Origin of the sequence: Hymenobacter sp., from assembly GCF_031398885.1 — a bacterium.
Taxonomy (GTDB): Bacteria; Bacteroidota; Bacteroidia; order Cytophagales; family Hymenobacteraceae; genus Hymenobacter.
On sequence record NZ_JANNOD010000085.1, the window covers coordinates 1 to 57671 of the forward strand.

General features: G+C 66.6%; 37 protein-coding genes (1 of these 37 running past the window's edge). 12 read left to right on the forward strand and 25 right to left on the reverse strand.

The window, feature by feature from the left end; translation table 11 throughout:
- Positions 1–46 precede the first annotated feature (46 nt).
- The 7 genes from RMO51_RS16305 to RMO51_RS16335 form a co-directional block, all read right to left on the reverse strand.
- Entirely contained in the window at positions 47–337 is a 291-nt protein-coding gene (locus RMO51_RS16305) for a hypothetical protein (RefSeq protein ID WP_310396395.1), read from the reverse strand.
- Between the two features lie 132 nt (positions 338–469).
- Positions 470–1012 carry a hypothetical protein gene (locus RMO51_RS16310; protein WP_310396398.1) on the reverse strand — a complete coding sequence of 181 codons (543 nt, stop codon included), beginning with the start codon at positions 1010–1012 and terminating at the stop codon, positions 470–472.
- A gap of 79 nt (positions 1013–1091) precedes the next feature.
- Positions 1092–3620: a tail fiber domain-containing protein gene (locus tag RMO51_RS16315; RefSeq protein WP_310396399.1), complete on the reverse strand. Its 2529-nt coding sequence runs from the start codon at positions 3618–3620 to the stop codon at positions 1092–1094.
- A gap of 260 nt (positions 3621–3880) precedes the next feature.
- Positions 3881–4660, reverse strand: a complete 780-nt coding sequence (locus RMO51_RS16320; RefSeq protein WP_310396402.1) for a hypothetical protein — start codon at positions 4658–4660, stop codon at positions 3881–3883.
- Between the two features lie 64 nt (positions 4661–4724).
- Complete coding sequence (locus RMO51_RS16325) at positions 4725–4970, reverse strand: hypothetical protein (RefSeq protein ID WP_310396406.1); 246 nt, start codon at positions 4968–4970, stop codon at positions 4725–4727.
- 36 nt (positions 4971–5006) lie between these two features.
- On the reverse strand, positions 5007–5636 hold the full coding sequence (locus RMO51_RS16330; RefSeq protein ID WP_310396407.1) for a GNAT family N-acetyltransferase: 630 nt from the start codon (positions 5634–5636) through the stop codon (positions 5007–5009).
- A 91-nt stretch (positions 5637–5727) separates the two neighbouring features.
- Entirely contained in the window at positions 5728–7152 is a 1425-nt protein-coding gene (locus tag RMO51_RS16335; protein WP_310396410.1) for a T9SS type A sorting domain-containing protein, read from the reverse strand.
- 638 nt (positions 7153–7790) lie between these two features.
- Between RMO51_RS16335 and RMO51_RS16340 the strand changes: the two genes are divergently transcribed.
- Complete coding sequence (locus RMO51_RS16340) at positions 7791–8504, forward strand: hypothetical protein (RefSeq protein WP_310396411.1); 714 nt, start codon at positions 7791–7793, stop codon at positions 8502–8504.
- Between the two features lie 246 nt (positions 8505–8750).
- Here the strand turns inward: RMO51_RS16340 and RMO51_RS16345 are convergent, their stop codons facing one another.
- Positions 8751–12827: a two-component regulator propeller domain-containing protein gene (locus RMO51_RS16345; protein ID WP_310396413.1), complete on the reverse strand. Its 4077-nt coding sequence runs from the start codon at positions 12825–12827 to the stop codon at positions 8751–8753.
- Positions 12828–13038: 211 nt separating this feature from the next.
- Here RMO51_RS16345 and clpX point away from each other — a divergent pair, with 211 nt between their 5' ends.
- Entirely contained in the window at positions 13039–14262 is a 1224-nt protein-coding gene (gene clpX, locus RMO51_RS16350) for an ATP-dependent Clp protease ATP-binding subunit ClpX (protein ID WP_310396414.1), read from the forward strand.
- 94 nt (positions 14263–14356) lie between these two features.
- Here the strand turns inward: clpX and RMO51_RS16355 are convergent, their stop codons facing one another.
- From RMO51_RS16355 to RMO51_RS16365, 3 genes are all read right to left on the reverse strand, one after another.
- The gene (locus RMO51_RS16355) at positions 14357–18094 is read right to left on the reverse strand and encodes a reprolysin-like metallopeptidase (protein WP_310396415.1); all 3738 of its coding nucleotides are present in this window, start codon (positions 18092–18094) and stop codon (positions 14357–14359) included.
- 576 nt (positions 18095–18670) lie between these two features.
- Positions 18671–19783: a lipid-A-disaccharide synthase gene (gene lpxB / locus RMO51_RS16360; RefSeq protein WP_310396417.1), complete on the reverse strand. Its 1113-nt coding sequence runs from the start codon at positions 19781–19783 to the stop codon at positions 18671–18673.
- Between the two features lie 111 nt (positions 19784–19894).
- Positions 19895–20311 (reverse strand): 6-carboxytetrahydropterin synthase, encoded by a 417-nt coding sequence (locus RMO51_RS16365; RefSeq protein ID WP_310396419.1) that lies wholly within the window; start codon positions 20309–20311, stop codon positions 19895–19897.
- Positions 20312–20526: 215 nt separating this feature from the next.
- On the opposite strand from RMO51_RS16365, the gene rfaD reads away from it, so the two are divergent.
- Positions 20527–21495, forward strand: coding sequence for an ADP-glyceromanno-heptose 6-epimerase (gene rfaD / locus RMO51_RS16370; protein WP_310396420.1), 969 nt, complete (start codon positions 20527–20529; stop codon positions 21493–21495).
- 146 nt (positions 21496–21641) lie between these two features.
- Positions 21642–23033: an FAD/NAD(P)-binding protein gene (locus RMO51_RS16375; RefSeq protein ID WP_310396421.1), complete on the forward strand. Its 1392-nt coding sequence runs from the start codon at positions 21642–21644 to the stop codon at positions 23031–23033.
- A gap of 141 nt (positions 23034–23174) precedes the next feature.
- Here the strand turns inward: RMO51_RS16375 and RMO51_RS16380 are convergent, their stop codons facing one another.
- From RMO51_RS16380 to RMO51_RS16395, 4 genes are all read right to left on the reverse strand, one after another.
- Complete coding sequence (locus tag RMO51_RS16380; RefSeq protein WP_310396422.1) at positions 23175–23456, reverse strand: hypothetical protein; 282 nt, start codon at positions 23454–23456, stop codon at positions 23175–23177.
- Between the two features lie 155 nt (positions 23457–23611).
- Positions 23612–24619 carry a zinc-binding dehydrogenase gene (locus RMO51_RS16385; protein WP_310396423.1) on the reverse strand — a complete coding sequence of 336 codons (1008 nt, stop codon included), beginning with the start codon at positions 24617–24619 and terminating at the stop codon, positions 23612–23614.
- 205 nt (positions 24620–24824) lie between these two features.
- Positions 24825–25697 (reverse strand): rhomboid family intramembrane serine protease, encoded by an 873-nt coding sequence (locus tag RMO51_RS16390; RefSeq protein WP_310396424.1) that lies wholly within the window; start codon positions 25695–25697, stop codon positions 24825–24827.
- A gap of 158 nt (positions 25698–25855) precedes the next feature.
- Complete coding sequence (locus tag RMO51_RS16395) at positions 25856–26716, reverse strand: hypothetical protein (protein ID WP_310396425.1); 861 nt, start codon at positions 26714–26716, stop codon at positions 25856–25858.
- Positions 26717–26856: 140 nt separating this feature from the next.
- On the opposite strand from RMO51_RS16395, the gene RMO51_RS16400 reads away from it, so the two are divergent.
- Positions 26857–27129, forward strand: a complete 273-nt coding sequence (locus RMO51_RS16400; protein WP_310396427.1) for a hypothetical protein — start codon at positions 26857–26859, stop codon at positions 27127–27129.
- 176 nt (positions 27130–27305) lie between these two features.
- On the opposite strand, the gene RMO51_RS16405 is transcribed toward RMO51_RS16400, so the two are convergent.
- Entirely contained in the window at positions 27306–27701 is a 396-nt protein-coding gene (locus RMO51_RS16405; protein ID WP_310396429.1) for a hypothetical protein, read from the reverse strand.
- A 361-nt stretch (positions 27702–28062) separates the two neighbouring features.
- Between RMO51_RS16405 and RMO51_RS16410 the strand changes: the two genes are divergently transcribed.
- On the forward strand, positions 28063–29811 hold the full coding sequence (locus RMO51_RS16410; protein ID WP_310396430.1) for a family 10 glycosylhydrolase: 1749 nt from the start codon (positions 28063–28065) through the stop codon (positions 29809–29811).
- A gap of 198 nt (positions 29812–30009) precedes the next feature.
- On the opposite strand, the gene RMO51_RS16415 is transcribed toward RMO51_RS16410, so the two are convergent.
- Genes RMO51_RS16415 through RMO51_RS16425 form a run of 3 tightly spaced genes read right to left on the reverse strand, consistent with a single transcriptional unit; the run spans position 30010 to position 36112 of the window.
- On the reverse strand, positions 30010–31332 hold the full coding sequence (locus RMO51_RS16415) for a hypothetical protein (RefSeq protein WP_310396432.1): 1323 nt from the start codon (positions 31330–31332) through the stop codon (positions 30010–30012).
- 38 nt (positions 31333–31370) lie between these two features.
- A complete protein-coding gene (locus RMO51_RS16420; RefSeq protein WP_310396434.1) occupies positions 31371–32939 on the reverse strand; it encodes a SusD/RagB family nutrient-binding outer membrane lipoprotein in 1569 nt (522 codons plus the stop codon).
- Between the two features lie 41 nt (positions 32940–32980).
- Positions 32981–36112 carry a SusC/RagA family TonB-linked outer membrane protein gene (locus tag RMO51_RS16425; protein WP_310396436.1) on the reverse strand — a complete coding sequence of 1044 codons (3132 nt, stop codon included), beginning with the start codon at positions 36110–36112 and terminating at the stop codon, positions 32981–32983.
- 453 nt (positions 36113–36565) lie between these two features.
- On the opposite strand from RMO51_RS16425, the gene RMO51_RS16430 reads away from it, so the two are divergent.
- From RMO51_RS16430 to nagB, 3 genes are all read left to right on the forward strand, one after another.
- On the forward strand, positions 36566–39844 hold the full coding sequence (locus RMO51_RS16430) for a SusC/RagA family TonB-linked outer membrane protein (RefSeq protein WP_310396438.1): 3279 nt from the start codon (positions 36566–36568) through the stop codon (positions 39842–39844).
- A gap of 87 nt (positions 39845–39931) precedes the next feature.
- Positions 39932–41266: a RagB/SusD family nutrient uptake outer membrane protein gene (locus RMO51_RS16435; RefSeq protein ID WP_310396440.1), complete on the forward strand. Its 1335-nt coding sequence runs from the start codon at positions 39932–39934 to the stop codon at positions 41264–41266.
- A gap of 200 nt (positions 41267–41466) precedes the next feature.
- The gene (gene nagB, locus RMO51_RS16440) at positions 41467–43386 is read left to right on the forward strand and encodes a glucosamine-6-phosphate deaminase (protein ID WP_310396442.1); all 1920 of its coding nucleotides are present in this window, start codon (positions 41467–41469) and stop codon (positions 43384–43386) included.
- Positions 43387–43900: 514 nt separating this feature from the next.
- On the opposite strand, the gene katG is transcribed toward nagB, so the two are convergent.
- On the reverse strand, positions 43901–46147 hold the full coding sequence (gene katG, locus RMO51_RS16445) for a catalase/peroxidase HPI (protein ID WP_310396444.1): 2247 nt from the start codon (positions 46145–46147) through the stop codon (positions 43901–43903).
- Positions 46148–46644: 497 nt separating this feature from the next.
- Here katG and RMO51_RS16450 point away from each other — a divergent pair, with 497 nt between their 5' ends.
- Positions 46645–47826, forward strand: coding sequence for a heparan-alpha-glucosaminide N-acetyltransferase domain-containing protein (locus RMO51_RS16450; RefSeq protein WP_310396445.1), 1182 nt, complete (start codon positions 46645–46647; stop codon positions 47824–47826).
- Between the two features lie 235 nt (positions 47827–48061).
- The gene (proC, locus tag RMO51_RS16455; RefSeq protein ID WP_310396447.1) at positions 48062–48862 is read left to right on the forward strand and encodes a pyrroline-5-carboxylate reductase; all 801 of its coding nucleotides are present in this window, start codon (positions 48062–48064) and stop codon (positions 48860–48862) included.
- A 79-nt stretch (positions 48863–48941) separates the two neighbouring features.
- Here proC and RMO51_RS16460 read toward each other — a convergent pair whose 3' ends face one another.
- Together RMO51_RS16460 and RMO51_RS16465 are read right to left on the reverse strand one after the other, a co-directional pair.
- Positions 48942–49850, reverse strand: a complete 909-nt coding sequence (locus tag RMO51_RS16460) for an Rpn family recombination-promoting nuclease/putative transposase (RefSeq protein WP_310396449.1) — start codon at positions 49848–49850, stop codon at positions 48942–48944.
- Between the two features lie 114 nt (positions 49851–49964).
- Entirely contained in the window at positions 49965–51590 is a 1626-nt protein-coding gene (locus RMO51_RS16465; RefSeq protein WP_310396450.1) for a 3-(methylthio)propionyl-CoA ligase, read from the reverse strand.
- A gap of 65 nt (positions 51591–51655) precedes the next feature.
- On the opposite strand from RMO51_RS16465, the gene RMO51_RS16470 reads away from it, so the two are divergent.
- Positions 51656–51880, forward strand: coding sequence for a hypothetical protein (locus RMO51_RS16470; protein WP_310396452.1), 225 nt, complete (start codon positions 51656–51658; stop codon positions 51878–51880).
- A gap of 261 nt (positions 51881–52141) precedes the next feature.
- On the opposite strand, the gene RMO51_RS16475 is transcribed toward RMO51_RS16470, so the two are convergent.
- The 3 genes from RMO51_RS16475 to RMO51_RS16485 form a co-directional block, all read right to left on the reverse strand.
- Entirely contained in the window at positions 52142–52651 is a 510-nt protein-coding gene (locus tag RMO51_RS16475; RefSeq protein WP_310396453.1) for a hypothetical protein, read from the reverse strand.
- A 111-nt stretch (positions 52652–52762) separates the two neighbouring features.
- Positions 52763–55567 carry a right-handed parallel beta-helix repeat-containing protein gene (locus RMO51_RS16480; RefSeq protein WP_310396455.1) on the reverse strand — a complete coding sequence of 935 codons (2805 nt, stop codon included), beginning with the start codon at positions 55565–55567 and terminating at the stop codon, positions 52763–52765.
- 156 nt (positions 55568–55723) lie between these two features.
- Positions 55724–57671, reverse strand: the 3' portion of a protein-coding gene (locus RMO51_RS16485) for a glycoside hydrolase family 3 N-terminal domain-containing protein (RefSeq protein ID WP_310396457.1). 1277 nt of this gene lie beyond the right edge of the window; only the last 1948 of its 3225 coding nucleotides appear in the window; its start codon lies off the right edge, out of view; its stop codon occupies positions 55724–55726.

Below are 57671 nucleotides of genomic sequence, written 5' to 3' on the forward strand. Positions count from 1 at the left end.
GGCAAGTCCCCTCGGAGCCAGCGCGGACCCGAGCGGCTCGCTCGGGTCACGGATCCGGAACGAAACAGACGTCGAGCTCCAGGCTCGCGTCGATGCGCGTCAGCGCCGGGAGGAGCTCGACGCCGATGGCGCTCGCGGGCGCCGCTGCCTGAATCACGGCGGAGACCAGCGGCGCGCCCGTGAAGGAGCATGCGTCCACGGAGGGCTCGCAGAAACGCGGCCGCATCGGCAAAAGCAGGCTCCGGACCGACGCGGCGAGGTCCACGCTCGAGTCGTCTCGCGCGGATCCGTCGCCGAGTTCCGCCGTGCTCAATGAAATCCGAATCTCTTGCAGCATTTGGGGAGTCCTCCGTGCTTGGAAAGAAATGCGGCGGACGGCCGTGCGGTCAGGCGCTGCTGGCGGTTTTCAGCCCGGTGTTTCTGACGGGCTGAAAAACGCCAGCTGATAAGCCATGGGCTAGGTTCGCCCCTACTTCGGCACCAAGTTGGTGCGCACTTGCAGGCTGTTAATCTGGTTGGCGTTGACGGGCGGAGTGCCCGCCGGAAACGTGAAGCCACTGGCCGACAAAAGGATGAGCGAAATCAGCCCGTTGGGCACGCCCGTCACGGGTTGGCCGGCCAGCGCGGCCTGCACCTGGGCCTGGGTGAAGCTGTAGCCCGCCGAAAAGCTGGTGGCCGTAAGCGTGAAAACCTGCTGGGTCTGGGTCTGCCCGTCCAGCATCACCGTAATCTGAGTATCGTTGCTGGCCAGCGCCCAGGTACCGTTTTTGACGGCCCCGCCGGCTTCGGTGAGCACCAGCTTACCGTCGGTGTTAAACTTGTAGGTGTCGGCGCTGGCCGCTGGCGTGGCTTGCGTGCCCTCCACGCCGTTCACGACCAGCGAGGAGCTGCTTTCGCGCCAGGTGACGGCCGAGAGCTGCGCCGCTTTGGAAGGAGACTTGTCGTCATCGTCTTTGCCGCAGCTGGCGACCAGCAACAAGCTGAAAAGGAGCAGAGAATGGAGGAGTTTCATGAGAAAAATATGGTTGTAAGTGAATGAGGGGAAGCAGAATGCAGCAGGCGGTGGGTAGGGTCAGTCCCGAAACCTCGGGCTAGCGGCTGGCCTGGGCCATGGGCGCGGCCAGCCGGGCGGCGTGCTCCAGGGTGGCGAGGCGGGCGTCGAGCGTGGCTTGGCCGGCCTGCAGGGCCTGCAGCTGCTGGCGCAATTGGGCGTTTTCGGCCCGCAGCTGGTCGTTCTGCCGGGCCAGCTCCTGCACGCCGGCCAGGGCCACGCCCGCCGGGTCGATGGTGCTGATGCTGGTGTCGTCGAGCCCCAGGTGGAAGAGGCGGTAGAAGTCTTGGGCCATCGGGCCGAGGTGGCGCTCGCGGGTGCCCTTGTAAGTCCAGCGGCTCAGCGGGAGCTGCCGGATGAGGCCCAGCACCTGGGCGCTTTCCACGGGCTGGATATTTTCCTTGAGGTTCACATCGGAGGCGTTGGTCCAGGTGCCGCCGGTGGTTAGGTAGGCGGTATTGCCGTTGGTGCTATTGTCGCCGACTTGCAGCGCCCGCCCGGAGCTGGCAAAGGTGGAGCGGCCAAAAATCCACCCCTCTACGGCAGTGCTGCCGAATACCATCCGGTTATTGCCACTGACCTGAGCGTTATAGCCAATGGCCGTGACGTTGACCGCATCTTGAAAAGCCGCATTGGCGCCGGCATCGAGCAACACATTGCCCGTGCCGCCGGTGAGCGAGCCCCCCGCTTGGTTGCCCAACACGGTGTTTTCGCTGCCCGTATTCACCCGGTCGCCCGCCGTGAAGCCGATGAGGGTATTGCCACCGCCGGTGGTATTGGCCGTGCCGGCCTGGAAACCAGCAAACACGTTGGCGCCGCCGGTGCTCACTTCGCCGGCAAACATGCCCAGGAAGGTGTTGTTGGGACCCGTATTTCCCTGGCCGGCCTGGTAGCCGAGGGCCACGAGGTTGTCGGCCGTGTTGTTCTGCCCCGCTTGGCTGCCTATCAAGGTCACGTTGTCCACGCCAACGGTGGTAGCCCCGTTCGTGTCGCCCGAGCCCGCCGCGTTGCCCACCGTCACGTTGTCGGAGCCGCGCAACTGGTAGCCGGCCTCGTAGCCTAGATAGGCGTTGCGGGCGCCGGTGGTGTTGGCGAAGCCGGCTCGGTTGCCTTCGAAGGTGTTGGCGGTGCCGGTGGTGGTGCGGTTGCCCGCCTGAAATCCCACGGCGTGGTTGTCGTCGGCGGTGCTGCGCTCGCCGGCCTGCACCCCCACAAACAGGTTGCGGCTGCCGGTGAGGTTGTTCGCGCCAGCGGTATGGCCGGCGAAAAAGTTACTACCCCCGGTGACGGTACTCTGCCCCGCGCCGAAGCCCATGAACTGGTTGGCGGCGCCGGCAATAAAGCCCGTGCCGGCGTTGACACCCTCAAAGTGGTTTTGAAAGCCGTCCGTGTTGGATTTACCGGCTTGGCTACCTACGAAATGATTGGAGCTGCCCGTGATGTTGGCGGCACCCGCCTGGTAGCCGTCGAAGTGGTTATTTTCGCCGGTGGTGTTGGCCCGGCCCGCCTCGTAGCCCACGAAGTGGTTATTGCTCGTCGTTGTCAGGCGACCAGCGTTGAACCCCACGAACAAGTTGCGGTTGCCGGTTTCGTTAAAGAGGCCCGCGTCGAAGCCTATAAACTGGTTGCCGAAGCCGGTCCTGTTGTTAACCCCCGCGGAAGCGCCGATGAATTGATTGTTGTAGCCGGTGGTGTTTGAGTAGCCCGCAGCGAAGCCGTCGAAGTGGTTGTTGGCGCCGGTCGTGTTGGCCAGGCCAGCCTGGTGCCCCACAAAATGGTTAACGAAGCCGGTGGTGTTGGCCCGGCCCGCTTGGTAGCCCATAAAGTGGTTATCCGAGGCGGTGGTGTTGGCCTGGCCCGCCTGGTACCCTACGAAGTGGTTGCTGCTGGCCGTGTTATTCTCGCCGGCCTCGGTGCCCACAAACAGGTTGTTCTTGCCAGTAGTAGTGGCCGCGCCGGTGCGCGCGCCTACAAATACGTTGCCCAGGCCCGCCGTGATACCAGCGTTGAAGCTCGGCGTCAGCGCCGGGCCGGCTTCGTAGCCCACCAACACGTTGCCGTTGGTACTGTTGCGGCCCGAGGTGAAGGGGTAGCCCAACCAGAAGCTGCCGTCGAGGCCCAGGCGGGCGCGCTCCGCGTCGTTGGTGCGCAGCGCCAGCGGCTGCGCGTCGCTGGTGCCCAGGTAGTTGGTGCCGGGGGCGGTGGCGGCGTTGCCGGTCAGGCCCCAACCACCGCCAGGCGCAGCCGCACCGGTGCTGAGGCGTACCCAACTGGGCGCGGCCGGGGTGCCGGCGTTGTAGTAAAAGCCCACCCCGTCTGCCAAGCCGACGTTACGGTTGAAGACAAGAAGACCAGTTGCAGGTGTTGGGATTGTGGTTCCATCGGTGAGTGCAGAAAGGGTGATTTGAGGGATGAGTAAACCTTTGTTAGCGGCGCGCACCTCCAGGGCGGCCGAAGCGTCGGGCGTAGTGGTACCAATGCCAATCTGAGCCCGGGCCGAGCCGGCGCCGGCCAGCAGCGCAGCCAGCAGCAGCGGCCGAAAAAAACGGAGGGCATAGAAGTGTCGCATGCGGTGAAAGTGAGAGGTTAATTGTGAGAGATGTTGGTTGATAATTCTGGCCTTACGTCTTGTTCGTCAGCTTACTGTCTGCTAATTTTTAGTGGCTGCTGCTCCGTCGAAGCCCGGGCCCCGGCGCGGCAGCCCCGGCGCTTTGAGCGCGGGCTACCACCCAGCCGCCGCGGGAGGGCCGGGCAGTCCGGGGCGCCGGGGCTTGGCCCCGGCGCTTTACAATCAAACCATGAGCGCATGGCCCGCCGGAGCGGCCCGGGTTAAAACTTGGCCGTGAGCCCCACCTTCAGGTAGGTCTGGTCGTAGCCCAGCTCGGCGAAGGCCCCGATGCTTTCGGCGAAGAAGTAGCGCCCGCCCACGAACAGGCCCGATGCGGCGTCGGTGGTCGCGGCCCCGTCGGACAGGTTGTAGCTGGAATTGGCCGGCCCGGACCACGAGGAGCTAAGCCGCCGCACCCCCAAGCCCAGGCCGCCGTAGGCGTCGAACTCAGGCGTCACGGGGTAGTGGAAGGCCCCGCGCAGGGTCACGATAACATCGGTGTACTTCCACTCATCGCCCCCGCCAAAATCGTAGTTAGCGCCCTGGTAGCCGGCGAACACGCCCACGCCGAGTACCCCCGGCCCCAGCGGAATAATGCCCCGCTCAAACGACACGCTCAGGGCCGGCGATACCGAGGAGCTGCCGCCCCCGAAGCCCGTGCCGTAGGCGTAGCGGTTGCCCAGGCCAATGCCCAGGTTCACGGCGTTGGTGCCCACGGCAAAGGCCCCCGTGGCCGCGCCGCTGGTGGCCTTGGCGGCGGGCGCCGCGCTGGCGGGGGCCGCGGAGGTAGCGGCCGGAGCCGGAGTGGGCGCCGGTTGGGCCGCAGCGCGCGCGGCGGGCGTGGCCGTAGCCGCCGGCTTCGCGGCCGGTGCAGCGGCCGGCTTAGCGGCTGTTTTGGCAACGGGCTTGGGAGCCGGTTTGCGGGTTTGGGCCAGGGAGGCCGTGAGGGGCAGCGCGGTCATGCAGAGGGCGGCGAGCAGGTGGTGGGAGTGGGTTTTCATGGTAACGACAGAAAAAAAGTGGAAGGGTGAATTATCCGCGACTTTCGCGGGCTGAAAAAGTTGTTTATGCGGCAAGGAGAGTAGTGGCCCGGGCGGCGGCGGCCTGGTACCCCAGCACGCCCCGCGGGGGGCTGCCGGTGCCCGCCGGCGGGCGCGGAATCAACCGGCCGGTGTTGTTGGCCGGGCTCTGGCCGTCGGGCGCGGCCCTGGCGCGGGGCCCAAGGGTGCCGATGCCGATGCTCTGGGCGCGGCTGGCACGCGCTATGAGTAACAGAACGCAGAGTACCAAAAGCAGGAAGGCGTTTTTCATGACAAAGCGGGTTTCACTATGAGCCGTTGAGCAGGCTCAGGCGTGGCCTTCGCGCACCAGGCCCCAGTTGGTGGGGGCTTCGGCGCCGTGTCCCGTCGGGCACTGCCCCATCAGCCGGAAGCCCAGGCGCTGGAAGAAATGCAACTGGGCGGGCTGCTGGGTGTCGAGGTAGCACGGCGCGTGGGCGGCCTGCATGGCGGCCAGCGTGGCCTGCAGCAGGCGCCGGCCCAGGCCCTGGCCACGGTCGGCGGGGCGCACGGCCAGGGCCAGCAGGTAGTGGTGCTGGGGGGCGTCCACGCTCTGCCGGCGCAGCCAGGCGGTAGCCACCAGAAAATGGCGCATCCGCTGAAAGCCGGCCCACTCCAGCCGCCACAGGGCCCCGGGCAGCAAGCCCGTGCGCAGCAGCCGGCGCAGGGTCACCATCGGGTGGTCGGGCCCCAGCCACACGGCCAGGGCACTGGCGTCGGCGTTGGTGTACACCCGCCCGTAGCGCAGGCCAAAGTGCAGCAGCTGCTCCAGCAGCCACACCTTCTGGGCGGGGGCGTCGGGACCGGTGCAGCAGTAGTTCAGCACGGGGTGGTCGGCGCAGGCGGCTTCGAGCAGGGCCAGGGCCCAGACCAAATCGGCAGGCTCCAGACGGCGCGCAGGTGGGGCGAGGGCAGGCATTTTCGGAGGGAATGAGGTGATGAGGCCGTGAGGGCAGACTACCTTACTTTATCTTATCAAGAAGGGGAATGGGTTGTCCGGTGACTTATTGCTACTCCCGCACCAGTTTCAGCACCTGGCTGGTGCCGGCGGTGGTCACGCGGAGCAGGTACACGCCGCTGGGCAGGGCGCTGGTTTCGGCCGCGAACAGCCCCTCGCTCAGGCGGTCGGTGGTGCGGTACCGGGCCAGGTGACGGCCGGCGGCATCGGTGAGGGTGGCCGTGAGCGGGCCGGCGGTGGGCTGCTCCACCCGGATGAGCGGGCCCGCGCCGGTCGAAGGATTGGGCCAGGCGCTCACGAGCAGGGCCGTGGCGCTTTCCACCCCCACCGTGCGCATCGGCGAGAAGCTAGCCGTCCCGTCGGCATCGACCTGGCGCAGGCGGTAGTAGAGCGTGGGCACCCCGTACTGGGCCACTCTGGCGTCCACAAACAAGTAGTCGTGAGACGCGGCGCTGGTGCCCTGCCCAGCCACCCGGCCCGCGCGCTCGAACGCCCGGCCGTCGCGGCTGCGCTCCACGTCGAAGTAGGCGTTATTTTTCTCCGAGGCGGTGGTCCAGTCCAGGCGGGCGTCGGCACCCTGGCGGCGGGCGGCGAAGGCGGCCAGCTCCACCGGCAGCGGGGCACTGGGGTCGGCGAAGGTGAAGCGGCCGGCCACGGCCTCGGCCACGGCGGCCGCGGGGGCGTACTGGCGCGGGTTGGTGGCCGCGACGTTGGCCACGGGGCCGGCCGTGCGCGTCCAGCTCGTGAAGGGCGGGGCACTGCGCCAGGGCGTGGCCTGGGCCGGGTTGCGGCCGTTGTCGAGGGCGGCCAGCCAGCTAAAATTCAGCACCCGGGCCGGAGCCCCGGCCGCGGTGGTGGCCACGTCCCAGTACACGCCCATCGACGTGTTGCCGGCGGCCGTGGTCACGGCCGTGGGGCCCGTCACGCGGGTCAGGGTCAGGTTGGCCACGCTGGCCCCGGCCGGCATAGTCAGGCCCAGAAACGGACCGAAGGCCGCCCCGTTCACCGGCCGCGCGGCCATCCGCACCGGTCCCAGCAAGTGGGCCGCCGTGGTTTCGACGGGGTTGGGCACCGTGGCTTGCAGCACCAGGGGCGTGGCCGCCGCCACCGTCACCAGGCCGTTGGTGAGGGTGAGGGTGCCGGCCAGGCTAAGGCTGGTGCCAATGGCAACCCCGGCGGGGTTGTTTACGGTCAGGTTTTGCAGGGGCAGCGGGGCCGTGCCGGCTAGCGCCTGGGGCGCGATGCCCAGGGCCCGCAGCGCGGCGGCGGGCGTGACGGGCGCGGTCACGGTGCCGTTGTTAGTAAGGTCGCCGCCGACATCGAGCTGGCCCTCGTTGGTGAGCGTGGCGCCCGGGCCAACCGTGACAGAGGCGGGCACCGCCACCACGCCGCCCGGCCCGATGTAGAACGTGGCCGGCCCCGTCAGGGTCACCTGCGCCCGCACCGCCGAAATCGGCAGGCCGGCGGCGAGGCACATTAACAAGAGTAGATAGTAGCATTTTGTCATGGCGTTGGCGCTGGCCTATATAGTGACTGGTTGATGATGCCAAAGCAAGCGCAAGGCCCGGCTTGGCGCCATTCGTTTGCGTTGCGAATGCATTCGCCGATGTTGCACGCCATTCGCGTTTGTTGCAAATACATTCACTTTCGTCCCAACGTCTTAAAATTCTTCCAAAAAATCTACAAAAAAGCCGGTAAGCATTGCTGCTTACCGGCGCGGACGGGGTTGAATTTTTACGTGGCGTTAAGCTAGCAGCATGGTCCGGTGGTTGGTGACGGCGGTTTGGGCTCCCGTCAGAAACGTCACTCGGGCGTCCACCTGGTCGCTGTCGACGTTAGCCAGGAAGGCGGCCCCCGTGCGGGCGCTGCTCCGCTCGGTCAGGTTGTTCTCGTGGTCGTTTGCGGACCGGGCAGGTCCGGGTTTCGATACAGGACCTGATGGGCACCGAGCGGGCGGTGGTGCTCCACCAAGCCCGGCTCGAAGCCGGCCCGCAAACCTCTACCTTGCCCATACAAAAGCTTCTGCCGGGCCTGTACCTGGTAGTGGTGCGGAGCGGCAGTGACCGAAAATACACCCGTTTACAAATTGATTAGCCATCTTATTTTCATATGACCATGAACCGTTCCACCCTATTCCGGGGCGCGCTGGCCCCGGCCCTGGCGCTGGGCCTGCTGCTGGCCACGTCCTGCGAGAAGCCCCCGCCCGAGCCGGCGGCCGTGCCCCTGCCGGCCGAATTGAAGGCCTACGTCCTGTTCCAGCCCGGCACCCACTGGATTTACCAGGACTCGGCTTCCCAGCAACTCGACAGCGTCTGGGTCGTTTCCACCGAGATGACCGAGTTTCGCTTAGTTGAAAAAAGAAAGTCCTACCTTCTTTCAAAGCACGAGGACTTCCGCCTGCGCACCCGCTCCAGCCGGGGCGGGCCCGACCAGGTGTACCGCGTGCGGCAGTACTGCGGCTTCCCGGGTCGGGGCGACGGCGATGACACGTACCCGTGCTGGGCGATTACGCGGGGCCAGTCGCTGCCCGCCAGCACGGCCGACGAGGGGGACACGCAGGTCTTTCCCTACACCATCCCCCGCGACCGGGCCCGCACCGACTACCTGTTCGGCGTGATGCAGCCCTACTGGCACAGCCGCCCGCTGGCCATCGGCAATACCGTCTACCCCGACGTGATGGAGGTCAACATCCCTATTGCCGACGCCTCGGAGGGCGGCTGGCCGGCGCAGTACTACTGGGCCCCGGGCCTGGGCATTGTGCGCCAGCGGGTGCGCGTCAACTTCTTGCCCCACACCCGCACACTGCTGCGCAGCCGCATTGTGCAGTAGCACCCTGCGGCCGTAGCAGCCATAGTTACATTGGCAATGGCCGCCCGTGCAGTTCCTCAGCTGCACGAGCGGCCTTACTTCTTAAGCAAGGATTTCGGCTGGCGCACGTTTCCAACGCCGTGGTCGCGCAGTTTTTACGTCGCTCTGCTCTCGCGTCAGAGGCGCGAAACCAATAAGCAGCACGTCGGAGACACGAGCCAGCGGGGAGGCGACAGCGGCTGAATAACAGTTTGCTTCAACCAGAGACTATCCGTCCGCTTGACCACCCACCGCTTCCGCGTGCCGGGCCGCCGCGCTGGGCGGGTAGCCAAACTGCCGCGAGAAGGCCGTGGAAAACGCCGCCGGGCTGCCGAACCCCACCTGGTAAGCCACTTCGGCCACCGTGCTCACCTGGGCCTGCAGCAGCGCCCGGGCCCGGTTCAGGCGCACGGTGCGGATGTTCTCGCCCGGCGACTGCCCGGTGAGGGCCTTGAGCTTGCGGTGCACCTGGGTCCGGCTCATGCCCACGTCGGCCCCGAGCTGGTCCACGCCAAACCCCTCGTCGGCCAGGTGGCGCAGCACCGCCTCCTGCACGCGCCGCAAAAACGCCTGGTCGAGCGAGGGTAGGCCGGCCACGGCGGCGGCGTGGGCCGCCAGCGGGTCGGCCAGGGCGGCGGGGCGCGGGGCGCGGGGCGCGGCGGGGGGTTCCGGCTCCGCCAAGTTGAGCGCCGGACCCGGGGCAAACCTCGCTTGCAGGCGCTGGCGCAGCACCAGCAGGTTGCGCACCTGGGCCCGCAGCTCGCGCGGGTTGAAGGGCTTGGCCAGAAAGCAGTCGGCCCCCGTTTCCAGGCCTTCGAGCTTGGCGTCGGGGTCCGACTTGGCCGTGAGCAGCACGACCGGCACGTGGCTGGTGGCAGGGTCGGTTTTGAGCTGCTGGCACACCTGGTAGCCGTCCAGGCCGGGCATCATCACGTCGCTCACCACCAGGTCGGGCACTTCGGCCCGGGCCAGGGCCACCCCCGCAAGGCCGTCGGCGGCCTCCAGCACGCGGTAGCCCGCCGGCGCCAGCGAGGCCCGGATGAACGCGCGCACCTCGTCGTTGTCCTCGATAATCAGGACCAGGTCCGCGTCGGGGGCCCCGTCGTCGGGTTCCGACGACGGGCCGGGAGCAGCAACCGGGAGCGGCGCGGGCCCAGCCGCCGGGGCCCCGGCTGCTCCCGGCCCCGTCCCGCCCGCCACGGGCCGCAACCCTCGCGGCAGCTGCACCGTGAACGTGGCCCCGGCGCCCGGCGCGCTGGCCACGGCCACGGTGCCGCCGTGCAGCGCCGTCAGCTCGCGCACCAAGGCCAGGCCGATACCGGTGCCGGTGCGCAGGCCATCGTCAGCAAGGTTATTGGCCTGGTAAAAGCGGTCGAACAGGTGCGGCAGGTCTTCGGCGGCGATGCCGGGACCGGTGTCGCGCACGGCAATGGATACCCCGCCGGCGGGCGCGGCGGCCGTGGGCACCGTTTCGGCCACCGTCACCGTCACCGTACCCCCGGCCGGGGTGAACCGCAGCGCATTGGCCAGCAGGTTGGTCAGGACTTCCTCCAGCTTGCTGGCGTCGAACACCAGCGGCATGGGCCCGGCGGGGGCTTCCACGCGCAGGGCAATCCGGCGGCTTTCGGCCAGGGAGGCGAACGAGGCCACCAGCGGGCGCACCAGGGCCGCGGCGTCGCCCGAGGTGGGCAGCAGGCGCAGCGCCCCGGCTTCGAGCTTGCTCAGGTCGAGCAGCTGGTTGATGAGGGCGAGCAGCCGGCGGGCGTTGCGCAGCACCAGCCCGCCCTGCTGACGCACGGCGGGGTCGGCGGGCTCGGTGGCCAGCACCTCGGCCGGCCCTAGGATGAGCGTGAGCGGGGTGCGCAGCTCGTGGCTGACGTTGGTAAAAAAGTCGGTTTTCACCCGGTCCAGCTCCTGCAGGTGGGCCAGGGCCTGGTGTTCGAGGCGGCGGTCGGCCCGGTCCCGCTCGCGGGTGCGGGTGTAGGCCCGCACCCCGTAGATGACCAGCCCGAAGCAACCCAGCCACAGCGCGTTGGCCCACCAGGTGCGCCACCACGGCGGCCGGATGGTGAAGGCGAAGGTGGCCGGCCGCGCGCTCCATACGCCCGCCTCGTTGGCGGCTTTCACCTCGAAGGTGTAGCGACCGGGGGCCAGGTTGGTGTAAGTGGCCGAGGTGGCGGCCAGGGGCCCGGCCCAGGTTTGCTCGAAGCCCAGCAGGCGGTACTTGTAGCGCACCTGGTCGGGGTTGGTCAGGCTGGCGCCGCCGTAGTCGAAGGTGAGGTAGTTGAGCCGGGCGGGCAGCTCCATTTTCGGCCCGATGGCGGTGTCTTTGAGGAAGATGCGCAGGCCGGCGAGCTGCGCGACCGGGGCCACGCGGTTGGGCCGGGCCCGGGCGGGGTCGTAGTGCATCAGGCCGTTCACGGTGCCCACCCAGAGCTGGCCGCCGCGGTCGAGCAGCACCGCGTTCTGGCTGGCTTCCTGGCCCAGGAAGCCCTCGTTCACGCCGTAGCTGCGGGTCTGGCCCCGGCGCGGGTCGAAGCAGTCGAGGCCGCGGTTGGTGCCCACCCACACCCGGCCGGCGCTGTCGGCCTGCACAAAGTAGGGGTTGCTCGATTGCAAGCCGGCCTCGGGCCCGAAGGCGCGCACCTGGCCGGTGGCGGGCGCGTAGCGCAGCACGCCCCGCCCGATGGTGCCCAGCCACAGGTTGCCGGCCGGGTCCTCGGTTACCGAGCCCACGCTCAGGGCCGGGGCCTGCCCGTCCACCCGCCGGAAGGTGTCATGCTCGGTGTCGACCCGGAGCAGGCCGTGGTCGTCGCTGGCCAGCCAGAGCCCGCCCGCGCGGTCCCGGAACACCTGCCAGAACACGTCCGAAATCAGCCCGTCGCGCCCGGCCCGGAAGGTTTTGAACCGATTGGTGGCGGGGTCAAACACGGTTATGCCCGCGCCCAGCGTGGCCAGCCACACCCGGCCGCGGTCGTCCTCGTTGATGCTCACCACGTCGTGCCCCGCCAGGCCGGGCACCTGGTCAAAATACGTCCACTGGCCGGTGGCGGTGCGGTAGCGGGCGGCCCCGTTTTCGGTGCCCAGCCAGTTGTCGCCGCGCCGGTCGCGGTAGAGGCTGCGCACGTAGCGGTTGGCGGCGCCGGGGCGCAGGGGCACGGGCCGGCTGTGCGGCCCGCTCTCGCCCGGCACGCGGGGCTGCAGTTCCACCAGCCCGGCGCGGGTGCCCACCCAGTAGCGGCCCGCGCCCACCGGCAGCACGGCCAGCACTTCGTTGTCGGGCAGGCCCTCGGGCTTGCCGTACTGCCGGAACCGCTCATCGGCCGGGTGCTGGGCCAGGCCCAGGTCGTAGGCAAACCAGATGTTGCCTTCCCGGTCTTCGAGCAGGTCGTTGTTCTCGTCGCTGTCGAGCGCGCTGCGGCTGGCCCGGCAGCGGAAGCGGCTCGCGCCCGCCGCCAGCTGGCTGAGGCCCCCGGCGGTAGTGGCCCACACCTGGCCCACGCGGTCCTGCACCACGCGCAGCACGGGGGTGGCGCACAGGCCCTCGGCCGGGCCGTAGCGCCGGGCCCGCCAGGGGTGGGCCGCGGTGCCGTTGCCGCTCAGGCGCACCATGCCCCGCCCCGTGGCGCACCAGAGCAGCGTGTCGCTCACCCGCTGGAAGTGATAGACGGGCACCCGCTGCACTTCGGGCGGCAGCGGCGGGGCGGGGCCCCCGCGGGGGTCGAGCAGGAGCAGGCCGGCGGCGGTGCCCACCCACACCCGCCCGGCGGGGCCGGCCGCCACGTGGCGCACGAAAGGCGAGGGCAGGCCGGCCGCCGCGCCGTACTGGGTCACGGTGGTGTCGGTAGGGCCGCATTCGAGGCGGAACAGGCCGCGCTCTTCGGTGGCCACCCACACCGTCCGGCGGCTGGCCGGAAACACGCAAAACACGCCGGTCGGGGTGCCCAGCCCGCGGGGCCGGCAGCGCCGCACCCGCCCGCCGGGCTCCACGAAGGATACGCCGCCGTAGTTGTGCCCCAGCCACAGGGTGCCGTCGGGCGCGGCGGCCACGGACTTCACGTGGTTGTCGGGCAGGCCCTGGGCGGTGGTCAGGGTGCGGAATTTCTGGCCGTCGAACACGCACACGCCGCCCTGGGTGCCGGCCCAGAGGCGGCCCCGGTTGTCCTGGCAAATGCCGTAGACCATGGACTGGGGCAGGCCGTTGGCCAGGGTGTAGTCGCGCAGGGCCAGGGTCTGGGCCGCGCCCTGCCCGGCCGCAAGCAACCCCCAGCCCACCAGCAGCGTCCTGAATAGTCTTCTCACCATGTCAGCCCCGAGTTTGGCTATCAAGCACCTACATTGTAATGGGTTGCGCCCCGCGCACCAATTTTTAAAACTACGCAATATCCGTTAATTGCAGTATTGCGGCTCCCGGGCGGGGGCACCATTTTTTCGGCCCCAGACGTTGAGCTTGTTGTACCTTTGGCCCCGCTTGCTCCGAAGCTACCCCCTCCCACCCCATTCTATTCCTCTTTCCGTGGCCGAAATATCCTGTTCCTTTTGCAACAAGAGCAAGCGCGAAGTTGCCGTCATGATATCGGGCATCAATGCCCACATCTGCGAGAAATGCGTGGGCCAGGCCCAGCACATCCTCAACGAGGAGGCCAAAGCCCTCGACGCCGGCAAGCAGCCCAAGTTCAACCTCATCAAGCCCAAGGCCATCAAGGAGCACCTCGACCAGTACGTGGTGGGCCAGGACGAGGCCAAGCGCGTGATGGCCGTGGCCGTGTACAACCACTACAAGCGCCTGATGCAGAAGCCCCAGGACGACGAGGTGCAGATTGAGAAGTCCAACATCATCATGGTGGGTGAAACCGGCACCGGCAAAACCTTCCTGGCCCGGATGCTGGCCAAAATCCTGCAGGTGCCCTTCTGCATCGCCGACGCCACCGTGCTCACCGAGGCCGGCTACGTGGGCGAAGACGTGGAAAGCATCCTCACCCGCCTGCTGCAAGCGGCCGACTACAACCTCGAAGCCGCCGAGCGCGGCATCGTCTACATCGACGAAATCGACAAGATTGCCCGCAAGAGCGACAACCCCAGCATCACCCGCGACGTGAGCGGCGAGGGCGTGCAGCAGGCCCTGCTCAAGCTGCTGGAGGGCACGGCCATCAACGTGCCGCCGCAAGGGGGCCGCAAGCACCCCGAGCAGAAAATGATTTCGGTGAACACCGAGAACATCCTCTTCATCTGCGGCGGCGCCTTTTCGGGGCTGGACCGCATCATCAAGAGCCGGCTGAACACCAAGCCCATGGGCTTCGCCAAAACCAACCTCGACGAGCAGGTGGATACCGAGAACTTCCTGCGCTACGTGTCGGCCCAGGACATCAAAAAGTTCGGCCTCATCCCCGAGCTAATTGGCCGCCTGCCGGTGCTCACCCACCTTAACCCGCTTGACCGCACCACCCTGCGCCTGATTCTGACCGAGCCCAAGAACTCGCTCGTGCGCCAGTACAAGCGCCTGTTCAACATGGAAAGCATCGAGCTCGACTTCACCGAAGACGCCCTCGAATACATCGTGGAGAAAGCCGACGAGTACCGCCTCGGCGCCCGCGGCCTGCGCTCCATCTGCGAAAGCATCATGACCGACGCCATGTTCGAGATGCCCTCCGAAGAAGGCTCCGACGCGCTGCTCATCAACCTGAGCTACTGCCGCAGCAAGTTCGAGAAGTCGCCCCTGCGCCACATGCGGGCGGCTTAAAGGAAATTAATAATTAGCAATTAAGAATTAAAAATGCCCGTCTGAATCACCAGGCGGGCATTTTTAATTCTTAATTGCTAATTATTAATTGTCATCACTCCACCACCACGCGCTGCACGCTCGGCGCGCGGCCGGCTACCTGCACGCTGAGCAGGTAGGTACCGGTGGCCAGGCCCGCCGTGGACAGTTCCGTGGTGCTGCCCCGGAAAGCGCGGGTGCTCACTAACTGGCCCAGCACGTTGCGCAGCGCAAGATTGGCCTGGGCGGCGGGCGTGGCCAGCGTCACGCGCAGGAGGCCCTTGCCCGCCACGGGGTTGGGCCACACGCTGAACTCGCTGCGGTTGGCGGCGGCCGTGGCCGTGACGACCAGCACCGTGAAGAGGTTGCCGGCCGCCGCCGGGCTGGCGCCCCCGCTGGTGGTCACCACCACGTTGCCAGTAGTGGCGCCCCCGGGCACGGTGAAGGTGATGGTGGTGGCGTTGACCACCGTGAAGCCGGGGACGGCCACGCCGTTCAAAGCCAGCGCCGTGGCGCCCGTGAAGTCGGTGCCCGTGAGCGTTACCAAGGTGCCCGCGGCCCCGCTGGCGGGGCTCAGGCTGGCCACGACGGGGGCCGGCGGAGCGCAAGTGGCGCTCAGCGCAAAGGAGCCGGTTTCGCCCTCGAAGCCGCTGACAAAAATGCGGTAGACCGTGCCGGCCACCGAGCTGAACGTGACCGCGGAAGACGTTGAGTTGGCGCTGCAGCTCACGTCGTCGTTGCCACGCACGCAGGTGTAAGTGCCGCAGGCTCCCGAGTACACGAAGAGCTTGGTGTCGAAGTTGGTGCCGGAGTTGCAGGTCGACACGGTGATGTTGGTGCCGGTGCCGGTGATGGCGTAGAAAACCCCGCCCCCGTCCACGCTGGTGTTGCAGGAGCCGAAGGGGTCACCAACGGCGGTGGCATCTTCGGTGGAACCAGTCACCGTCTGGCCGCAGGCCAAGGCAATGGCGGCGGCGCACTGGTCGTTGGGCGGCGGCACCGTGAAGGGAACAAGGGAAGTGCCGACCCCGCCCAGTGCCGTCACGGCAATCAGGCCGCTGGTCGCGCCCGCCGGCACGGTCACCGTAATCTGGGTGGCCGAGTTCACGGCGAAGACCGGCGCCGCCGTGCCGTTGAAGGCCACCTGCGTGGCCCCGGTGAAGAAATCCCCCGTCAGCACCACCACGGTGCCCGCCGCGCCGGCAGTGGGCGTGAACGCGGTGACGAACGGCGGCGGAATCACCACGAAGCTGGTCGCCGAAACGCCCGTGCTCACGGGCGTGGTCACGGCCAGGGGGCCGGTGGTGGCGCCGACGGGCACGGTCACCGTAATCTGGGTGGCCGAATTCACGACGAACGCGGGCGCCACCGTGTTGCTAAACGTCACCTGCGTGGCCCCGGTGAAATCCGTGCCCGTGATGACAACGCTCGCCCCCGCGCCCCCGGTAGCCGGCGCGAAGCTGGTGATGACCGGCGGGGCCCCCACCACGAACGGCGCGGCCGAAGTAGCCGTGCCGGCCGGCGTGGTGACGGTGATGAGCCCGGTGGTGGTGCCCGCCGCCACGGTGGCGGTAAGCTGCGTGGCCGAGTTCACGGTGAACCCCGCGGCGGTCGCGCCGTTGAATCTCACGGCGGTGGCCCCGGTAAAATTGCCGCCCCGCACGGTCACCACCGTGCCCGCCAGGCCGCCGGTGGGCGTGAAGCTGGTGATGACCGGCGCCCCCGTGGGCGGGGCAATGGTGAAGTTGGCATCCGAGATGTCGAAGAAGTAGTTGTCGGCGGCCTCTACCATCACCCGGGCCGTGGTGACGGCGGCCAGGCTGGGGGCCGTCACCACGGCCGAGCCGTCGTTGGGCTCGTTGGCGGCCAGCAGCGTGGGGTAAGTCAGGCCGCCGTCGAGGCTCAGGCGCAGGTTCACGAGGGCGCAGCTGACCGGGGCGTTGGCGGTGCCGGCCACGTCCCAGGCCACGGTTTGGGCCGCGCCGCCGGTCCAGGTCACGGCCGTGTTGGGGGCCGTCACGAGAAAGGGACCGGCGGTGCTGCGCACGTCCAGGGTCACGAGGGAGCTGTAGTTCACGCCGCCAACCATGCCGGCCGGGCCGGGGTGCTCGTCGCGGGCCGTGCACCGAAACCGCAGCCCGCGCGTGACGGTGGGCAGCCGCTCGCCGATGACCGTGGTATTGGCCACCAGGTCCGCCAGCCGCGGGAAGGTGCGGGTGCTGTTGGCCGTGGGGTTGAACGAGCGAAACAGCGGCACGCTCCGGCCCGGCACCTGGGCGGCCGTGGGCGGACCGGTGGGCCCGAGGTCCAGCTCTTCCCAAGAATAGGTCAGGGCGTCGTTCTCGGCATCGGTGGCCGTGGCCGTCAGCCGGAAGGGCGTGCCGACGGGCAGGGTTCTGCCACTGGCTGGGGCCGTTACCACGGGGGCAGTGTTGCCGGTCGCCTGATCGGTGCCGCAAGTAGTGCCCTCAATGAAAATGCGCATCTCCTCGAAGGTGCCGGTGTGAAAAGTCGCGTCGGAATTGGGCTGCAAGTCGTTGGCGCTGCCACAGATGCCGGCGTAGGCCATGATGGTCGTGCCCGAGCCCGGCTCCCAGGCCGTGATGGGGTTGCGGTTGCCGCCGGCGCAACTGCCGCCGTTGCCGTTGAAGGGGTGGTTACCCCCGAACTGGTGCCCCATCTCGTGGGCCACGAAGTCGATGTCGAACGCGTCACCCACGGGGTTGGGCTGGCCGGTCACCCCGCCCGCTTTGCTGGCGGTGCACACCGAGCCCAACAGCGCCACCCCGCCGCCACCCGTGCTGAACACGTGGCCGATGTCGTAGTTGGCCAAGCCGATGACGCGGTCCACGTTGGTCTGGTTCTGGCCCAGCATTTCGCCGCCGTCGTCGTTGGTGTAGGCCGGCAGCGGCTGCGGGCCGGTGCCGCTCAGGAAAACCAGCTGGTCGTTGTTGGGCACCAGCACCAGGCGCACGGCCAGTTCCCTCTCGTACACGCCCACCACGCGGTTCACGGTGGCCACTTCACCGGCCAGCACGCTCGCCACGGTGTTGCCCTTGACCAGGGCGTACTCGGGGGTGCAGGCCAGGGCCAGCCGGTAGGTTTTCAAAATGGGGCCGCTCGAAACGGCCACGGCCGCGCCGCCCGCTGCCCGCGCCAGCCGGCGTTGGGTGGCCGCTTGCAGCGCGGCGGCATCGGGCGCAAAGCCACAGGTGCCGCGGGCCGCGGCCACCGCCCGGTTCATGTCTTTTTTGTAGAAGCTGAGGCAGTGCCGGGCATCGGTTGGGCTCGCCGGGTCGATGTAGAAGCTCGCGCCCGCGCCCGCCAGCACCTGCGCGTGAAAGCCCCGCGGCGACACGTCGAGCCGCACCGACGCCGTGGCATCGTCGAACCCCACGCCGGCGTAGGTTCTAATCAGAGGGAAGCGCGCGGCCAGGGCGGGCGCCATGATGGGGGCTTCGCGCACGGCGAAGCGGGCGCTGCGCCCGTTGGGCAGGGGCAGCACCAGCACCAGCGGCGCGGCCCCGGCCCGGGTTTCGAGCGGCGCGGTGGCCAGGGCCGCCGTGAGCCCGGCCAGGTCGAGGGTGAGGGCCTGGGCACTGGGCACCGCGGCCCAGGTGGCGGCCGGCACCGCGGCCCGGGCCGCGCCATCGGCCCGGAAGAAGTTGGCGGCGGGCCGCGGCTGGGCCCGCGCGCCCAGCGCCAGGCTCAGCAGCAGGACCAGGAAAGCACCGGCGCGATTCAAGTTGGTTCGGGGCGTGGCGGTGGGAGCCGGCCGTGGAGTAGCCAGTCGGCGCTTGTAAGGTTTTTTCATCTAGAAAGGGGGTTGGGGACCAAGCGGTAAATCTAAGGAAAAAACCCAGGCCCCCCGGGCGGCGAAGAGGCTTGCCAAAGCAGTTTGGTTATTTGCCAGCGCATCATGCCGAATGAATTTTTCAAAGTGCTAAACCGCTCCATTGCCATGGAGCATACGCCGCGAACCCGGAACCAGCCGCGTTCGGTTGAAAGGAAAGCGTTAAAATGCCGGTGACGGAATCCTAGAGCAACTCTCAGGTTCGTGTACGTGGCGCGGTCGGGAAACCTCACGAGACCCCGGCGGGGCGGGCCCCGGTTCGCTTGAAGCGCGAAGCCCGCGGAGAGGGGAGCCGGACGACCAGTACACGAACCTGATAACGGCTGTAACTCTTTCCTTCAGCTTTCAACTCGTTGGCTAATAGGTGAGCACGGTTGTAAACACTGCTGCTCCCGCACTTTCCCGCGGGGCTCAACCCAAAGCGGCTCCGATGCCAGGCATCGGAGCCTCAACTCGTCACCATCGGCAATGACTGCCCTGGGGCGGCGACCGAACGGCTTTGCCGGCACTGCTGCGACCCGGCGGACCAGGCCGGTTTCACCCGGCCCGCAGGTACTGCACCATCAGCTCAGCGGTTTTCTTGGCGGCGTGGTGGCGGCCCAGCTTGTCGCGCAGCTCGGCGTAGCCGGCCTTCATGCGGGCCATGTAGTCGGCGTCGGTGAGCAGGGTGCGGAGCTCGTCGAGCAGGTTGCGGGCGTTGAAGTCGCCCTGAATCAATTCCCGCACCACGGCCCGGCCCGCAATGAGGTTGACCAGGGAAATGTAGGGCACCTTGATGACCATCTTGCCGATGGCGTAGCTCAGGGCGCTGGTGCGGTAGCACACAATCTGGGGCACGTCGAACAAGGCGGTTTCGAGCGTGGCCGTGCCGCTGGTAACCAAGGCGGCCCGGGCGTGGCTGAGCAGGTCGAAGGTCTGGTCGAACACGAACCGGATGCCGTTGCGGTGGAAATGCCGGTAGTAGTTGGGGTCGAGGTTGGTGACGCCGGCCACCACGAACTGGTACTCCTGGAAGCCCGGCAGAATGGCAATCATCTCGTGCAGCATTTCCTCGATTTCCTGCTTGCGCGAGCCCGGCAGCACGGCGATGATGGGCTTGTCGGCGTCGAGGCGGTTGCGCTCGAAAAAGTCGGCCGTGGGCTGGAATTCGGCCACCGCGTCGGCGGTTGGGTTGCCCGCGTAGTCGACGGGGTAGCCGAACCGCTGGTAGAATTCTTCCTCAAAGGGCAGGATGACGAACATGCGGTCGACCCGCTCCTTCACCTGCTCGACGCGGCCCTGGTTCCAGGCCCAAATTTTGGGCGATATGTAGTAGAAAACTTTGATGCTGTGCGCCTTGGCAATCTTGGCCATGCGCAGGTTGAAGCCGGCGTAGTCCACCAGAATCAGCACGTCGGGCCGGTGGGCCAGCAAGTCCTGCTCGCACTGCTTCAGGTACCCGCGAAACTTGAGCACGCTGGTGGCCGCCTCCACAAAGCCCATGATGGCCAGGTCCTGGTAGTGGCGCACCAGCTCGCCGCCCTGGGCCTGCATCTGGTCGCCGCCCCAGCAGCGAAACTGCGCGGCGGCGTCCTGCCCGCGCAGTTCGCGCATGAGGTTGGCCGCGTGAAAGTCGCCCGACCGCTCGCCGGCAATTAGGTAGTACTTCATTCTTTAATTAAAAATTGAGAATTAAAAATTAAAAATTTCGCCGGTGGCAAGCGCGCAAATGCTGCGTCGGACGGCCACCTTTTTAATTTTTAATTGATAATTTTTAATTGTTCAACCGCCGTAGTATTCCACAAAATTGCGGGGCGTCTCGTAGAGTTTTACGCAGTGCAGCTGCGCTTGGGTGATGGCCGGCAGTTCCCGCGCCAGGATTTGCCAGAAGGCCACGGCCAGGTTTTCGGTGCTGGCCATTTGGCCGGCCAGGAAGGGCACGTCGAGGTTGAGGTTTTTGTGGTCGACCTGATCGGTGATGTGCTCGCGGAGCAGGTCGGAAAGGGCCTTCAGGTCCACTACGAAGCCGGTTTCGGGGTCGGGCTGGCCTTTCACGGTCACGATGAGGTCGTAGTTGTGGCCGTGCCAGTTCACGTTGGCGCAGGGGCCGAACACCGCGCGGTTGCGCTCCTCGCTCCACTGGGGGTTGTGCAGCTTGTGGGCGGCGTTGAAATGTTCCTGGCGGCTAACGTAAATCATTGTAGTTGTCAGTTGTTAGTTATTCGTTGTCAGCACAAAGCGGCTCGTTCAAGCCCTGACAACTGACAACGAGCAACTGACAACCAAGTGGCTTTCCGCCGCAAATATACGCAGCAGGGCACCCCGGCCGGGGCCGCGACCAAGCCCGCGGGCCAGCGGCCCGGCGCGTCGGTTTACCTTTGCGCCCTCCCCAAACCCGCCCAGCCCCGCTCAGTATGATAGTAGTCACCGGCGCGGCCGGCTTCATTGCCAGCTGCCTAGTTTCCCGCCTCAACGCCGCCAATTTCAACGACGTGGTCGCGGTGGATAATTTTTCGGTTGCGAAAAAGCTGCCCAACATCGAAGGCAAAAAGCTGCGCGAGTACGTGGACCGGGAAACGTTTTTTGAGTGGCTCGCGGAGAACCATGAGCAGGTGGAGTTCGTGTTTCACCTGGGCGCCCGCACCGACACCGCCGAGATGGACCCGGCCGTGTTCGACCTGCTCAACCTGAACTACTCCAAGCAGCTGTGGCAGGCCTGCGTGCAGCACAACCTGCCGCTGGTCTACGCCTCTTCGGCCGCCACTTACGGCGACGGCACCCTGGGCTACACCGACACCGACGAAGCCCTGTTCCCGCTCTACCGCCCGCTCAACCCCTACGGCGAATCCAAGAACGACTTCGACAACTGGGCTTTGGCGCAGGCGGAAAAGCCGTATTTCTGGGCCGGGCTGAAATTCTTCAACGTGTACGGGCCCAACGAGTACCACAAGGGCCGCATGGCCTCGGTGATACTCCACGCCTTCACCCAGATTCAGCAGACGGGCTCGATGACGCTGTTCAAATCACATAATCCCGACTACACCGACGGCGGGCAAATGCGCGACTTCGTGTACGTGAAAGACGTGGTGGACGTGTGCTACTTCCTGCTGCACCACCGGAAAGATTCGGGCATTTACAACCTCGGCAGCGGCCAGGCCCGCACCTTCCTGGACCTGGCCCTGAACACGTTCCAGGCCCTGGGCCGGACGGCCGACATTCATTTTAAGGACACGCCGGCGGACATTCGCGACAAGTACCAGTACTTCACCGAGGCCAACATGCGCAAGCTGCAAGGCATCGGCTACGCCCGGCCCTTCACCCGGCTGGAGGACGGCATTGCCGACTACGTGCAGAATTACCTGGTGCCGGGGCGCTATCTGTAGGCCAAAACAGCTAGCTTGCGGAAGTCGGGGCGGCCCAAAACCATCCGCCCCGTCACCGGTTGGGTCTTTTCTGCCGCAATTGCCCAACTTCGGTTCTTCACGCGCGCGGTCCGCTTCTCTTGCTTTCTCCCACCCACCTTTCCGCCGTGAACCCACCCGCCCGTCCCGTCATTACCGTTGTGGGCGGCGGCTTCGCGGGCACGGCACTGGTGCTGCAGCTGCGGCGGCAAGCGGCCCTGGCCCACGCCGAAATTCACCTCATTGAGCCGCGCAAGTACCCCGGCCCGGGCCTGGCCTACACCGCCCGCCGGCCCGAATACCTGCTCAACGTGCGCCCCGGCGCCCTGAGCCTCTACGCCGAAGCGCCCGGCCACTTCACCGCCTGGCTCGCCCGGCAGCCCGAGTACGCGGCCGGGGTGCCCGAGTTTGCGCCCCGCGCCAGCTACGGCCACTACCTGCATGAGGAGCTGGCCGCCGCCCGGGCCGCCGCGACCGGGCCCGGCCATTTGTGCTGCCACCAGACCACCGCCGTGGTGGCTCCCCTCCGCCCGGACGGCCAGCGGACCGTGCTGCTGGCCGACGGCACCACCCTGGTGAGCGACTGCGTGGTGCTGGCCCTGGGCAACTTTCCGCCCCCGCCCCCGGCCGGGCCCGACCACCGCTACCTGCACCACCCCGGCTACCACGCCGACCCCTGGGCCGCCGGCAACCTGCGCCGCATCGGCCCCGACGAGGCCGTGGTGCTCATCGGCTCGGGCCTCACGGCCGTGGACGTGCTGCTGGCCCTGCGCCAGGACGGCCACCGCGCCCCCGTGACCGTGGTGGCCCGCCACGGCCGCTGGCCCGCCGCCCACGGCCCGGCCGCGGCCACCTACCCCAACTTCTACCCCGAGCTGGCCACCGAAACCACCGTGGCGGGCGTGCTGGCCATCTTTCGAAAACACCTGCGCGCGGCCGCCGCGCAAGGCATCAACTGGCGGCCCGTGCTAGATTCGCTCCGCCCGAACCTGGGCCAGATTTGGGCCGCCTGGCCGCTGGCCGAACAGCGCCGCTTCCTGCGCCACCTGGCGGGCCTGTGGGCCGTGACCCGGCACCGCAGCCCCCCCGAAAATGCCGAGGCCGTGGATGCGCTGACCGCCGCCGGCATGGTGCAGCTGCGAGTGGGCACGGTGCGCGAGATTGAGCCCGCCGGCCACGACTTGCGCGTGCGCGTGCGGCCCCACGGCGCCGAAGGCAACTGGCTGGTGGCCCAGCACGTGGTGGCCTGCACCGGCCCGTTGCTCGACTACCACCGCATTACCGACCCGCTGGTGATGAGCCTGCGCGACGCCGGCCACCTCACGCCCGATTCGCTCCGGCTGGGCCTGCTCACCGACGCCCACGGCGCCCTGCGCGGGGCCGACGGCATCGTATCAGACACATTGTTCACGCTCGGGCCCAGCCGGCGGCCGGCCTATTTTGAGTCGACGGCCGTGCCGGAGCTGCGGCAGCAGGCCGCCGCCCTGGCCGCGGAGTTGGCCCGGCGGTTTGGGGACTAAGCAGGAGCTACACTTGTCGCGCAGTGGGGTGCGGGGCTGGCCCCCGCGCCCCACAAGCATTCTCGGATGCGACCACAAAAAGGCCCGGCCCCACAAATCGGGGGCCGGGCCTTTTGCATTGAGAACTGTGGCTACGGCGGCTTAGGCGGCGGCGCGTTCGGCGGCCGGGTACAGGGGCAGCACCGGCGTTTCGCTCTCGGCGAAGAACGAGCGGCTGGCGGCCGTCATCGGGCGGGCGGGCGCGGCTTCGTCGGCGTGGCGGCGCAGGGCGCGCATCAGCAGGTACTTGTATTTCTCGGCGTCGGCCAGGGCCTGCTCGATGGCTTGCACCGCGGCGGGGTAGGCCACCACGGGCTGCAGTTCGCGGCGCGGACGGCGGGCTTCAAACACGTGGGGAGCGAGGTATTCGGCGGCGGATTTCATGGCGAAAACGGGCTGATTTTGAGAAGAGTTACGGCTTGCATTACTAACCCCAAAAACCTGTCTTTCATTCCTTATTACGCATTATTGACCATCATTTCAGCCGCCAAAAACCAAGACCAGTTTGGCAGGTTTTCGATGCCCTTTTACGCGCTCATTCAGCCAATTTTCAGCACGACTTTGCCAAACTGCGCGCCCGCTGCCAGGTGGCGCAGGGCGGCTTCGCCTTCGGCTAGCGGAAACACCTTGTCGACCCCCGGCACAATGCCTTTTTCGGTGACCAGGGCCAGCATGTCCTCGAAGTCCTGCCCGGTGCCCATCGTGGAGCCCAGAATGCTGAGCTGCTTCCAGAAGACTTTGGCGGGCGGCACGTCGGGGATGTTGCCCAGCGTGCCGCCGAAAAAGACAATGCGGCCCCCGGGCGCGGCGGCGTCCAGCAGCGGGCCGAAGGCCGCCCCGCCCGCGCTGTCGATGATGACGTCGAACGTCCCGCCGGCTTGTTGCACGAGGGTTTTTACCCAGTTTTCGGCGTGGTAGCTGATGCCGCCCCGGGCCCCCAGCTGCTGGGCGCGGGCCAGCTTCTCGTCGGAGCTGGACGTCACCCACACCTCGGCCCCGCGGGCGGCGCAGAGCTGCGCGGCCAGCAGGGCCACGCCGCCGCCCACACCGGTCACCAGCACCCGCTCGCCAGGCTGCACCTGCGCGCGGGTGAAGGCCGCCCGGTAGGCGGTGAGGCCGGCCAGGGGCAGCGCGGCGCCCTGCTCGAAGCTCAGGTGCGCGGGTAGGGGCCGGATGTACTGGGCCGGCAGGCTGATGTACTCGGCGAACGTGCCGGGGTCGGGCATGCCCAGCACCACAAAATCGCGGGCCTGGGCGCGCGGGTTATCGCCCCAGCGCAGGCCGGGGTTGATGAGGACGCGGGCGCCCACGGCGGGCGCATCGGCGGGCACGTTTTCGCCGTGCGCGGCCACTTCGCCGGCCCCGTCGGAGCCCAGGGTGCAGGGCAGCTTGATGCCCGCGTACTTGCCCTGCTGAATGAAAACGTCGCGGTGGTTAAGGGCGGCGGCGCGGAGCCGGACCAGGATTTCACCGGCGGCGGGCGTGGGCGTGGGCACGTCGCGCACCGCGATGGGCTGATTAATGGCGTCGAGTTGCAGAGCTTGCATTTTCAGTGAGCAGTGAGCAGTGAGCAGTGAGCAGTGAGCAGTGAGCAGTGAGCAGTGAGCAGTGAGCAGTGAGCAGTGAGCAGTGAGCAGTGAGCAGTGGGCAGTGAGCAGTGATAATGAATCTTCCGTCTCCTTGTTCACAGCGCTGAGGCACCAGCTAGTTCACCGCCCGTTGCTCGATTGCTCGATTGCTCATTGTTAACTGCTAACTGCTCACTGATTTAAGCCCGACCAGCGCCAGCGGCCCCGCTACCAGCAGGCCCGTGAGCAGGCCGCCGAGATGGGCAGCGTTGTCGATGTTGCCGCTCAGGCCCGAGAGCAGGTTGCTCAGCACCAGGTAGAGCACCAGCCCCAGCATGGCGCGGCGGTCGGACTTATCGAGCACCAGCTTTTTGCCAACCAGCAGCGCCAGCAGCAGACCGTAAAGGCCGAAGATGGCGCCGCTGGCCCCCACGGAGTTGATGCCGTCGGCGTGCCAGAACAGGCTGGCCAGGCCGCCGCCCACGCCGCAGGCCAGGTACACCAGCAGCAGGCGCCGCGCGCCCACCCGGTCTTCCACCAGCAGGCCCAGCAGCCAGAGCGAGAACATGTTCAGCAGCAGGTGCGACAGGCCGGCGTGAATGAAGAGGCAGGTGAGCAGGCGCCAGGGCTGGCCGTGCAGGGTGAGGCCCGAAAAATTGGAGCCCCAGCTCGTCAGCTCGCGGCCGGTGGGGTCGGAGGCCGACACGCCGCTGGCCACCATCAGGCCGAACACCAGCAGGTTGAGGTCGAGCAGCAGCGGCGTGGCCAGGAAGCGGCGCGAGGGAATGAACAGGCCCCGTAGCAATTGGCCCGCCAGCTCGGCCCAGGTTTCCTGGGCGGCGGGCGGGGCGGGCGCCGGCGGGCGCGACGTATCGGGCAGCAGGCCCCGGCGCTTCAGCTCGGCCACGGCGGCGGCGCCCACGGCCGGCGGGTAGCGGGCCGCGTTCTGGGCCAGGTACAGCAGCTCGGCTTCGGGCTTTTGGGCAAAGAGCTGCGCGGCCAGGGTAGCGGTGGGGCTGGTGGGCGCGGCGCTGGGGTCGGGGACTGGGGCTTCCATCGGGGCGGGCGCGGCAAGGAGCGCGCCAGCCTGGCCAACCGGCCACTTTGCCAGATGTTGGCCCGCGGGGCGATGGGCGGCCGGGGGCAACCGCTTGCTGGGGCCGAGGCGCGCTGGGCTACGCCGGCAACCGGCCCGGCGCCCGGGCAAGGCAGCGGTTAGAGCTGGATTTTTCGTACGATGGTTTGGTACGGCTGGCCGGTGACGGGCGAATTGGGCAGCAGGCCCGAAAGCAAATCGTTGACGTCGGCGGCGCGTTGGATGGTTTTGGCGTTTTCGAACGGCTGGGGGTTTCTCGCCACCAGCAGCAAGTCCGCCAGCCCTTCCTGCTGCTGCTGGGCCACGCGCGTCATCAAGCCGAGGTGGTTGGCCATAGCCGGCCCGAACTTGTAGCCGTACACCAGGGCTTTGTTCCACTGCCCCCAGGTGGCCTGCACCACCTCGACGTGGCCCGGCAGCGCCGCACTGATGTTGCCCAAACGGGCTTGCTGGGTTACGTATTCGGTCTGAGTTTCGGCCGCCCAGAACCGCTTGGTTAGCTCGCGGTACTGGTGCATGGGCGTAGTGGCCTTGGCCGCCGCGGCCCGCTCGGCCGCGGGGATGCGCTGCACCTGCCGTTGCACGCAGCGCACTACCAGCCCGTCGTAATTCGGGATGACGGACGTGGCCACCTCCGTGAGCTGGGGCGGCGCCTTCGGGGTTTCGGTGGCCGCCGGGCTGGCCGTCGCCGGCCGGCTTTGCTGCTTGCTCAGGTAAAAAAAGCCCCCGCCCAGCGTCAGCACCACGGCCGCGACGAGCAGTAGGGTTCCGGCTTTGGGCTCGGCCGCCGCGGGCCCGGTGGGAGCATGTAAAATTGGCGCATCGGGAATGGCCGGCGGCGCCGGCAGCACGCCCCGACGGCGCAGCTCGCGGCGGGCCGCTTCGATGAGGCCGGGCTGGTAATACTCGGGGTGGTCGACGAAAAACTGCAGCTCGGCGTCGGTTTTTTGCTGGTAGAAATCAGGGGCAGAATCGGACACGGGGGCGGGTGGCGGCTAAAAGATGAGCGCGGAAAGCAGGTTGACAACGGCCCCGCAATTTACGGCTCAACCGCCAAGCCCGGTCGCCGTAAACCCCCGCGGGCAACTTGCTCATTCCTCATTCTTCATTCCTCATTGCCATGCCCAGCCCCGAGCAAACGCCCACCGACCCCCGCCCCGACCACGCCAGCACCGGCGGCGAAACCCCCGACCAAGGCGCCGACCGCGACCAGAACGCCAGCGGCAACCCCGAAGCCGGCCCCGCCCTGGACGGCGCCACGCCTGCCAGCACCCAGGAAAACATGGGCGACGGCGCCGGCATCCGCGGCGACTACGGCAACGCCAGCCAGACCAACGGCCTCGAAGGCGGGCCCGACGAGCCGCAAACCGACACCGAACTGACCGGCTCGTGAACCGGGCCGGGGCCGCTGCTAGCCCCGACTCGCCAGGGCTCAACCCAGGCGTTCCTTCTGTGGAAGCTCAAGATTCCGAAGTCAGGCCCCAGCCCGCCGCTCAAAAGACCCGAACTTTTAGGCGGCGGGTTGGAACTCTGGCAGCGGTCGTGGCCGAGGGCCCTTTGCGGCGGTTGTTATCTGGCTACCAGTAGCATCCGGTTTAAGTACGGCGGCAACGGCTGGCCTCGTTCCAGCGCGGCAAGTATCCGCCGTTCCCGCCGCCGGCTGAAGCGTACCATTCCCAGAATTCCTGACGCAACGCCAGTGGCTCCCAATCCAATGGCAGGATATGTCAGGCTACTCCCCAGCAAGAAGCTGCCGCCCGCGCCCGATACAATGCTCATTCGCCGGCCCCATTTAAAGAGTTTATGGACTGCTTGCTGCACACTGTCTGGAACGGACCGCGGCATGGCTACCGCCCCCGGATAGGCTACTTGTTCGCCGGCAGCGGGCGCCACTACTTGGGCAGTGGCAGTACAGACGGGGCCGAGCGTCAGCATCAGTAAGGCAACGAAAACAAAGGTTTTCATGGGCGAAAAAGAGTAGGGGAAGAAATTACTTACTTGGGATAAAAAGCAGGCAGCGAGAGAATAACGTGCTACGAACGGCGCCTTCACAAACTTTATTGCTAGCGAGATTAAGATGACGGCCGGGGTCAGAAAAACAGCGCGCGGAAGGAGAAAATGTAACTAACTCCCAAGTGCTTTTAGTCTTTGACAACGGGCCGGGAGAGGGCGTTTTCGTAGAAATTGAAGCCGGGGCGGTGCCCACATGGGTGCCGCCCCGGAGGCGTAGCCGCGGCCCCGCAGAAAGGCCGAAGAATTAGCGGCGCGGTAACTTGCGCCCATGTTGCAGTATTGTCGTGTCGGGCTGGTTTTGGTTTTTCTTGTTTTGCTGAGTTGGAGCGCCCGGGCCGAAGCCGAGCCGGGCGCCGTGCCGCCCAAGCGCGAGCTGCGCGGCATGTGGATTGCCACCGTGGAAAACATCGACTGGCCTACCCAGCGCGGCGCGACGCCCGAGCAGTACCGCCGCGACTACCGCCGCCTGCTCGACGCCGGTCAGCGCGCCGGCCTCAACGCGGTGTTCGTGCAAATCCGGCCCGCGTCGGACGCATTTTACAAGTCCAGCCTTGAGCCCTGGAGCAAGTGGCTGACTGGCGTGCAGGGCCGCGCCCCGGCCGATGGCGACGACCCCCTGCCCTTCCTCATCACCGAGGCCCACCGGCGGGGTCTGGAGTTCCACGCCTGGTTCAACCCCTACCGGGCGACCATGGACTCGGTGACGCGGCGGCTGGCGCCCAACCACCCCTACCGCCAGCACCCGCAGTGGTTTCTGCGTTACGGCGGGCAACTGCTCTACAACCCCGGCCTGCCCGAAGTGCGCGCCCACATCACCCGCGTCATTCTAGACGTGGTGCGGCGCTACGACATCGACGCGGTGCACTTCGACGACTACTTCTACCCCTACCCCATGCCCGGCCAGGTGTTTCACGACGAGGCCGCCTTCCGCGACTTCAACCCCGAGGGCTTCGAGCAACTGGCCGACTGGCGCCGCCACAACGTGAACGTCCTCATCCGGGACCTGCACGACAGCATCCGGCTGGCCAAGCGCTGGGTGAAGTTCGGCATCTCGCCCTTCGGCGTGTGGATGAACCAGTCGGCCGACCCGCGGGGCTCCGACACCCGCGCCGGGCAGCCCTCCTACTCGAACCTGTACGCCGACTCGCGGCTGTGGCTCGAAAAGGGCTGGATTGATTACATCGTGCCGCAGCTGTACTGGAGCACCAACTTCCGCCTCGTGCCCTACCCCGTGCTGCTGGAGTGGTGGACCCGCAACCACTTCGACCGCCACCTCTACATCGGGCAGGGCAGCTACCGCATGCTGGAAAGCACTCGCTCCGACACCGCCTGGCGCAACCCCCGCGAGCTGCCCCGCCAGATTCGCCTCAACCGCACCTACCCGGACGACGCCAGCGGCAGCGTCTTCTTCTCGGCCAAGTCGCTGCTCGCCAACCCGCTGCACACCACCGACTCGCTGCGCCAGGACCTGTTTCGCTACCCCGCCCTGGTGCCCACCATGCCCTGGCTCGACGCCGTGCCGCCCCAGCCCGTGGCCAACCTCACCCTGCGCCGCCTCCGCCGCCAGGCCGTCCTGAGCTGGCAGTCGGGCCCGCCTGCGGCCGATGGCGACGCGGCCACCTACTACGTCCTCTACCGTTTCGGGCCCAACGAGCCCAGCTCGCCCCACGACCCACGCCGCATCTTGGCCCTGCCCCGGCCCGCGCCGGGCTTCCCCGCCACCTACGTGGACACCACGGCCGTGCCCGGCCAGGCCTACGCCTATTACGTGACGGCCGTGGACCGCCTGCACAACGAAAGCCGGCCCATGCGCGTGGTCACCCTGGGCCAGCAGGCGGCCGAGCTGGCCGTGGGCGAGGCGCCGGCGGGCGTAGCCCGGCCCGCAGGTGCCCCTGCGGCCGTAGTGGCCGCGCAACCAAGGCCCGGGCGGCCCCAGCCGCGCTCCGCGGGTCGGCCCACGGGGTCTGGCGACAGCCCCGAGGCCTCGGCGCCATCTACTAAAGTCAAGGTAAAAGCGAAGCCCAAGAAGCGCGGCTTTTTTGAGCGGCTGTTTGGAGGGTAACACCTCGACTAAAACCAACAGATCCACTTCTCCTAATGGAAAAGTAGCTCCGTTGCTTTGAAGGCAGGTTTGTGAATGATGAATGCGTTGGCCACCGTAGCGCGAAGCGGAGCTTCGCGCCGGTTGCACCACAAGCACGCCGTTTGTCATACCGCTTTTAACTTGCATCCAAGGAAGCGGCTGCTGGGCCACCAGCTTCTACAGCGCCTTGATGTTGAAGCTCACCGCTACATCGGTGGCCGACGTGCGGTTGATGCCGGCGACTTGGAGCACGGCGTATTGGTCCTGGCCGCGCAGCCGGGCGATAATGACGTCGCCCACCACCACGTTGTCGAGAATGGAAACCTGGTTGGCCGCCGGGGCCGTGATGTAAGCCTGGCGGACGCTGTTGAGCGTGGCGCCGGCGTAGAGCGCGGCGCCTCCGGTGGCCACCCGCACAAAGCGCGTTGGCACGGGGGGCGGCGTGCCAGTGGTTGGGTTGAGGGCTTGCAGGCGCACGCTGTTGTTAGCGGTGCTGGTGATGGCCACATCCTTACTAGAAGCAGCTCCTGCCGCCGCCACGGTGGCAAACGTCGTTAGGTCGAAGGCGGCCAGGTCGCCGCCCGTGGCTCCAGTGTAAGTCAGCGTCACGGGCCGGGCCGCGGCCAGCGCGGTGGGGCCGCCCAGCGTGAGGGGCGCGGCCGTAACCGAGCTGACCCGGACGTTGGGCGCGCCCAAGTAGCGGCTCTTGGCCTCGAAGCGGAACACCACGGTTTGCCCGGGCGTGCCAGGGGGCAGCGTTGCATCGAAGTTGACGGTGGTGACTGCGCCGGTTTGGGTGCCGGCGGAGGGCAAGCGCTGGCGGGCAAACCGGCGTTCGGCGGCCGTGCCCACTTTCACGTAGGTCACCAGGCTGTCGAGGTTGTTGAAGAGCACGGCCGTGGCCGCTGGCGGCGGGGCCGGCCGTTCGGGGTACAGGTTGATGCCGTTTTCGTTTAGCAGCAAGCTGTAGCGCACCACGTCGCCGGGAATCAATGCCGCCGCCGCCGGGGCCGTCACGTTGGTAACCGATGCCACGCGAACGGTGGGCGTGGCCTCGGCCACCCGGAAGGACACCGAGCGGGTTTTGGTGAGCCCATTCGTGCTCACCAGCACCGCCGAGAACCGCACCCGTGCCTGATTAGGCGCAACGGGCAGCACCAGGTTCGCCACCAGCGTATCGGCAAACTTGAGGCGGGAATAGGCCGCCCGGCTGGCCGGCAGCGTTTGCACCACCGCGGAGTCGGAGGCGGGCTCGATGCGCTGGAAAATGCGAATTTCCTGCAGCGGGGCGCTCTGCCCGGCAAATTGCAGCTCAACGGGTACGGTTTCGCCGGTCGCGTACTTGGTGGCGGTGCCCAGCGGGTTGCTCAGAATGGTGGGAAACCGGTCGTCGCTGCTCACGCCATAAGGGCGCTCGTCGTTTTTCTGGCAGCCGGCCAGCAGCCCGCCAGCCACGGCCAGCAGGGGCATCACCCGGAGGATGTAGCGTTGAATCGTCATGGTTTCTGCGAGATGAAGGGAAGGGGAAGCGGCCGGGGCTACTGGTCCCACCACACTTTTTGGGTGAAGAACCGGGGGCTCAGACCGTTCACGGTGCCGTCTTGGCCTGTCAGGCCCTGCACGCGCAAGCTGTTGAGCGCCACCTCAGTCGCGGCCGGCAACAGACGGCGCGGGTACTGGCCGCCCGCATCGGGGTTGGCCCCGGCCGGAAACACCAGATTGGGGTAGAGGTCGAGGCTGAAATCGTACCGCCGCATGTCGGTCCACGACTCTGGGTTCAGGAACATGGCGATGTATTTCTGCTGCATGATGGCGCGGGGCACGTTGGGAGCCGCAGCCGAGGCCAGCTCCGCTTCGGTCTGGGCTACGGCGCTGCTGGCCAGATACGCCGTGATTTGGGCCGCGGTGATGACCGGAATCGGCTCGGGCACGTTGGGCAGTAGTGGGGTAGTGGTGCCGCCCACGCCAATCTTGGCCATGTGCGCCCGGATGCCCTCGCGGTAAGCCGTGAGCGCTGTGCCCCGCTGCCCGGCCAGGAACGCTGCCTCGGCCTTGATGAACTGCAGCTCGTGGTAGGTGACGACGTCCACATAGCCCAGCTCGCGGGCGTAGAACGACTTGAAGAAGTCGGTGGGCGAAGTGGTGGGCTGCGGCCCGCCGCCCCGGCCGGGCTCGGCGCCCACGCTGGTGGCGGTGGCCATCACCGGCAGGCGCGGGTCCACCACCCCGGCGAAGGTGGCTCCGTTCAGGAACCGGATGAAGTTGGTGCCGAAGGTGGCCGTGGTGAAGTTGTTGCGCGTGGGGCCGTAGTAGTTAGTGGTACCCGCCAGCGGGGCCACCGCCACCTGGAATTGCAACTGGCAGTCGTCGGCCGAGCTCTGAAATCCTTTGCTGGCGTACTCCAGCACCTTGGCGGCGTCGTACTTGCCGCCCTTCTTGGTGAGGTGCTGGAGCTGCCGGGCCTTGAGCGACCACGCCAGACGCACCCACTTCTGCACGTCGCCCCGGTACAGGATGTCGCCGTTGGGACTGGGCACAACGGAGTAGAGGGGCCGCATGTTTTCAGAGGCCGGCTTGCTCATTTCCACAATGCCCTCGTCCAGCAGTTGGTCAATGTCGCCGTAGAGCTGCTCCTGCGGGTCGTAGGCGGGCGTAAAGTTGCGCTCGCCCAGGAAGGCTTCGCGGTACGGAATATCGCCCAGCATGTCGGTGGCGTGGGCCAGAATCAGGGCCAGCATAATTTTACCAGCCCCCACGTAGTAGGGCGACCCTTCCTCCTGGGCCTTCGCTATCATGGGCGGGATGTTGCTGCCCACCAGAAAGTACGTGTTGTTAAAAGTGGCGGTGCTGAAGACGTTGGTGAAGAAGTACTGGTCGGCCCCGCCCGCGCCGGCTGAGCGTGCCGCCACATTCTGGGTAATAAACGCCACGCGCTGCTCCGAAAAATACTGAATGGCCAGCCCGTTGCTAATAATGCTGGGCAGCAGAAAATTGGGCGTGGTTTCAGTGGGGCTGTTGGGGTCCGTGTTCTTGTCCAGGAAACTCTCGCAGCTCGTCAGGGCCGGTCCGGCCAGGGCGAGGGCAAAAAGAAAAAGCAGCTTTTTCATATCAGTCAAAAATCGAAAGTCAGTGGGAAGGGTACATGGGCTTAAAACGTGGCCCGCACCGCCATATCGACGCCGCGGGTGGCGGGCACGCCGCCGTAGTCGAAGCCGCCCGAGCCGCCGCCGCGCACGCCCGAGCCAGCCGCCGCCACCTCGGGGTCCGAGCCGGTGTAGTTGGTAAACAGCAGCAGGTTGCGGCCGGTCACGCTCAGCTCCACGCCCTTTACCACGCCCGAGTTGCCCAGCCACTGCTTGGGCAGGCCATAGCTAAGAGTGGCGTATCGCAGGCGCGCCCAATTCACCTCTTCGACAAACATGCCGCCGGCCGCGCCCAGCAGGTCGCGGTAGTAGACCTGGGTAGCTTCCACGGCGCGGGTGTTGGGCACGTAGGTCACGGCGCCGTTCGCAGGGTCGGTCACGGCCACCACGCCGTCAATCACAATGTTCTTGTAGCGGTCCAAAGTCCGCTCGCTCTGGCCAACGCGGGTAGCGTATTGGGCGTTGCCGTTATACACCTTGCCGCCCTTGCGGAAGTCCCACAAAAAAGTTAGCCCCAGTCCTTTATAAGTGAAGGTGTTGGTTACCTGGGTAGTGAAATCGGGGGCCCGGTCGCCCAGGTAGGTGAATGCGCCGTTGACGGTGGGGTAGCCGTCGGCGCCGATGAGAACCTGCCCGTCGGGCGCGCGGTTGAGGTCGGAGCCGGCGATGCCGCTGATGGGCCGGCCAGGGAAGGCCGCGCCCTGCACGTAGTCCGTCACCGAGGCGTCGGACTGGGCCACGATGGTCAGGCCCACGGGCAGCTCGGCGCGGTTGCGGTTGGTGAAAAAGTTGGCGCCCACGTCCCAGGTCAGGCCGTTGGGCTGGCGCAGGGGCGTACCGCTCAGACTCAACTCCAGGCCCTCATTCACCACCGTACCGCCGTTTAGGTACTGCAGGATGAAGCCCGTGGCCTGGCTCACGCGCGGGGCAATGAGCTGGTCGGTGGTGGTTTGGCGGTACACGGCGCCGTCCAGGCGCAGGCGGTTTTTGAGGAACTGCAGGTCCAGCCCCAGCTCGTAGCTGCGGGTTTGCTCGGGCCGCAGCCGTGGGTTCGAGCCGAAGAACCCATTGCGCAGGCCGCCACCGATGAAGATGTTGTTGGTGAGCGGCGACACCACCCGGTAGGGGCCCGTGTCCTTGCCCACTTGGGCCACCGAGAGGCGTAACTTGCCGTAGCCCAGAACGGGGTTTTCGTCCAGGTTCAGGGTGCGCGAAAACTCCCAACCCAGCGCTGCCGAGCCGTAGCCGAAGCCCTTGCCAAAAATCTTGTTCTCGTCGGGGCGCGGTAAAGTGGAAGACTGGTCGTAGCGGCCCGACAATTCCAAGGTCACCTGTCGGAACAGGTCGAGGTTGACCCGGGCAAAGTTACCGATGATGGACCGCGAGGAAAACCGCTGCAGCACATTGCGGTTCACGGTGGTGTTTTGGCTGACGAAATTGGGGTTGTAGAAAATCAAACCGATGAAGTCGTTGGCGCGGTTTTCGTTTATCTCCAACGTGTTACCGAGCAGCAGTGAGCCGCGCACGTTATTGTTGAACTCATGTGAAAGCGTGGCCACCAGATTGGAATTCACCACTTGGTTAAAGTTCACGGTTTCGGCCAAGCCACCGTCTTGGTTGCCCACCTGCGAGGTGCCCACGGCCCGCACCGAACGGGTGCGCTCCTGGTAGAAGTCGTTGCCTAAGATGTAATTTACATTCAGCCACTTGGCCGGCGTGTAGCCCACCGAAACATTGCTGATGAGGCGGTTGGTACGGTCGGTCTGGGGGTTGCGGTTGATGCTGAAGTACGGGTTATCGGGGTCGTTGCCCGGAGTACCGGCGCCGAGCAGACGGCGGCGGCTGCCGTCGGGGTTTTCAAATACCCGGGCGTCGTCGTTGCGCGGCCAGTTCAGCAGGCTCAGAAAAAAGCCGCTGGGCTGCGCCGAGTTGCCGAACAGGCCCTGGCCCTGAAACGGCCGCTCGCCGCCCGAGTTGACGTAGTTGGCCGAGGCCGAGGCGCTGAGCTTGGGCGAAACCTGGGCTGTGCCCGAGAGCCGCACCGACGTCTTTTCGTACTCGCTGCGGGGCACAATGCCGCTTTGGTTCAGGTTGGAAGCCGACAAAAAGAACGTGGCTTTTTCCGAGCCGCCCGAAACGGTGAGGTAATTCTGAAAGGTTTTGCCGGTCTGGAAAACGTTGCCCAGGTTATCGTACACCGTTTCGTCGGCGCCAAAGCGCGGCCCCCAGGCCGTACGCACCCCGGGGTCGAACACGCCGTTGGTGCCCTGCTTGTAGTCGCCCTGCAGGGTGGGCAGGCGGTTCACCTCGTCCACCGAGTACTGGGTGCGGTAGGTGACGGCCGTGCGGCCGGCCCCACCCTTTTTGGTGGTGATGATGACGGCCCCGTTGCCGGCCCGCAGGCCGTAGAGGGCCGAAGCCGCCGGGCCTTTCAGCACCGTGATGCTGGCCACGTCCTCGGGGTTGATGTCGGAGGCGCGGTTGGCTGTACCCACCGAGCGGCCTAGCAAACCGTTGAAGCCCGAGCCGCCGCCCGGCACCGTCGACTCGGCAAACGAGGAGTTGTCCATAATCACGCCGTCGATGACGAACAGCGGCTGATTGTCGCTGTCGAGCGAGTTGCCGCCCCGGATGACGATGCTCGCGCCCTCGCCCGGGGCCCCGCCTGAGCTGGTGATGCTCACGCCGGCCACTTTGCCCTGCAAGGCGTTGACGATGTTGGGCTGGCGGGTGTCGATGATTTCGGCTCCGCTCACCTGCTGAGCGGCATAGTTCACTTCGCGCCGCTCCTGCTTGATGCCAAACGAGGTAACGATGACCTCGTCGAGGGCGGCGGTGCTCTCCTTCAGCGCCACGTCCACGGCGCCGTCGGCGCCCACCGTGCGCTCTTCGGAGGTGTAGCCGATGAAGCTGAAGACCAGCACCGCACCCGGCGCGGCCTGCAGGGCGTAGCGGCCGTCGGCGCCGGTGGTGCTGCCGGCGGTGGTGCCTTTGACGAGCACCGTCACGCCGGGCAGGGGAGTTTGATCAGCGCCCGAGGTCACGACGCCCGCCACGGCGCGGGCCGTCTGGGCCCGGCCGGGGAGCGCCAGCAGCACCCCGAGCAGAAGCAGGAGGAGCCAGTAGTTTTTTTTCATGGGGTGCGGTGTTAGGTGGGAAAACGAACGGATTAAATTCAGGATTAGGCCAACCGTAGACCGCGGCCCACGGGCTGCGAGCCAGCAACCGGGCGGGTAGTGATTCTGTAAAACTGCCTCGCAAGTCTTTGCTGGCATTGGCGAAGCGGTGCGTGCACCAGCGATGCGCAGAGCCGACCGGTCACTTGTGCGCAACACAGGGGCAACACGTAGCCAAAAGTGCGTAAAAAAAACGGGTTGACCGTTTCCACAAACATTCAAAAAAACCAGTTTTTATTTATTTATTTCGAGATTTCCCCTCACAAGCATCTCCGGCTGAAGTTTATCCTCGGTCCCATCGGCTTGCTTTTGCCACCTCGCGAAGTCCTCGTGATTTAAAACGTCGGTGAAAATTTCCTTACTATTGACAAACGCCAAAATTTGCTCGATTCTTCCCACCTAACCTTTCTCTGTATGCCGAACAAGTACCTGCTTAGCCGCCTGGCCTCGTTGTGGGCCGGGCTGCTTATTTGCCTGCTGCTGGCCACGCCGGGCTGGGCGCAGCCCACCGACGCCGCCGCCCGTCGGTTTGTCCTGCAGGGCCGCGTGCGCGACGCCAGCGGGCAGGCCCTGCCTGGCGCCACCGTGCTGCTCAACGGCACCGCCGTGGGCGCGTCGACCGACGCCGACGGGACCTACGCGCTGACCGCCACCCTGGCGCCCGGCACCTACACGCTCACGTTTTCGCTCATTGGTTACAAAGCCGAGTCGCGGCCCGTGACCCTGGGCGCCACCGAAACCGTGACCACCGACGTGAACCTGACCGAGGCCCTCGAAAAGCTCGACGAGGTGGTGGTGGTGGGCTCCACCATCAGCGCGCCCAAGCGGGAGCTGGGCAACGCCATCAGCACCATCCGGGCCGAGGACCTGGCGCAGAGCGGCTCGGGCGGGGTGCTGAACTCCTTGCAGGGCAAGGTGGCCGGCGCCCAGATAACCCAGAACTCGGGCGACCCGGCCGGCTCGCTGTCGGTGCGCCTGCGCGGGGTGCACTCGCTGGCCGGCCCGTCGGACCCGCTCTACGTCATCGACGGGGTGATTGTGAGCAACGCCAGCACCAACGTGTCGCAGCTGGCGGTGGCCAACGACATCGGCGTGGCCAACGCCGGCCAGAACCGCTTGGCCGACCTCAACCAGAACGACATCGAGAGCATCAACATCATCAACGGGGCCGCTGCCGCCGCCCAGTACGGCTCGCGGGCCGCCAACGGCGTGGTGCTCATCACCACCAAGCGCGGGCAAAACGGGGCGCCGCGGGTGTCGGTGTCCACCAGTTTTAACATGAACGAGCTGCGCAAGTCGGTGCCAGTGAACACCACCGGCAAGCAGTTCGGGGCGGACGGATTTATTGCGCGCAATGCAAATGGTACGTTGTCTCCCAGCATCTTTCGATTGTATACTATCAGTTCGGCGGGCACTCCTGGCTCGTCTGGCACTATTGCCAGCAATCCAGCCAACACCTTCTTAACCACCACGGGCATCACCCGCGCCGGCGCCACCACGCAGCTGGCCACCAACCTGGTGGACGTGACGCGCTACAACTATTTCGACGAGATTTTCCGGCGGGGCTACGGCACCGACAACGCCGTGTCCATCGCGGGCGGCTCGGAGCGGACGCAGTACTACGTGTCGGCCAACTACCTCAAAAACCAGGGCATCATCAAGGGCACCGACTTCACGCGCTACAACCTGCGGGCGCGGGTGGACCAGCGCCTGGCCGACTGGGCCAAGGTGTCGGCCGGGGTGAGCTACATCAACAGCGGCTCGAATGAGAAGGCCAACGGCAACGTGTTCTACTCGCCGATTAACTCGGTCAACATCACCAACAACATCTACGACCTCAACCAGCGCGACGCCCGCGGCAACCTGCTGGCTGTGGAGCCCACCCGCGTGAACCCGCTCTCGACCATCGAGGACATGAAGTTCACGCAGGACGTGAACCGCACCGTGAGCGACGTGCAGGTGAACCTGACCCCGTTCAAAGGCTTTTCGTTCGACTACGTGCTGGGCGTGGACGCCCTCTCGCAAGTGGGCCAGAGCTACATCCGGCCCTACCCTTACCAGACCGTGGCCGGCCTGCCCGCCGCCCGCTACCCGCTGGGCTACGCGGCCAACGCCAGCAACGCCGCCCTCCAGCTCAACTCCGACGTGAACGTGGGCTACGAGTACCGGCCGGCCGAGGACTTCAAGGTGAACCTGCTGGCCGGCTACAGCTACCAGTTCAGCCAGCAGGACTTCACCGCCACCCAGGGCCAGAACCTGGCCCCGTTCATCACCACCGTCTCGGGGGCCTCGAACACGACCGTGACCTCGGCCGCCAACCTCGACCGCTACAACCTGAGCGGCTACTACGGGCAGGTGACCTTCGGCTACCGCAACCTGGCCTTCCTCACCGGGGCCGTGCGGCGCGACCGCTCGTCGAAGTTCTCGGACGCGGAAACCAACCAGGTGTACCCCAAGGTGAGCGGCTCGCTGGTGGTGTCGGACCTGAGCTTCTGGCAGAACGGCCGCCTGGCCACCGCCTTCAACAGCCTCAAGCTGCGGGCCAGCTACGGCGAGGCCGGCAACCTGACCGGCATCGGCTCCTACGACCGGTTCTACCAGTTCAGTCCGGTGGGCCTGCTGGGCAAGAACACCCTCACGCCCAACACCCAGTTGGCCAACCCCGCCGTGAAGCCCGAGCGCATGGCCGAGCTGGAAGCCGGCGCCGACCTGGCCTTTCTGCGCGACCGCCTGACGCTGGGCGTGAGCGTGTACCGTCAGAAAATCACCGACCTGGTGGTGCGCCGCAACCTGGCCCCCAGCACCGGCGGCTCCAGCATCGTGAACAACGTGGGCTCGATGGAAAACCGGGGCCTGGAAGCCTCGCTGACCGTGGTGCCAGTGAAAACCGCCGACCTGAGCTGGGACCTGTCGTTCATCTTCAGCCGCAACCGCAACAAGGTGCTGGACCTGCCCGGCACCAACGGCCTGAACCAGGCCATTTCCATCGACAACGTGGCCGGGGCGCCGGTGTACCTGCTGGCCGGGCAGGCCGCCGGGGTGTTCTACGGCTCGGCCTACGCCCGCAACCCCGACGGCTCGCTGCTGCTCACGCCCCAGGGCTTCCCGCAGGACGAGCGCGCCGTGGGCCAGGCCGTGGGCTCGGTGGACTACGTGCCCGCCCGCAACGACGCCGACGGCCAGCCCGGCTACGGCGCCGGCTCGGCCGTGGCCAACGTGGTCATCGGCGACCCCAACCCGAAATGGACCGGCTCCGCCAGCACCAACGTGGCCTACAAGAAGCTGGCGCTGCACGTGCTCTTCGACGCCGTGCGCGGGGTGAGCGTGTTCAACGCCGACAAGCGCACCCGCCAGGGCGTGGGCCTGGGCGACCTGGCCGGGCAGGAGCTGCGCGGCGAGCTGCCCCGCGGCTACATCTTCGCCATCTACAACACCCAGGAATTTCGCATCGACGACGGCGCCTACGTGAAGCTGCGCGAGCTGGCCCTGAGCTACACCCTGCCCACGTTCAGCAAAGCCGTCAGCGCGCTGACCCTGAGCCTGGTGGGCCGCAACCTGTACTCGTGGGACAACTACAACGGCTTCGACCCCGAAACCAGCGCCGGCGGCTCGTCGGACCTGCTGCGCGCCATCGACTTCGGCAACGTGCCCATCCCGCGCACCTACCAGGTAAAGCTGGCAGCCACGTTCTAGCCGTTGTTTCGAGTAGCTAATTAAAGAACGTCGTGCTGCGCTTGCCGCAGCATGACGACTTCCCCCATTTCAAACGCTGACTTCGTCATGAAAAAGATGTTTTCTCTCGCCGCCCTGCTGTCCGTGCTGACGCTGGGCGCCTGCAACAAGGAATACCTGAACCCCAGCACGGCCAGCCAGCAGCAGGTGGACACCTCCCCGGACGCGCTGATTCCGCTCGCCAATGGCCTGCAGGCGCGCTTCACCACCGGCGGCTTCGTGAGCGTGCTCTACAACACGGTGGCGGCGGGCGGGCTGAGCACCGGCGAGCTGCGCGTCCTGAACGTGGGCAACGTGGAGGAATTCAACGTGAGCCTGGGGGCCAATAGCCTGAACAACGCCAACGGCATCGTGCGCAACCTCTGGACGCAGGCCCAACTGGTGCGGGCCAACGCCGACCTGGTGCTGCAAAACGCGGGCAACGCCCCGGACGCCGGCACCCGCAGCGGCATCGTGGCCTACGCCAGCATCTTTCGGGCCCTGGCCCTGGGCACCCTGGCCCAGTATTTCGAGCAAATTCCGGTGGTGACGCAGGCCAACGCGCCTTTCGTGGACCGGGTGGCGGTGCTGCGCGACGCCGTGGCCCAGCTTGAAACCGCCGCCGCCCAACTGGCGGCCACGCCCGCCTCGGCCGATTTCAACGCCCGCATCGTGCCGGGCCTCGACCTGGCCAACACCCTGCAGGCCCTCATTGCCCGCTACAGCCTCATGGCCGGCGACTACGACAAGGCCCTGGCCGCGGCGGGCCGCGTGGACCTGACCCGACGGTCGGTGTTCAACTTCGACGACAACACCCGCAACCCGCTGTTTGAAACGTCCTTCGGCAACCGCAACGTGTTCGAGCCCACCACCGCTGCCCTGGGCCTGACCGGCGCCCTGGCCCCGGAGGCCGGCGACCGGCGCATTCCCTTCTACATCCGCACCGGCCCGCCGCCCGCCCCGCCGGCTGCCCAGCCCAACCTGGGCTCGGGCTTTTACACGGCCAACAATGCGGCCATTCCGGTGTACGTGCCGGGCGAAATGCTGCTGATTCGGGCCGAGGCCTACGCCCGCAAAAACGACCTGCCCAGCGCCGTGACGGAGCTGAACCGGGTGCGGACGAAGTCGACATTGCCGGTGGCGCCACAGCTCGGGGACATCTACGGCATTGCCGCCAGCCTCCCTCCTTATGCAGGACCGCAGACGGCCGATGCCATCCTGCTCGATATCCTGCGCAACCGCTACGTCGAGCTGGCCTACCAGGGCTTTCGGCTGGAGGATAGCCGCCGCTTCGGCCGGCCGGGACCGGGCATGACCGGCGCCGAGCGCAACCGCAATTTTTACCCCTACCCGCGGGTCGAGCGCGAAAATAACCCGGCCACCCCGGCCGACCCGGCCAACTAGCCCAGCGGGGGCAGCGTTGCTACGGAAGGCGGCGCTGCCCCTTTTTTAGTTAGGCGTAGAGACGCATATTTGCGTCTTGTCATTGAACGACAATCAACAGCACGGCGCGGACGACGGGACGCAAACATGCGTCTCTGCCCCGCGTGAGCTACTCCAAGGCACTGCTTGTTTTGGGTTCCATCCCTTGATTTCCCCACCCGATGAACGCCCCCAAAACTTCCGTCCCGCCCCTGTCCACCACCGTGTACCCTGACTCGGAAACGGCCTCCGCCGCCGTGGCTCAGCAAATAGCCGACCTCATCCGGGCCAAGGCGGCCGAGGGCCGGCCCTGCGTGCTGGGCCTGGCCACGGGCTCCTCGCCCACCCGCGTGTACGAGGAGCTGGTGCGCCTGCACCGCGAGGAAGGGCTGAGCTTTCAGAACGTGGTCAGCTTCAACCTCGACGAGTATTTCCCGATGGCGCCCGGCTCGCTGCAGAGCTACGTGCGCTTCATGCGCGAGTACCTGTTCGACCACGTCGACATCCGGCCCGAGAACGTGCACATCCCCGACGGCACCGTGGCCGCGGCCGACGTAGCCGACTACTGCCGCCGCTACGAAGCGCAGATTCAGGCGGCCGGCGGCATCGACTTGCAGCTGCTCGGCATTGGGCGCACCGGCCACATCGGCTTCAACGAGCCCGGCTCTGGGCCGGCCTCGCGCACCCGCCTCATCACCCTCGACCACGTGACGCGCACCGACGCGGCCTCCGATTTTTACGGCGAGGAAAACGTGCCGCGCCGAGCCCTGACCATGGGCGTGGGCACCATCCTCGAAGCCCGGCACATCGTGCTGCTGGCCTGGGGCGAAGGCAAGGCCGCCGTGGTGAAGCGCATGGTGGAGGGCGAGGTGACCGACACCGTGCCGGCCACCTACCTGCAGCGCCACGCCTCGGTGCAGGTGGTGCTGGACGAGGCCGCTGGCGCCGAGCTCACGCCCCGCAAAACGCCCTGGCTGGCGGGCCGGCCCTGCAACTGGCACGACCCGGCCCTGGTGCGCAAGGCCGTGACATGGCTGGCCCGCACCGTGGGCCAGCCCATCCTCAAGCTCACCGAGGAAGAATACAACGAGAACGGCCTCTCGGAGCTGCTGGCGCAGTCGGGCCCGGCCTACGACATCAACATCCGGGTGTTCAACGAGCTGCAGCACACCATCACGGGCTGGCCCGGCGGCAAGCCTCACGCCGACGACGCCCACCGCCCCGAGCGCGCCGCGCCCTTCCCCAAGCGGGTGCTCATCTTCTCGCCGCACCCCGACGACGACGTGATATCGATGGGCGGCACGCTGTTGCGGCTCGTCGACCAGGGCCACGAGGTGCACGTGGCCTACCAGACCTCGGGCAACATCGCGGTGTTCGACGACGAGGCCCTGCGCTTCGCCGATTTTGCGGCCGAGTACGACCAGCTGTTTCAGCAGAACGACCCGGCCGGGGAGCAGTTCTACCAGCGCGTGGCCGACTTCCTGCGCGGCAAGTCGCCGGGCCAGGTCGACTCGCCCGAGGTGCAGCAGCTCAAGGGCGTCATCCGCCGGGGCGAGGCCCGGGCCGCCCTGCGCTACGCCGGCCTCGACCCCGCCACCCGCGCCCACTTCCAGGACCTGCCCTTCTACGAAACCGGCCGGGTGCGCAAAAAGCCGCTCGGCGACGAGGACCTGCGCCTCACCATGGAGCTGCTCAACCGCATCCAGCCCCAGCAGATTTACGCCGCCGGCGACCTGAGCGACCCGCACGGCACCCACCGCATGTGCCTGGCCGCCATCTTCCAGGCCATCCGGCAGCTCAAGGCCTCCGGCACGGCGTGGCTCGACGACTGCTGGGTGTGGCTCTACCGCGGCGCCTGGCAGGAGTGGGACGTGGACCAGATTGAGATGGCCGTGCCGCTTTCGCCCCAGGAGCTCACGCGCAAGCGCCGCGCCATCTTCAAGCACCAGAGCCAGAAGGACCGGCCCCTGTTCCCGGGCGCCGACCAGCGCGAGTTCTGGCAGCGCAGTGAGGCCCGCAACCGCACCACCGCCAAGCTCTACGACCAGCTGGGCCTACCCGAGTACGAGGGGATTGAGGCGTTTGTGCGCTGGGAGTTTTGATTTTTGGGCGTTATTCTCGCGGAGTGACCCAACGCAACCCGCGACGTAACCCCACAGATTGCGTTGTTGAACAGCGCCTCACACAAATTTTTCGTTACTTACAAGGCCGCCAAATCAGCAAATAGCGGAACGTCAAGATGAGCAAGACTAAATACTCAGAGCAAAGCACCGAACAGTTGCTCAAAACCCGGAAAGCGTCAATATTTCTCACCGGGATACTCGCGGGTGCAATTGCAGCGCTGTTTCTCCTAAACCTGTACAACAAAAAAAGCGGCTACCTCTTGATTGCCGTGCCCCTTGCGCTATCACCGATAGTAATGTTAAATGTCTTCAATATCCGAGAGATAGATAAGGAGCTGAAGCTTCGGAGTATTGATTAAAATCATGTACCATACCACTGCATCTGGTGGCTTCTTTAAGAATCTGCACGCAATAAAAAGGTGGCCTTTTGCAAGGCCACCTTTTTATTGCGCAACACGGTAGCTATTAACAGGGCCGCCAAATTGCGATGATACTACGCCAGGTCGAAGCGGCCGAGGTTCATCATCTTGGTCCACACGGCCACGAAGTCGGTCACGAACTTTTCCTGGGCATCGGTGCAGCCGTACACTTCGGCCAGGGCCCGCAGCTCGGAATTCGAGCCGAAAATCAGGTCCACGCGGGTGCCAGTCCACCGCACGGCGCCGGTCTTGCGGTCGCGGCCCTGGAAGGTGGCTTGCGTGTCCGACGTGGCCCGCCAGGTGGTGCCCATGTCGAGCAGGTTCACGAAGTAGTCGTTGGTCAGCGCGCCGGGGCGGGCGGTGAACACGCCGTATTGCGACTGATTGTAGTTGATGTTAATGGCCCGCAGGCCGCCGAAGAGCACCGTCAGCTCGGGCGCGGTCAGGGTCAGCAGTTGCGCTTTGTCAATCAGCATTTCCTCGGCCGCGGCCTGGTGGTGGGGCTTGAGGTAGTTGCGGAAGCCGTCGGCCGCCGGCTCCAGGGCCGCGAACGACATCACGTCGGTTTGCGCCTGCGAGGCGTCGGTGCGGCCCGGGGTGAAGGGCACCGTCACCGGCTGCCCGCCGTGCTGCGCCGCCTGCTCCACGCCCACGCCGCCGGCCAGCACCATCAGGTCGGCCATGGAAATCTGCTTGCCGCCGGCCTGGGCGCCGTTAAACTCGCGCTGAATGCCTTCCAGCACCTGCAGCACGGGCGCCAGCTCGGCCGGGTTGTTGACTTCCCAGTGGCGCTGCGGGGCCAGGCGCAGGCGCCCGCCGTTGGTGCCGCCGCGCTTGTCGGAGTCGCGGTAGGTGGAGGCCGACGCCCAGGCCGTAGTCACGAGCTGGGTCACCGACAGGCCGGAGGCCGCAATCTTTTCTTTCAGGGCCGCCACGTCCTGGTCGTCCACCAGGGCGTGGGTCAGGGCCGGAATGGGGTCCTGCCAGAGCAGCTCCTCGGTGGGCACTTCCGGGCCCAGGTACCGCTCCTTGGGGCCCATGTCGCGGTGCGTGAGCTTGAACCAGGCGCGGGCGAAGGCGTCGGCAAACTGGTCGGGGTGCTCGTGGAAGCGGCGCGAAATCACCTCGTAGGCCGGGTCCACGCGCAGGGCAATGTCGGTGGTGAGCATGAAGGGGGCGTGCTTCCGGGCCGGGTCGTGGGCGTCGGGGATGGTGCCGGCGCCGCCGCCGTTCACCGGACGCCACTGGTGGGCGCCGGCGGGGCTCTGGGTCAGCTCCCACTCAAAACCAAAGAGGTGGTCAAAGTAGTCGTTGCTCCACAGGGCGGGCGTGCGGGTCCAGGCGCCTTCCAGGCCGCTGGTGATGGTGTCGGCGCCGTGGCCCTGGCCGAAGCTGTTGCGCCAGCCGGTGCCCATTTCCTCCAGGCTGGCCCCGGCGGGCTCCGAGCCCACGTACTGGCTGGGGTCGGCCGCGCCGTGGGTTTTGCCGAAGGTGTGGCCGCCGGCAATCAGGGCCACGGTCTCCTCGTCGTTCATGGCCATGCGGCCGAAGGTTTCGCGGATGTCGTGGGCCGACGCCGCCGGGTCGGGCTTGCTGTTCGGGCCCTCGGGGTTCACGTAGACGAGGCCCATCTGCACGGCGCCGAGCGGGTTATCGAGCTGGCGGTCGTCGGTGTAGCGCTTGTCGGCCAGCCACTCGGTTTCGGGGCCCCAGTAGATGTCCTGCTCGGGCTCCCACACGTCCTCGCGGCCGCCGGCGAAGCCGAAGGTTTTGAAGTTCATCGACTCCAGGGCGCAGTTGCCGGCGAGCACCATCAGGTCGGCCCAGGAGATTTTCTGGCCATACTTCTGCTTGATGGGCCACAGCAGCAGGCGGGCCTTGTCGAGGTTGGCGTTGTCGGGCCAGCTGTTGAGCGGCGCGAAGCGCTGGGCGCCCGAGCCCGAGCCCCCGCGGCCGTCGCCGATGCGGTAGGTGCCGGCGCTGTGCCAGGCCAGGCGGATGAAGAACGGGCCGTAGTGGCCGTAGTCGGCCGGCCACCAGTCCTGCGAGGTCGTCATCAGCTCGAACAGGTCCTGCTTCACGGCGGCCAGGTCGAGCTTCTTAAACTCTTCGGCGTAGTTGAAGCCTCCTCCCAAGGGGTTGGAAAAGGCCGCGTGCTGGCGCAGAATGTTCAGCTTGAGCTCGTTGGGCCACCACTCGCGGTTGGTGCGGCCACCGCCGGCGCTCTGCTTCAGCGCGCCGCTGCTGAACGGGCACTTGGCGGCGGGCTCGTTCAGGTCGTAGAGAATGGAGTTTTCCGGGGTACTTTGGGTCTCGTGCATGTGGAGAATAGATTTTTATTTTGACTCTTAAAATGCAAATTTCGCCAAAAAGTTTGCGCTGATGATTGGAGGGCTGTTCCGTAGCTCGTTCGATGGTCGAGGTAAGCCGGCCGGTGCCTCATCAGCGCTTTGTTGGGCATTGCCGGCGAAACCGCGAAGGTACTTTCGACAACCGAATGCCGGAAGACTTTTCGAGTTTTTGCCCACTTGGCGCCGTTCACCGGTCCGGGTGCGCGGCGCGGCCCCGGGCACCCCACGAGACCCTTGCGGGGCGGGCTCCGCTTCCGCGGAGGGGGGAGCCCGCCGACCAGCATCGCAACCGGCGAGCTGTTGTAGTTATTCATACATACCACCAACACCCACTGCCAAACGTCGCGCGGCGGGCCGCGGATTCGCCCGCTTCGTGGGCCCGGCTTCCGCGGAGCAAGTACCTGGTGGTCCGCGACCCGGCCGGCACCCAAGTAGCCAAGCCCTCCTTGTTCACGCAACCCCCCGCCATGCAAACCATCCCCCGGGCTGCTTCGGAAACCACCGGCGCGCCCTTCCTTGCCGAAGCCTCGCCGCCCGGCCGGCTCGTGAGCCTCGACGTGTTCCGTGGCCTGACCGTGGCGGCCATGATACTGGTGAACAACCCCGGCGACTGGGGCCACATCTACCCGCCGCTGGAGCACGCCGCCTGGCACGGCTGCACGCCCACCGACCTGATTTTTCCGTTCTTTTTGTTCATCGTGGGCGTGAGCCTGGTGTACGCCCTGGACGGGGTTAAGCAGCGCGGCGGCCCCCAGGGCGCGGTGCTCTGGCGGGTGCTGCGCCGGGCCGCGGTGCTGTTCGGCCTGGGCCTGCTGCTGTCGCTGTACCCGAAATTCGACTTTTCGGCAGTCCGCGTGATGGGCGTGCTGCAACGCATTGCGCTGGTATTTCTGGGGTGCAGCTTTCTTTTTCTGAAGACGGGCTGGCGCACTCAGGTGGGGCTGCTGGCCGGGCTGCTGGTGGGCTACGCGGTGCTGCTGCAGGCGGTGCCCGTGCCCGGCTTCGGCCCGGCCAACCTGGCGCCCGCCACCAACCTCGGCGCCTGGCTCGACCGTCTGGTGTTCGGCGAGGCCCACCTCTGGAAGCAGAGCAAAACCTGGGACCCCGAAGGCTTGCTCGGCACGCTGCCCGCGCTGGGCACCGGCCTGCTGGGTGGCCTCACCGCGCAGTGGCTGCGGCGCCCCAGCCCCGAGCCCGCCGCCAAAGTGGCCTGGCTGTTCGTGGCGGCGGGCGCGGTTGCCGTGCTGGGCCTCGTCTGGTCGGGGTGGTTCCCCATCAACAAGGCTTTGTGGACCAGCTCCTACGTACTCTACACCGGCGGGCTGGCCATGGCCGGGCTAGCCGCGCTGTACTGGGTGTCCGACGTGCAGGGCCACCGCGCCTGGACCGGCCCGGCCCTAGCCTACGGCGTCAACGCCATCCTGGTATTCTGCCTCTCGGCGCTGCTCTCGCGCACCTTTGGCTTGTTCAAGCTGCCAGGGCCGGCCGGCAAGCCCGTGGGGCTGAAAGAATGGCTCTACGAATGGGGCATCGCGCCCTACTTCGCCGACCCGCGCACGGCCTCCCTGGTCGGGGCCGTGGTGTTGGTGCTGATTTGGCTGGGAATTCTGACCTGGATGCGCAACAAGGGCATTGTGCTGAAAGTGTGATAAGTAGAGACGCATACTTGCGTCTCTTTTTGGAACGAACCCGGGGGCTGGTTCTGCCGCGAGTCGTTCAACGACGAGCCGCAAGACGTTGCTTCTCTACCTCTTCTCGCACAACCCCTCGCGTGTCAGTCTGACAACCGATTGATTGACTACTCCGGCTGAGAGGTTGGGCAACACCGAACTTCGCGGCGCGGCGCGTGTCGTTCTTTGCCACTCGGTCAGCATTCTACACTTTATGAAAATCCTCATCATCGGCGGCGGCAACATGGGCCTGACCTACGCCCGCAGCTTCGTGCGCGCCCACATCACCTCGCGGCTCGACCTGCGGCTGCTGGCCCGCTCCCCCGCGCGGGTGCCGGCCCTGGCGGCGCACGAACTCGGCACGGTGTGGGGCCACCCGGCCGAGTGCGTGCCCGGCGCCGACCTGCTCATCCTGGCCGTGAAGCCCCAGGATTCGCCGGCTTTGTTCGGACAGCTGCGCGGACTGGTGCAGCCGACGCAGGTGGTGCTCAGCATCATGGCCGGGGTGCGCATCGCCACCTTGCACGAAGCGTTGGGCACGCCCAAAGTCATCCGGGCCATGCCCAACCTGCCCGCCCAAATCGGCATGGGCATGACGGCCTTCACCAGCACCGACGCCGTGACCCGCGCCGAGCTGGTGCAGGTGCAAAACCTGCTCAGTACCACCGGCAAAACCGTATACGTGGAGGAAGAAACGGCCATCGACGCCGCCACGGCCATCTCCGGCAGCGGCCCGGCCTACGTGTACTACTGCATGGACGCCCTGATGGCGGCCGCCGGCCAGATGGGCTTCAGCGGCGCCGAGGCCGAGCTACTGGTGAGCCAGACCTTCCGCGGTGCCGTGGAGCTGTACGCCCAATCGGGCCTGAGCTGCGCGGAATGGATTGCCCGGGTGGCCTCCAAGGGCGGCACCACCGAAGCCGCCATGCGCGCCTTCGGCGCGGGCGCGGTGCGTGAAGGCCTCATGGCCGGCGCGGGCGCCGCACGCGACCGAGCCGAGGAGCTGGGGAAGTGAGGTCCGCCGTTTGCACCCCAGCCCATGAAGGAAGGGGTACTGGTCAGCCGCTACCTGAAAAAGTCACCGCAGCGGTGATTCAGAGGGCGGAAATATCAGCTTCGTCAAGGCCGGTTAGTTCTTGAATCGTAGCCGTATCGAACCCTCGCTCTTTCATCCGGCGGGCCTGTTCTAAAGCACTTTCGCGCTTGCCCTCCGCCTTGCCCTCCGCCTTGCCCTCCGCTTTTCCTTCCGCTTTTCCCTCGGCTTTTCCTTCCGCCCGGCCTTCCGCCCGGCCCTCGCGGAGGGCCGCGGCTAGGAGGGTCCGCTCGGAGCTGATGGAGTCCCAGTAGCGGTCATAGCCGGCCAGCTCGTCGCGGCTAAAGGCCGATTCGCGCAGGTACTCCACCGCTTCTTCCAGCGCCGGCTCGGCCAGCAGCTCGGCCGGAATTAGCTCGGTCTGGTCCTTGATTTCGGTGAGGTAGCGCAGCCAGAGCACCTGCATTCGCTTGCCGAGCAGCGTACCGACCCGAAACTTGGGCAGCTCCACGAAAATCAGCTCCAGGCCTTCGAGCCGCCGCTCGGGCTCGGTGGTGTGCACGAAGCGGTAATGGTGGTAGTATTCGGCTGAGTCCGGCTCGAACACCTGGTCAACCAGGCTCAGCGCGTACACTGGCTGCAGCCCTTCGTACTGTCGGCCCCGCCCCAGTTGGTTCACGTAGGCCTTCGAGGCGTTGAAAAGCACCCGCGACCTGAACGAGTCGGTCCACAACATCTGCATCTCCACGATGAACTGCCGGCCCGTGTTGTCCTGACAGCGCACGTCCACGATGCTGTGTTTGAAGAGGGGCACCACCGGCACCAATTCGGCCGGCAGGTATTCCAGCGACTCGATAACCTGGCCCTCTTCCAGCGGCAGCAAGGCGTTCAGAAAGCTGCGCAGCAGGTGCGGATGCTGGCCAAATACTTTCTTGAATGTCAGGTCGTTCTTGGGGTCGAGGTAGCGCATGGAGCCGGCGGCCGGGCAGCAGTTGAATGCCGGGCCCCCAAAGATACGGCCCGGACCAAGCCCTGCTGTTCGCCCGCTCCCCCGTCCCCAACCGGGCTAGGGCCAAGTCCTTGCTCAGGCCACTGAATACCCGGCGAAGTCCTTGCGAATTTGCGTTTTGAGCAGCTTACCGGTGGCCGTGTGGGGCAGTTGCTCCACGAATTCCACGGCGTCGGGCTCGCAGAACTTGGCCACCTTGCCTTTGAAAAACGCCAGCAGCTCCTGGCCTGACACCTCCATGCCCGGGCGGCGCACCACCACCAGCAGAGGCCGCTCGCTCCACTTGGCACTGGGCACGCCGATGACGGCGGCCTCGGCCACGGCGGGGTGGCCCACGGCCAGGTTCTCGAGGTCGATGCTGGAAATCCATTCGCCGCCGGACTTGATGACGTCCTTCGAGCGGTCGGTGATTTGCATGAAGCCGTCGGCGTCGATGGTGGCCACGTCGCCGGTGCGGAACCAGCCGTCGGCCGTCAGCTCGCCAGGTGCGCCACTGCCAAAGTAGTCGCGCACCACCCAGGGGCCGCGCACCAGCAGGTCGCCGAAAGCCACGCCGTCGTGCGGCAGCTCCTGGCCGTCGTCGCCCACAATCTTCATGTCCACGCCGAACACCGCCCGGCCCTGCTTGGCCCGCACAGCCAGGCTCTCGGCGGGGTCGAGGGCGGCGTGCCGGGCCTTGAGGCTGCTGGTGGTACCCAGCGGGCTGGTTTCGGTCATGCCCCAGGCGTGCAGGATGGTCACGCCCAGCTCTTCCTCAAACGCTTTCATCAGGGCCGGCGGGCAGGAGGAACCGCCCACCACCGTGCGCTCCAGGGTGGCGAATTTCCGCTGGCCCTCGCGCATGAACTGCAGGAGCCCCAGCCAGATGGTGGGCACCCCGGCCGAGAACGTGACGCCCTCGGTCTCGAACAGCTCGTAGAGGCTGGCGGCGTCCATGCCCGCGCCGGGCAGCACCAGCTTGGCCCCGTTGAGCGGCGCGGCGTAGGGCAGGCCCCAGGCGTTGACGTGGAACATGGGCACCACGGGCATAATCACGTCGCGGGCCGAGCAGCTCAGGGCGTCGGGCAGCGAGATGCCCAGCGCGTGCAGCACCGTGGAGCGGTGCGAGTAGAGCACGCCCTTGGGCTGGTCGGTGGTGCCGGAGGTGTAGCAGAGCGAGCAGGCCGTGTTCTCGTTGAGCATGGGCCAGGCGTAGTCCGCCGTTTCGGCGGCCAGCAGGTCCTCGTAGCTGCACAGGCCGGGCATGACCGACGCGGCCGGCAGGTGCGCGGCGGGGGCCATGAGCACCCATTTTTCTACTTTGGGGCACACGGGGGCCAGCCGCTCCACTAGGGGCAGGAAGGTGATGTCAAAGAACAGCAGCCGGTCCTCGGCGTGGTTGATGATGTAGACGAGCTGCTCCGGGAACAGGCGCGGGTTGATGGTGTGGCACACCGCCCCGATGCCGGCCACGCCGTAGTACAGCTCGAAGTGGCGGTGGGTGTTCCAGGCCAGGGTGCCCACCCGGTCGCCGTCCTCCATGCCCAGCCTGAGCAGGGCATTGGCCAGCTGCTGGCTGCGGCCGTGCGCGGCGGCGTAGGTGTAGCGGTGAATGCCGCCCTCCGGTAAGCGGGACACTATTTCGGTGTCGGTGTGCCACTTGGCGGCGTGTTCGAGCACGCCAGCTACGCGCAGCTGGTCGGCCATCATGAGTCCTTGCATGGGTTCGGCGGCGGGGTTGGGTGGGATGGGAAATGCCGGAGGCCAAGCTAGCCAATAATTCGGATTTGAAACTTGTTACCGCGCCGGGTCCGCAAAAAGACGGGCCCAGCGCGGCCAGCACGTGCCGCTGCCCAATGGAGCGCTACGACGTGGCCCTCACCATCCAGCATAGAAAACTCAAGCCGACCATTTACGCGGCCCTGGCTAAGCTGGGGCTGGAAGTGGCGGAGGCCCCGCGTACCATCAAAATGCTGCGCCTTTCGCCTGCGCTGGCCGGGAAAGTAAGCTGACATGGTTAAGAGCTGTCAGGGCAACCGGTACCACAGCGTGCTTCCTTCTACGAAACCGACCACGCCATGACCTTTGGCATAATATAACCGCCGAACTGACTTGGTCCGCCTGCCGCAGCGCGCTGCCCACCATGCACGAATGGCCGCACCACCGGCCGCCTCGCCGATAGACTTACCTGCTCCGATTCGTAAGCTATTGCCTGCTCGTAAACTCATTCCAGTAACCCTGGCCCCAAGGTCGTGGGGACCTTGAGCGGTTGCTTAAAGGTCGGCCTTGGCCCGCTTGGCGTTGGCCTTCGCATCGGCCGCCTTCTGCTTAGAAAGCGCCTTGCTGTACATGGTCGCCGTGGCGTCGCGGCTTATGGGATTTTCGGCATATGAAAGCCCCACCACGCGCCCCGACCAATCCCGGGCAAGGGTGTACCGGTCCGACTGCCCCGTGCGGCCATAAGCGGCTTCCAAGGCGTCGCGCAAGGCCCGGCTGTTGGCGGCGCCCGCAGTAGCAAGCGTGACGGAATAGAGCCGGCCTTTGTAATAACAGTAAGATATGTCGGACAGTTGGGCGTCTCCGATTTTCAATTCGTCGGTTGCGCGGGAATAGCACTGCGTGTCTCCCTCCCCTTGCCCCAGGGGCGTTGCCCCCGGTAGTGTTTCAACAGACGCCCCAAAAACGGCGTCCCGAAATCCGTTTTTGGCGTCAAGGGCATTGGCAAATTGGGCCCGAGACGGGATGGTGAGTAGTAGCAAGCAGAGCAATAGCAGGTGTTTCATGCCGGCTAATATAGTGTCTACTCAATGCTCAGCCGCCAAGCCTCAAAAGAAACCGTATGCTCGTCAACCCGACCAGCGTAACCAAACCCGGCGCAACCCGGCGTAAATGTTTCACTCCCGCACCAGGCGCTGCACCAGCGGCCCGGCCGCCCCCTCGATGCGCACCAGAAACACGCCGGGCGGCAAGCCCGCCAAGTCCAGCGGATGCGTGCGGCCGGCCGGCAGCACCAGGCGGCGCACCACCCGGCCCAGGGCGTCGAGCACGGCGATGCGGCAGGCACCCGCCGGCAAATCCCGCAGGTCGAGCGTGGCCGGCCCCGCCGTGGGGTTGGGCCAGAGCCGGGGCCCGGCCGCGGCCCGAAGTCCCGCCGGCCGGGCGGCCAGCACCGTACCCGCCCCGTTGACGCGCAGCAGCACCGCCGACGAGTACGGCGCCAGCGTGAGGCTGCCGCTGAAGGCGGCGTTGCGGGCGTCGAGGTAGCGCGCGCCAGGGGGCAGAGCAATGGTGCGCGGGCTGGCCGTGGCATTGTACTCGAAGCGCACCGAATCGGCGACCGAGGCGGCGGTGAGGGTGGCTTCGCGCAGGTCCACGTTGTCGAGCCACTCCTGATTGGCATCTTCGCCCACGGTGAAGGCCAGGTTGGCGGTGGGGTCGTCGGCGGTGGGCACGAAAGCCACTTCGAAGTCGGTAGGGATGGGCGTGAGCAGCACGGTGGTGCGGGGCGCGAGGTCGGCGTAGTTGGCAGCCCCGCGCTTGAGGTAGACTTCCACCACCTTGCTGCCCGTGGCGCAGGCGGCCCGGAAGCGCACGGCGTAGCGCTTGGCCTGCTGAATGGGGCCCATGCGGGTTTCCGTGGTCATGAACTGGCCGGCCTGGCCCGAGGCGCCGGCAAAGCTCAGGCGCAGGCTGCCCCCGCCGCCCAGGCGGTTGGCGTTGTCCCAGCTGATGCGCCCGTTGCCGGCCGCGGAGTAGAAGTTCCAGCCCCCGATGCCAGCCGTGAGCTGGCTGTTGGCGACGAGGCCATTGCCCGCCCGGGCGTCGACCCGGAACGCGCGGAACCGCACCGGGCTGTCGCGCGAGCCGGCGTCGTGCCCGAAGGCCGCCTGCCAGTCGACGAGGTTGTAGCGGGTGTTGACGAACGCGCCGGTGCTGGGCCCGCTCGGCGCGGTGCGGTACTGGGTGCCGATTTTCAGCAGGTCGTTGAAGGGCCGGACGTAGTGGTTGTTGGCAAAGGCTCCCAGGGTGGCCAAGTCGTTGGCCGACGTTTCGTAGCGCGCTACCCCGTCGGCGGCACTGCTGGTGGCCAGCACGTTGTCGCGAATGTCGAGGTTGCTGAACAGGCACCGGTTGCTGCTGGGGGCCAGCAGCAGCTGCTGCTGGTTGCCAAAACACGTGTTGCCGCGCACAGCGACGCGGTTGGTCCCGTGCAGGAAAATGCCGCTACTGCGGCAGTAGGCTACGGTGTTGCCCGCCACTTCCACGTTCTGGGAGCAGTCGTCGAGGTAAATGCCGTGGCCCGGCACGTACGTCGGGTCGTCGGTCCCCTCGGGGGCCCCCACCGCATTAATCACCACGTTATTGATGATGCGGGCGTTGAGATTGTTCGCTGGCGGGGAGGTGCCGTTCCAGGTGTAGATGCCCCCGCCATCGTCCTTGGTCAGGTCAAAATTGGAAACGACGTTGTGCTCGATGGTGACGTTGTTGCTGGCGTAGTACGACAGGCCCACGTAGCCGCAGCTGTCCAGGGTGTTGCCCTGGAGCAGCAGGTTGTTGCTGCCCATCACATTAAAGGTGAAATACTGGGTGTCGCCGCCCAGGCCCCGGCCGGCCACCAGGCCCGTGTTCCGCAGGGTATTGCCCCGAAACGTGCAGTCAGAGCAGCCGCTCACGCTGATGCCGTTGTTGTTGGCGTCCTTAATCAGGTTGTTTTCGAACAGCACCGCCGAGGCCACGCCGTTGAGGCGCACGCCGTTTTCGCCGGCTCCCCGCACGGTCACGCCGCGCACCGTGAGGTGGGAAGCGCTTTCGGCGTCCAGCCCGAAGCGCAGGGCGTGGGCCAGGGTCAGGTTTTCGAGCGTGACGTACTGCTGGCCGCGAATGACCAGCCCGGCCGGGGCCGCCGTGGTGGCCTCGATGGCCCCGTCGGCGGGCCGGGCCGGTGCGAAAAGACGTATTTTCCGGGCAGTCGCGTCGTAGTACCACTCGCCGGCTTGGTCGAGGGTGGCGGGGTGGCTTTGCAGAAAAAACCCCCACCCATCCTTCAGGCCGTAGCCCGAGTTGTTCTCGGGCGGGCCCAGCATGAGCGTAGCGCCGCTTTGGCTGGTCACGGGCAGGCGGTCGAGAATCCAGCGCTCGGAGCGCACGACGGCCGTGGCTCCCGCCCAACTGCCCCCGAGCCCGGCGCTGGTGAGCCGGCTGCTGCCCACGTGCGAGTTAATGACGAGGTAGCCCTTGCCCGGGGCGCTGGCGTTGGGGTAGCGGCCCAGCGGCAGGGCCCGGCCGCCGGGCCCGTACACCCCCGTCACGGCCGGGCCGCAGCTTGGGCAAGGGGCTTCCCAGAGGTTGGCCCCCGCTCCCACCCACCCGCTGAGCGGGGCACTCCCGCTCAGCACCGGGGCCGGGTCGCCGGCCGGCCCGTAGGCCGCGAAGGTGAGCGGCGCGGCGGCGCTGCCCGACCGCGTGATGGTGAGCACCCCGCGAAAAGTGTCGCCGCGCCGAAACAGCACCTGGTCGCCGGCCTGGAGCTGGCCCATCACGGCATTGAGCTTGGCCAGGGTTTGCCAGGGCGTGGCCGGGTTTTGGGCCTGCGCGGAAGAGTGGGCGTCGTTGCCGTTGGCGGCGAAATAGTAGGTCGCGGCCGGAGCCGCCGGGCCGCTCAGCAGCGTGGCCAGCAATAGCAGAAAGCCGATTTTCATAGGCGGAATGAAAATTCAGTATGAGTAAAGCAATATGCCAAAGCTCACGTTTTCCCGCCAAGATACTAAAAGTCAGTTGACTCGCGGCTTAGTCATTTACGAATAAATAAAATATTAACATTACGCTCTTTCTCAGACCAAGGGCACGTCCTATTGCTACTTCCGCACCGCCTCAATGGCCACCTGAAGCAATGCCGAACGCACGCTCAGCTCCGTCAGCTTGTTGTTGCGCCGCGTCGGGTGCACGCGGTTGGTGAGCAGCACCACCACCAGCTCCTGCGCGGGGTCGACCCAGAAATACGTGCCCGTGAAGCCGGTATGGCCGTAGCTGCTGGGCGAGGCGCTTTTGGCCGAGTTCACCGCGGGGTTGGCGGCGGGCCGGTCAAAGGCCAGGGCCCGGCGGTTGTCGGGGCAGAACTGGCAGCGGGTCCAATCGGCTAGAATTTCTTTGTTGAAAATTTGCTGCCCACCGTAGCGCCCGCCCCAGGCGTAGGTCTGCACGAGCTTGGCCACGTCGTTGGCGTTGCCGAACAGGCCGGCGTGGCCCGAGAGGCCGCCGAGCAGCGCGGCGCCCTCGTCGTGCACCGTGCCGTGCAGCAGCTGCCGGCGGAAGGCCGAGTCTACTTCGGTGGGCGCGAGGCGGGCCCGCGGGAAGCGGTTGGTGGGCCGGAAGCCCAGGGTAGTGGCACCCAGCGGCCCGTACACTTCGCGCTGCAGAAAGGCGTCGAACGACAGGCCGGTACGGGCCTTCACCAGCTCCGGGTAGAGGAAAAAAGACAGGTCCGAATACACGTAGCCCGGCTTCTCGTTCAGCGGCGACTTCCCGATTTCCTGATAGATGCGGGCCGGCAGGGTCTTACGCGCCCACAAGCCACGCGCCGCCGGCAACGGAAACCGGGCCGACGAATCAGCCCGAAAGTAGCGTCGGCGCAGCTTACCGTTTTTCTTGGTCAGCTCCTTCCAAAACGGTATCCACGCCTTGAGCCGGGCCTGGTGGGCCAGCACGTCGCGCATCTTCAAGCCCGCCTTATCAGTCCCGCGCAGAAAAGAGAAGTAGTTGCCCAGCGTGCTATCCGGGCTGAACTTGCCCTGCCCCTGCAGCCGCAGCAGCACCGGCGTGGCCGCCAGCAGCTTGGTCAGCGAGGCGAGGTCATAGATGTCGCCGTCGGTAACCAAACGAGGCGTGGACACTGCGTTTGTTGACTCTGCGCTTAATGAAGAATGAGGAATGAAGAATGAAGAGTTTTTCGGCTTGCGCGCATCCCGCCTAGCTTGCTTCTCCGCCACGTTTTTCCCTTTCAATTCCTCATTCTTCATTCCTAATTCTTCATTGCCGGCGAAGCCGGCGTACGTCTGGTTGCCGTAGCTTTTGCGGAGCACCACAGTGCCGCGCCGGGCGATGACCACCTGCGCGCCCGGAAAGGCCTGGGCCGCCAGCGCCCGGCCCACGAGGCTGTCCACGCGGGCTTCGAGGCGGCCGTCGAGGCCCACGTCTTCGGGGCTGGCGTAGCGCAGGCGCAGGTGGCCGGCCGTGCGCAGGCCGAAGCCGCGCGGGTAACGGTCCGACACCGTGACGGGCAGCTGGCCGGTGGCCGCGCTGCCGCCGAAAATGACCTGGGCGGCCAGGCTTTGGGCGTTGGCGCTTTCCTGGTAGGCCAGCACCACGGCGCCGGCCCGCTCCAGGTCGCGCACCTTGGCCACGGCGTAGGCCGAGCCGAACACGCTGAGCACCACGGTCTGCTTCTGGCCCACGAGCTCGCGCAGCAGCAGGTTGGTTTCGGGCGTGATGCCGAAGCTAGTGGCGGGCAGCCGGCCGAGGCCCTGCAGGGCCACCAGCACGGTGTTGTAGGGCTTGAGGGCTTCGCGCAGCTGGGTCAGCTCGTCGAGCGTGGGCGCGGGCGGGGCGTGAAAGTGGGCGGCGGGCGCGTAGTCGGCCACGGCTTTTTGGAAGTCGGTGGGGGCACCGGGCGCGCCGCCCAGCACCAGCGTGGCCAGGCGCAGGGTATCGAGCCGCTGCAGGGGCAGCAGGTTTTGTTGGTTCCGCAGCAAGGTCATACTCAGCTCGGTGAGGCGGTGGCTGAGGTACTGGGCGTGGGGCGGGTTG

What these genes read in the sequence shown, in the direction of transcription:
- RMO51_RS16305 (WP_310396395.1), bottom strand. Translation starts at nt 337, where the DNA reads ATGCTGCAAGAGATTCGGATTTCATTGAGCACGGCGGAACTCGGCGAC.
- RMO51_RS16310 (WP_310396398.1), bottom strand. Translation starts at nt 1,012, where the DNA reads ATGAAACTCCTCCATTCTCTGCTCCTTTTCAGCTTGTTGCTGGTCGCC.
- RMO51_RS16315 (WP_310396399.1), bottom strand. Translation starts at nt 3,620, where the DNA reads ATGCGACACTTCTATGCCCTCCGTTTTTTTCGGCCGCTGCTGCTGGCT.
- RMO51_RS16320 (WP_310396402.1), bottom strand. Translation starts at nt 4,660, where the DNA reads ATGAAAACCCACTCCCACCACCTGCTCGCCGCCCTCTGCATGACCGCG.
- RMO51_RS16325 (WP_310396406.1), bottom strand. Translation starts at nt 4,970, where the DNA reads ATGAAAAACGCCTTCCTGCTTTTGGTACTCTGCGTTCTGTTACTCATA.
- RMO51_RS16330 (WP_310396407.1), bottom strand. Translation starts at nt 5,636, where the DNA reads ATGCCTGCCCTCGCCCCACCTGCGCGCCGTCTGGAGCCTGCCGATTTG.
- RMO51_RS16335 (WP_310396410.1), bottom strand. Translation starts at nt 7,152, where the DNA reads ATGTGCCTCGCCGCCGGCCTGCCGATTTCGGCGGTGCGGGCGCAGGTG.
- RMO51_RS16340 (WP_310396411.1), top strand. Translation starts at nt 7,791, where the DNA reads ATGAACCGTTCCACCCTATTCCGGGGCGCGCTGGCCCCGGCCCTGGCG.
- RMO51_RS16345 (WP_310396413.1), bottom strand. Translation starts at nt 12,827, where the DNA reads ATGGTGAGAAGACTATTCAGGACGCTGCTGGTGGGCTGGGGGTTGCTT.
- RMO51_RS16355 (WP_310396415.1), bottom strand. Translation starts at nt 18,094, where the DNA reads ATGAAAAAACCTTACAAGCGCCGACTGGCTACTCCACGGCCGGCTCCC.
- lpxB (WP_310396417.1), bottom strand. Translation starts at nt 19,783, where the DNA reads ATGAAGTACTACCTAATTGCCGGCGAGCGGTCGGGCGACTTTCACGCG.
- RMO51_RS16365 (WP_310396419.1), bottom strand. Translation starts at nt 20,311, where the DNA reads ATGATTTACGTTAGCCGCCAGGAACATTTCAACGCCGCCCACAAGCTG.
- rfaD (WP_310396420.1), top strand. Translation starts at nt 20,527, where the DNA reads ATGATAGTAGTCACCGGCGCGGCCGGCTTCATTGCCAGCTGCCTAGTT.
- RMO51_RS16380 (WP_310396422.1), bottom strand. Translation starts at nt 23,456, where the DNA reads ATGAAATCCGCCGCCGAATACCTCGCTCCCCACGTGTTTGAAGCCCGC.
- RMO51_RS16385 (WP_310396423.1), bottom strand. Translation starts at nt 24,619, where the DNA reads ATGCAAGCTCTGCAACTCGACGCCATTAATCAGCCCATCGCGGTGCGC.
- RMO51_RS16390 (WP_310396424.1), bottom strand. Translation starts at nt 25,697, where the DNA reads ATGGAAGCCCCAGTCCCCGACCCCAGCGCCGCGCCCACCAGCCCCACC.
- RMO51_RS16400 (WP_310396427.1), top strand. Translation starts at nt 26,857, where the DNA reads ATGCCCAGCCCCGAGCAAACGCCCACCGACCCCCGCCCCGACCACGCC.
- RMO51_RS16405 (WP_310396429.1), bottom strand. Translation starts at nt 27,701, where the DNA reads ATGAAAACCTTTGTTTTCGTTGCCTTACTGATGCTGACGCTCGGCCCC.
- RMO51_RS16415 (WP_310396432.1), bottom strand. Translation starts at nt 31,332, where the DNA reads ATGACGATTCAACGCTACATCCTCCGGGTGATGCCCCTGCTGGCCGTG.
- RMO51_RS16420 (WP_310396434.1), bottom strand. Translation starts at nt 32,939, where the DNA reads ATGAAAAAGCTGCTTTTTCTTTTTGCCCTCGCCCTGGCCGGACCGGCC.
- RMO51_RS16425 (WP_310396436.1), bottom strand. Translation starts at nt 36,112, where the DNA reads ATGAAAAAAAACTACTGGCTCCTCCTGCTTCTGCTCGGGGTGCTGCTG.
- RMO51_RS16430 (WP_310396438.1), top strand. Translation starts at nt 36,566, where the DNA reads ATGCCGAACAAGTACCTGCTTAGCCGCCTGGCCTCGTTGTGGGCCGGG.
- RMO51_RS16435 (WP_310396440.1), top strand. Translation starts at nt 39,932, where the DNA reads ATGAAAAAGATGTTTTCTCTCGCCGCCCTGCTGTCCGTGCTGACGCTG.
- nagB (WP_310396442.1), top strand. Translation starts at nt 41,467, where the DNA reads ATGAACGCCCCCAAAACTTCCGTCCCGCCCCTGTCCACCACCGTGTAC.
- katG (WP_310396444.1), bottom strand. Translation starts at nt 46,147, where the DNA reads ATGCACGAGACCCAAAGTACCCCGGAAAACTCCATTCTCTACGACCTG.
- RMO51_RS16450 (WP_310396445.1), top strand. Translation starts at nt 46,645, where the DNA reads ATGCAAACCATCCCCCGGGCTGCTTCGGAAACCACCGGCGCGCCCTTC.
- proC (WP_310396447.1), top strand. Translation starts at nt 48,062, where the DNA reads ATGAAAATCCTCATCATCGGCGGCGGCAACATGGGCCTGACCTACGCC.
- RMO51_RS16460 (WP_310396449.1), bottom strand. Translation starts at nt 49,850, where the DNA reads ATGCGCTACCTCGACCCCAAGAACGACCTGACATTCAAGAAAGTATTT.
- RMO51_RS16465 (WP_310396450.1), bottom strand. Translation starts at nt 51,590, where the DNA reads ATGCAAGGACTCATGATGGCCGACCAGCTGCGCGTAGCTGGCGTGCTC.
- RMO51_RS16475 (WP_310396453.1), bottom strand. Translation starts at nt 52,651, where the DNA reads ATGAAACACCTGCTATTGCTCTGCTTGCTACTACTCACCATCCCGTCT.
- RMO51_RS16480 (WP_310396455.1), bottom strand. Translation starts at nt 55,567, where the DNA reads ATGAAAATCGGCTTTCTGCTATTGCTGGCCACGCTGCTGAGCGGCCCG.